At 65.1% G+C, this 56,196-nt stretch carries 54 protein-coding genes; 47 read left to right on the top strand and 7 right to left on the bottom strand.

Annotated features, from left to right (window positions below):
* The first annotated feature begins 214 nt into the window (after positions 1-214).
* From rpsD to dsbD, 5 genes are all read left to right on the top strand, one after another.
* Positions 215-838 carry a 30S ribosomal protein S4 gene (gene rpsD, locus CF70_RS24415; protein WP_035870746.1) on the top strand — a complete coding sequence of 208 codons (624 nt, stop codon included), beginning with the start codon at positions 215-217 and terminating at the stop codon, positions 836-838.
* A 182-nt stretch (positions 839-1,020) separates the two neighbouring features.
* Positions 1,021-2,001, top strand: coding sequence for a DNA-directed RNA polymerase subunit alpha (locus CF70_RS24410; protein ID WP_006160428.1), 981 nt, complete (start codon positions 1,021-1,023; stop codon positions 1,999-2,001).
* A 161-nt stretch (positions 2,002-2,162) separates the two neighbouring features.
* Complete coding sequence (gene rplQ, locus CF70_RS24405) at positions 2,163-2,558, top strand: 50S ribosomal protein L17 (protein WP_006160427.1); 396 nt, start codon at positions 2,163-2,165, stop codon at positions 2,556-2,558.
* A 126-nt stretch (positions 2,559-2,684) separates the two neighbouring features.
* A complete protein-coding gene (gene cutA, locus CF70_RS24400; RefSeq protein ID WP_035870744.1) occupies positions 2,685-3,029 on the top strand; it encodes a divalent-cation tolerance protein CutA in 345 nt (114 codons plus the stop codon).
* 125 nt (positions 3,030-3,154) lie between these two features.
* Positions 3,155-5,101 (top strand): protein-disulfide reductase DsbD, encoded by a 1,947-nt coding sequence (dsbD, locus tag CF70_RS24395; protein WP_035870806.1) that lies wholly within the window; start codon positions 3,155-3,157, stop codon positions 5,099-5,101.
* A gap of 24 nt (positions 5,102-5,125) precedes the next feature.
* Here the strand turns inward: dsbD and CF70_RS24390 are convergent, their stop codons facing one another.
* The 3 genes from CF70_RS24390 to yihA form a co-directional block, all read right to left on the bottom strand.
* A complete protein-coding gene (locus tag CF70_RS24390; protein ID WP_035870742.1) occupies positions 5,126-6,448 on the bottom strand; it encodes a magnesium transporter CorA family protein in 1,323 nt (440 codons plus the stop codon).
* Between the two features lie 10 nt (positions 6,449-6,458).
* Positions 6,459-7,451 (bottom strand): porphobilinogen synthase, encoded by a 993-nt coding sequence (hemB, locus tag CF70_RS24385; protein WP_035870740.1) that lies wholly within the window; start codon positions 7,449-7,451, stop codon positions 6,459-6,461.
* 331 nt (positions 7,452-7,782) lie between these two features.
* Positions 7,783-8,529: a ribosome biogenesis GTP-binding protein YihA/YsxC gene (gene yihA, locus CF70_RS24380; protein WP_051648908.1), complete on the bottom strand. Its 747-nt coding sequence runs from the start codon at positions 8,527-8,529 to the stop codon at positions 7,783-7,785.
* Between the two features lie 566 nt (positions 8,530-9,095).
* On the opposite strand from yihA, the gene CF70_RS24375 reads away from it, so the two are divergent.
* The 8 genes from CF70_RS24375 to msrQ all read left to right on the top strand — a co-directional run bounded on the left by CF70_RS24375 (position 9,096) and on the right by msrQ (position 17,240).
* Complete coding sequence (locus CF70_RS24375; RefSeq protein ID WP_035870737.1) at positions 9,096-9,755, top strand: c-type cytochrome; 660 nt, start codon at positions 9,096-9,098, stop codon at positions 9,753-9,755.
* A 157-nt stretch (positions 9,756-9,912) separates the two neighbouring features.
* On the top strand, positions 9,913-12,093 hold the full coding sequence (locus CF70_RS24370) for a cytochrome c biogenesis protein ResB (protein ID WP_035870735.1): 2,181 nt from the start codon (positions 9,913-9,915) through the stop codon (positions 12,091-12,093).
* Between the two features lie 45 nt (positions 12,094-12,138).
* The gene (gene ccsB, locus CF70_RS24365) at positions 12,139-13,314 is read left to right on the top strand and encodes a c-type cytochrome biogenesis protein CcsB (protein ID WP_152561907.1); all 1,176 of its coding nucleotides are present in this window, start codon (positions 12,139-12,141) and stop codon (positions 13,312-13,314) included.
* A gap of 151 nt (positions 13,315-13,465) precedes the next feature.
* Entirely contained in the window at positions 13,466-13,909 is a 444-nt protein-coding gene (locus CF70_RS24360; RefSeq protein ID WP_035870803.1) for a lipoprotein, read from the top strand.
* Positions 13,910-13,933: 24 nt separating this feature from the next.
* Positions 13,934-14,479: an RNA polymerase sigma factor gene (locus tag CF70_RS24355; protein ID WP_035870731.1), complete on the top strand. Its 546-nt coding sequence runs from the start codon at positions 13,934-13,936 to the stop codon at positions 14,477-14,479.
* Positions 14,476-15,300 carry an anti-sigma factor family protein gene (locus CF70_RS24350; protein ID WP_035870730.1) on the top strand — a complete coding sequence of 275 codons (825 nt, stop codon included), beginning with the start codon at positions 14,476-14,478 and terminating at the stop codon, positions 15,298-15,300. The genes CF70_RS24355 and CF70_RS24350 overlap by 4 nt, the downstream gene beginning before the upstream one ends.
* Before the next feature lie 207 nt (positions 15,301-15,507).
* Positions 15,508-16,509, top strand: coding sequence for a protein-methionine-sulfoxide reductase catalytic subunit MsrP (gene msrP / locus CF70_RS24345; protein ID WP_035870728.1), 1,002 nt, complete (start codon positions 15,508-15,510; stop codon positions 16,507-16,509).
* The gene (msrQ, locus tag CF70_RS24340) at positions 16,509-17,240 is read left to right on the top strand and encodes a protein-methionine-sulfoxide reductase heme-binding subunit MsrQ (protein WP_051648906.1); all 732 of its coding nucleotides are present in this window, start codon (positions 16,509-16,511) and stop codon (positions 17,238-17,240) included. The genes msrP and msrQ overlap by 1 nt, the downstream gene beginning before the upstream one ends.
* Positions 17,241-17,379: 139 nt before the next feature.
* Here the strand turns inward: msrQ and lysA are convergent, their stop codons facing one another.
* Positions 17,380-18,648, bottom strand: a complete 1,269-nt coding sequence (lysA, locus tag CF70_RS24335) for a diaminopimelate decarboxylase (protein ID WP_035870726.1) — start codon at positions 18,646-18,648, stop codon at positions 17,380-17,382.
* A gap of 2 nt (positions 18,649-18,650) precedes the next feature.
* A complete protein-coding gene (gene lptM / locus CF70_RS24330) occupies positions 18,651-18,902 on the bottom strand; it encodes an LPS translocon maturation chaperone LptM (protein ID WP_035870724.1) in 252 nt (83 codons plus the stop codon).
* Between the two features lie 198 nt (positions 18,903-19,100).
* On the opposite strand from lptM, the gene cyaY reads away from it, so the two are divergent.
* A complete protein-coding gene (gene cyaY, locus CF70_RS24325) occupies positions 19,101-19,436 on the top strand; it encodes an iron donor protein CyaY (protein ID WP_035870721.1) in 336 nt (111 codons plus the stop codon).
* 76 nt (positions 19,437-19,512) lie between these two features.
* On the opposite strand, the gene CF70_RS24320 is transcribed toward cyaY, so the two are convergent.
* Positions 19,513-21,885: a penicillin-binding protein 1A gene (locus tag CF70_RS24320; protein ID WP_035870719.1), complete on the bottom strand. Its 2,373-nt coding sequence runs from the start codon at positions 21,883-21,885 to the stop codon at positions 19,513-19,515.
* 120 nt (positions 21,886-22,005) lie between these two features.
* Between CF70_RS24320 and CF70_RS36240 the strand changes: the two genes are divergently transcribed.
* The 12 genes from CF70_RS36240 (at position 22,006) to CF70_RS24265 (ending at position 38,139) form a co-directional block, all read left to right on the top strand.
* The gene (locus CF70_RS36240; protein WP_152561905.1) at positions 22,006-22,185 is read left to right on the top strand and encodes a hypothetical protein; all 180 of its coding nucleotides are present in this window, start codon (positions 22,006-22,008) and stop codon (positions 22,183-22,185) included.
* 72 nt (positions 22,186-22,257) lie between these two features.
* Complete coding sequence (gene pilM, locus CF70_RS24315) at positions 22,258-23,328, top strand: type IV pilus assembly protein PilM (RefSeq protein ID WP_200876803.1); 1,071 nt, start codon at positions 22,258-22,260, stop codon at positions 23,326-23,328.
* Positions 23,329-23,346: 18 nt separating this feature from the next.
* Positions 23,347-23,991, top strand: a complete 645-nt coding sequence (locus tag CF70_RS24310; RefSeq protein ID WP_035870715.1) for a PilN domain-containing protein — start codon at positions 23,347-23,349, stop codon at positions 23,989-23,991.
* A gap of 2 nt (positions 23,992-23,993) precedes the next feature.
* Positions 23,994-24,674 (top strand): type 4a pilus biogenesis protein PilO, encoded by a 681-nt coding sequence (locus tag CF70_RS24305; RefSeq protein WP_035870713.1) that lies wholly within the window; start codon positions 23,994-23,996, stop codon positions 24,672-24,674.
* Positions 24,674-25,204: a pilus assembly protein PilP gene (locus tag CF70_RS24300; RefSeq protein ID WP_235185192.1), complete on the top strand. Its 531-nt coding sequence runs from the start codon at positions 24,674-24,676 to the stop codon at positions 25,202-25,204. The genes CF70_RS24305 and CF70_RS24300 overlap by 1 nt, the downstream gene beginning before the upstream one ends.
* Positions 25,201-27,387 carry a type IV pilus secretin PilQ gene (gene pilQ / locus CF70_RS24295; RefSeq protein WP_035870709.1) on the top strand — a complete coding sequence of 729 codons (2,187 nt, stop codon included), beginning with the start codon at positions 25,201-25,203 and terminating at the stop codon, positions 27,385-27,387. Before CF70_RS24300 ends, pilQ begins: the two co-directional genes overlap by 4 nt.
* A 278-nt stretch (positions 27,388-27,665) precedes the next feature.
* Positions 27,666-28,241, top strand: coding sequence for a shikimate kinase (locus CF70_RS24290; RefSeq protein WP_035870707.1), 576 nt, complete (start codon positions 27,666-27,668; stop codon positions 28,239-28,241).
* Entirely contained in the window at positions 28,228-29,334 is a 1,107-nt protein-coding gene (aroB, locus tag CF70_RS24285) for a 3-dehydroquinate synthase (protein ID WP_035870706.1), read from the top strand. Before CF70_RS24290 ends, aroB begins: the two co-directional genes overlap by 14 nt.
* 75 nt (positions 29,335-29,409) lie before the next feature.
* Positions 29,410-30,546: a deoxyguanosinetriphosphate triphosphohydrolase gene (locus tag CF70_RS24280; protein ID WP_035870705.1), complete on the top strand. Its 1,137-nt coding sequence runs from the start codon at positions 29,410-29,412 to the stop codon at positions 30,544-30,546.
* 121 nt (positions 30,547-30,667) lie between these two features.
* The gene (locus CF70_RS24275; RefSeq protein WP_035870704.1) at positions 30,668-31,390 is read left to right on the top strand and encodes a transposase; all 723 of its coding nucleotides are present in this window, start codon (positions 30,668-30,670) and stop codon (positions 31,388-31,390) included.
* 382 nt (positions 31,391-31,772) lie between these two features.
* A complete protein-coding gene (locus CF70_RS24270; protein WP_035870703.1) occupies positions 31,773-36,545 on the top strand; it encodes a glutamate synthase-related protein in 4,773 nt (1,590 codons plus the stop codon).
* A 130-nt stretch (positions 36,546-36,675) separates the two neighbouring features.
* A complete protein-coding gene (locus CF70_RS24265; RefSeq protein WP_035870702.1) occupies positions 36,676-38,139 on the top strand; it encodes a glutamate synthase subunit beta in 1,464 nt (487 codons plus the stop codon).
* A gap of 64 nt (positions 38,140-38,203) precedes the next feature.
* Here the strand turns inward: CF70_RS24265 and CF70_RS24260 are convergent, their stop codons facing one another.
* Entirely contained in the window at positions 38,204-38,728 is a 525-nt protein-coding gene (locus tag CF70_RS24260) for a GNAT family N-acetyltransferase (protein ID WP_414629475.1), read from the bottom strand.
* A gap of 341 nt (positions 38,729-39,069) precedes the next feature.
* Between CF70_RS24260 and CF70_RS24255 the strand changes: the two genes are divergently transcribed.
* From CF70_RS24255 to CF70_RS24155, 21 genes are all read left to right on the top strand, one after another.
* Complete coding sequence (locus tag CF70_RS24255) at positions 39,070-40,257, top strand: tripartite tricarboxylate transporter substrate-binding protein (RefSeq protein WP_414629474.1); 1,188 nt, start codon at positions 39,070-39,072, stop codon at positions 40,255-40,257.
* A gap of 142 nt (positions 40,258-40,399) precedes the next feature.
* Complete coding sequence (locus tag CF70_RS24250; RefSeq protein ID WP_035870699.1) at positions 40,400-41,221, top strand: ABC transporter ATP-binding protein; 822 nt, start codon at positions 40,400-40,402, stop codon at positions 41,219-41,221.
* Positions 41,218-41,994 carry a lipid asymmetry maintenance ABC transporter permease subunit MlaE gene (mlaE, locus tag CF70_RS24245; RefSeq protein WP_035870697.1) on the top strand — a complete coding sequence of 259 codons (777 nt, stop codon included), beginning with the start codon at positions 41,218-41,220 and terminating at the stop codon, positions 41,992-41,994. The genes CF70_RS24250 and mlaE overlap by 4 nt, the downstream gene beginning before the upstream one ends.
* A gap of 48 nt (positions 41,995-42,042) precedes the next feature.
* A complete protein-coding gene (gene mlaD, locus CF70_RS24240; RefSeq protein WP_035870695.1) occupies positions 42,043-42,570 on the top strand; it encodes an outer membrane lipid asymmetry maintenance protein MlaD in 528 nt (175 codons plus the stop codon).
* Positions 42,567-43,391, top strand: coding sequence for an MlaA family lipoprotein (locus CF70_RS24235; protein WP_035870692.1), 825 nt, complete (start codon positions 42,567-42,569; stop codon positions 43,389-43,391). The genes mlaD and CF70_RS24235 overlap by 4 nt, the downstream gene beginning before the upstream one ends.
* 200 nt (positions 43,392-43,591) lie before the next feature.
* Positions 43,592-44,215, top strand: a complete 624-nt coding sequence (locus CF70_RS24230; RefSeq protein ID WP_035870800.1) for an MlaC/ttg2D family ABC transporter substrate-binding protein — start codon at positions 43,592-43,594, stop codon at positions 44,213-44,215.
* A 123-nt stretch (positions 44,216-44,338) separates the two neighbouring features.
* On the top strand, positions 44,339-44,647 hold the full coding sequence (locus CF70_RS24225; RefSeq protein WP_051648901.1) for an STAS domain-containing protein: 309 nt from the start codon (positions 44,339-44,341) through the stop codon (positions 44,645-44,647).
* A gap of 246 nt (positions 44,648-44,893) precedes the next feature.
* On the top strand, positions 44,894-45,844 hold the full coding sequence (locus CF70_RS24220; RefSeq protein WP_035870689.1) for an ABC transporter ATP-binding protein: 951 nt from the start codon (positions 44,894-44,896) through the stop codon (positions 45,842-45,844).
* A 56-nt stretch (positions 45,845-45,900) separates the two neighbouring features.
* Positions 45,901-46,671 carry an ABC transporter permease gene (locus CF70_RS24215; RefSeq protein WP_152561906.1) on the top strand — a complete coding sequence of 257 codons (771 nt, stop codon included), beginning with the start codon at positions 45,901-45,903 and terminating at the stop codon, positions 46,669-46,671.
* A 72-nt stretch (positions 46,672-46,743) separates the two neighbouring features.
* Entirely contained in the window at positions 46,744-46,998 is a 255-nt protein-coding gene (locus CF70_RS24210) for a BolA family protein (protein WP_035870686.1), read from the top strand.
* 169 nt (positions 46,999-47,167) lie between these two features.
* On the top strand, positions 47,168-48,418 hold the full coding sequence (gene murA, locus CF70_RS24205; RefSeq protein WP_035870683.1) for a UDP-N-acetylglucosamine 1-carboxyvinyltransferase: 1,251 nt from the start codon (positions 47,168-47,170) through the stop codon (positions 48,416-48,418).
* Between the two features lie 28 nt (positions 48,419-48,446).
* Positions 48,447-49,109: an ATP phosphoribosyltransferase gene (gene hisG / locus CF70_RS24200; protein ID WP_035870681.1), complete on the top strand. Its 663-nt coding sequence runs from the start codon at positions 48,447-48,449 to the stop codon at positions 49,107-49,109.
* 32 nt (positions 49,110-49,141) lie between these two features.
* Positions 49,142-50,479, top strand: a complete 1,338-nt coding sequence (gene hisD, locus CF70_RS24195; protein ID WP_035870798.1) for a histidinol dehydrogenase — start codon at positions 49,142-49,144, stop codon at positions 50,477-50,479.
* A gap of 80 nt (positions 50,480-50,559) precedes the next feature.
* A complete protein-coding gene (hisC, locus tag CF70_RS24190) occupies positions 50,560-51,660 on the top strand; it encodes a histidinol-phosphate transaminase (RefSeq protein WP_035870679.1) in 1,101 nt (366 codons plus the stop codon).
* A 4-nt stretch (positions 51,661-51,664) separates the two neighbouring features.
* Positions 51,665-52,258 (top strand): imidazoleglycerol-phosphate dehydratase HisB, encoded by a 594-nt coding sequence (hisB, locus tag CF70_RS24185; RefSeq protein WP_006159655.1) that lies wholly within the window; start codon positions 51,665-51,667, stop codon positions 52,256-52,258.
* Positions 52,259-52,371: 113 nt separating this feature from the next.
* Positions 52,372-52,995: a YchE family NAAT transporter gene (locus tag CF70_RS24180; protein ID WP_035870676.1), complete on the top strand. Its 624-nt coding sequence runs from the start codon at positions 52,372-52,374 to the stop codon at positions 52,993-52,995.
* Positions 52,992-53,645, top strand: a complete 654-nt coding sequence (hisH, locus tag CF70_RS24175) for an imidazole glycerol phosphate synthase subunit HisH (protein ID WP_035870674.1) — start codon at positions 52,992-52,994, stop codon at positions 53,643-53,645. The genes CF70_RS24180 and hisH overlap by 4 nt, the downstream gene beginning before the upstream one ends.
* Positions 53,646-53,734: 89 nt before the next feature.
* Positions 53,735-54,481, top strand: coding sequence for a 1-(5-phosphoribosyl)-5-[(5-phosphoribosylamino)methylideneamino]imidazole-4-carboxamide isomerase (gene hisA, locus CF70_RS24170; RefSeq protein ID WP_035870672.1), 747 nt, complete (start codon positions 53,735-53,737; stop codon positions 54,479-54,481).
* A gap of 78 nt (positions 54,482-54,559) precedes the next feature.
* Positions 54,560-55,330 (top strand): imidazole glycerol phosphate synthase subunit HisF, encoded by a 771-nt coding sequence (gene hisF, locus CF70_RS24165; protein ID WP_035870670.1) that lies wholly within the window; start codon positions 54,560-54,562, stop codon positions 55,328-55,330.
* A 15-nt stretch (positions 55,331-55,345) separates the two neighbouring features.
* On the top strand, positions 55,346-55,753 hold the full coding sequence (gene hisI / locus CF70_RS24160) for a phosphoribosyl-AMP cyclohydrolase (RefSeq protein WP_035870669.1): 408 nt from the start codon (positions 55,346-55,348) through the stop codon (positions 55,751-55,753).
* Positions 55,750-56,130: a phosphoribosyl-ATP diphosphatase gene (locus CF70_RS24155; RefSeq protein WP_035870667.1), complete on the top strand. Its 381-nt coding sequence runs from the start codon at positions 55,750-55,752 to the stop codon at positions 56,128-56,130. The genes hisI and CF70_RS24155 overlap by 4 nt, the downstream gene beginning before the upstream one ends.
* Positions 56,131-56,196: the final 66 nt, after the last annotated feature.

The raw sequence follows: 56,196 nt of genomic DNA, 5'->3' as shown, positions 1-56,196 counted from the left end.
TGTTTGCAGCAGGTTTTCGTTTTGCGTTTGCGCGATCGTCGTCGTTGTCGGTCGCCTGGCGCAGTAGTTAGCCATGCTTTTGCGCGTGCCCGAACGGGAGCGCGCTGGATAAGCCCACCGTCTGCCACTCATGCGCCCAATCATCCGGGGGCGGAGAAGGCGGACTCGCGGCGCGTCGAACAAGGCGCCGCGATCGATCAGGAAGGAAGATAAAGTGGCACGTTATATCGGCCCGAAGGCCAAACTATCCCGCCGTGAAGGTACTGACCTGTTCCTGAAGAGCGCGCGCCGCTCGCTTGCAGACAAGTGCAAGCTGGACAGCAAGCCGGGTCAGCACGGCCGCACCTCGGGTGCACGCACCTCCGACTATGGCAACCAACTGCGTGAAAAGCAGAAGGTCAAGCGTATCTATGGCGTACTCGAGCGCCAGTTCCGCCGCTACTTCGCTGAAGCCGACCGCCGCAAGGGCAACACCGGCGAAAAGCTGCTGCAACTGCTGGAATCGCGTCTGGACAACGTCGTGTACCGCATGGGCTTCGGCTCGACCCGCGCTGAAGCGCGCCAGCTGGTGTCGCACAAGGCGATCCTGCTGAACGGTCAAGCCCTGAACGTGCCGTCGGCGCAAGTCAAGGCTGGCGACGTCATCAGCATCCGCGAGCAGTCGAAGAAGCAAGTCCGTATCGCCGAAGCGCTGTCGCTGGCTGAGCAATCGGGTTTCCCGGCATGGGTTGCCGTGGACGCGAAGAAGTTCGAAGGCACATTCAAGCAAGTGCCGGATCGCGCCGATATCTCGGGTGACATCAACGAAAGCCTGATCGTCGAATTGTATTCGCGTTAATCACACGAATTCTGACCGACACCATCGAACGGCCAGGGGCTTGCGTTTCCCGCCAAGCTTCACTTTCAGCCCGACGCGCTGCCGCGCGTCGGGCTTATTGCCCATCGTGCGATGGGATTTTCAGGTTCCATACGTCAGCCTTATCGGTGTAACGAGCCGAGGGTATTGAAAAGGACAACCTAATGCAAACAGCACTACTCAAGCCTAAAATTATTGCCGTGGAGCCGCTCGGCGACCATCACGCCAAGGTCGTGATGGAGCCGTTCGAGCGTGGCTATGGCCATACGCTCGGTAACGCCCTGCGTCGCGTGCTGCTGTCGTCGATGGTCGGTTATGCCCCGACCGAAGTCACGATCGCTGGGGTGGTCCACGAGTACTCCACCATCGATGGCGTTCAGGAAGACGTAGTCAACCTGCTGCTCAATCTGAAGGGTGTGGTCTTCAAGCTGCACAACCGCGACGAAGTCACGGTGTCGCTGCGCAAGGAAGGCGAAGGCGTTGTGACCGCAGCCGATATCGAGCTGCCGCACGACGTCGAGATCATCAACCCCGGCCACGTGATCGCTCACCTGTCGGCCGGCGGCAAGCTGGACATGCAGATCAAGGTCGAACAAGGCCGTGGTTATGTCCCCGGCAACGTGCGCAAGTTTGGCGACGAAGCGGGCAAGGTCATCGGCCGCATCGTGCTGGACGCTTCGTTCTCGCCGGTGCGCCGCGTTTCGTACGCAGTCGAATCGGCTCGTGTGGAACAGCGTACCGATCTCGACAAGCTGGTGATGAACATCGAAACCGACGGCGTGATCTCGCCCGAGGAAGCGATTCGTCAATCGGCGCGCATCCTGGTTGACCAGTTGTCGGTGTTCGCCGCGCTGGAAGGTACCGAGTCGTCGGCGGAAGCCGCTTCGAGCCGTACCCCGCAGATCGATCCGATCCTGCTGCGCCCGGTGGACGATCTGGAGCTGACGGTGCGCTCGGCCAACTGCCTGAAGGCCGAAAACATCTACTACATCGGCGACCTGATCCAGCGCACCGAGAATGAGCTGCTGAAGACCCCGAACCTGGGTCGCAAGTCGCTCAATGAAATCAAGGAAGTGCTGGCTTCGCGTGGCCTGACCCTCGGCATGAAGCTCGAGAACTGGCCGCCCGCAGGGCTGGAGAAGTAATTTGCCTGGCGCGGCGGCGGGCTGGTCCCGTTGCCGTGCCGGTAATCCTGGCGACCGGCATGTGCCGGCCGCTCCAATAGACTACCGGCCCGCGCCGAACCGGGGAGCATCCCGGCCGAGCGATAGAAGAGCTGGTCAAACATTGCAATAAAGGAATCATCATGCGTCACCGTCATGGTTTGCGGAAACTGAACCGCACCTCGTCGCACCGTCTCGCGATGCTGCGCAACATGTCCAACTCGCTGTTCCAGCACGAGCTGATCAAGACCACCCTGCCCAAGGCCAAGGAACTGCGCAAGGTTGTCGAGCCCCTCATCACGCTGGCCAAGAAGGACACCGTTGCCAACCGCCGCCTGGCTTTCGCCCGTCTGCGCGACCGCGACATGGTTACCAAGCTGTTCAACGAACTGGGCCCGCGTTACAACGCTCGTCCGGGTGGTTACACCCGTATCCTGAAGTTCGGTTTCCGTCAGGGCGACAATGCGCCGATGGCGCTGGTCGAACTGGTGGATCGTCCGGAAATCACCGAAGCGCCGGCTGAAGAAGCGGGCGAATAAGGTCGATATCGTCCCGGCCGCCTGCGACCACTGGTCGCGGCGAGCCGCACGGACACCGCTTACAATCGAGCCAGGCTGCATGCCTGGCTCTTTTGTTTTCCGGGTCAGGTTTTTGAGGAAAGCGCGATGAGCGAGACGCTATTGGTAATGACGGTATTGCCCGATGCCGAATCCGCCGCACGTATGACCCGCGCAGTGCTGGAATCCAGGCTGGCAGCTTGCGTGAACCGGCTGGCGCCATGCGAGTCCGAGTACTGGTGGCGCGGCGAGATCGAAACCACCCAGGAATGGCCGCTGCTGATCAAGACTACGCAGGATCGCTATACGGCGCTTGAAGCCGCGATTCGCCTGGCGCACCCCTATGAGGTGCCGGAGATCGTGGCATTGCCGGTTGTGGCCGGCTTTGCGCCTTACCTGGCGTGGGTGGCGCAAGAGACGCGGACACCAGACGCTGACGATGACAGCGCGTAAGCACGCGCAAGGATGTCCGTTATTCGGCGGCTAACAGGTGATGCGGCCGAAACCGGCGCCGCGAGGCGTTCGAGGTACGGATATGACGAATGACAATTCAAGGATGGGGCATGGGTTTCGGAGTGATGTCGGGCGCTTTGCACCGCGGGTCGGCAGCGGGGTCGGTGCGGCATAGTGCCGCAGCGCGGCTCCTGATCTTGCTGCTCGCAGCATTGTGGCTGTGCCTCGGCGGCGCCGCGAATGCCGCCGACGATGACTTCCTGCCGCCGGACCAGGCCTTCCGTTTCGCGGCGCGGCAGGTCGACGCGCAGACCGTCGAAGTGCGCTTCGATATAGCCGATGGCTACTACCTCTACCGCGAGCGCTTTGCCTTCGCCGCGCAGCCGGACTTCGTCAAGCTTGGCGCTCCGGTATTCCCGCCGGGCAAGGTCAAGTTCGACGAGACTTTCGGCAAGGAGATGGAGACCTACCATGGTGGCGTGACTATCCGCGTACCGGTGGCGTCCGCGCCGGCGGACGGCAAATGGTCGCTGGTGGTGACTTCCCAGGGCTGTGCCGACAAGGGCCTGTGCTATCCCCCGATGGAGAGCGTTTTCAAAGTCGGCGGTGGTGTGCTCGACGGGCTGTTCGGCAAGCGGGCGCCGGCGGATTCCAGCAGCATCGGCAGCGGCCCGGGCGCCGAAAGCCGCGACGCGGCCGGGGCGGCGCCATCTGCCGGCCCCTCCCCTGCCCAACTGGCTGGGCCTGCCGACGAGAACGACCGCATTGCCGGGGCGCTGGCCAGCCGCAACCTCGGTGTGATTGCCGCACTGTTCTTCGGCCTTGGTTTGCTCCTGACCTTTACGCCGTGCGTGCTGCCCATGGTGCCGATCCTGTCGTCGATCGTGGTGGGTGAGCATGTCACGCGCGGCCGCGCTTTGCTGGTGTCGCTGTCGTATGTGCTAGGCATGGCGGTGGTTTACACCGCTGTTGGCGTGGCGGCCGGCCTGCTTGGCGAGGGCTTGTCCGCCGCGCTGCAGTCGCCATGGGTGCTGACGGCTTTCGCGCTGCTGATGGTGGCCTTGTCCTTATCCATGTTCGGCCTCTACGAACTGCAGCTGCCGCAACACTGGCAGACGCGGCTGACCGCTACGTCCAACCGCCGCCAGGGCGGGCAACTCGCCGGCGCCGCGGCCATGGGCGCGATCTCGGCGCTGATCGTCGGGCCGTGCGTGACGGCGCCGCTGGCCGGCGCGCTGGCCTACATCGCACGCACCGGCGATGCCGTAACCGGTGGCGGCGCGCTGTTCGCGATGGCGCTCGGCATGGGCGTGCCGCTGGTGCTGGTGGGCGTGGGCGCGGGCAACCTGCTGCCGCGTGCCGGACGGTGGATGGAAATGACCAAGCGCTTCTTCGGCTTCCTGCTGCTGGGCGTGGCGCTGTGGATGGTCAGCCCGGCGCTGCCGGCATGGGCGCTGATGGCAGGCTGGGCCGCGCTGCTGCTGGTGGGCGCGGTTTTCCTGAGCGCCTTCGAGTCACTCGGCCCCGAGGCGCATGGCCTGGCCAGGGTGGGCAAGGGCCTGGGCCTGCTTGCCGCGCTGGCGGGAGCCATCTTGCTGGTGGGGCTCGCGTCCGGTGGCCGGGATCCCTTGCAACCGCTGGCGCATCTTGGTGCAGGTCGCACCGCGCCAGACGCGGCGGCCAGCGACTCGACCACAGTGCGCTTTGAGCGGGTCCGCTCGGTAGCCGAACTCGACGCTCGCGTGGCGCAGGCCGCCGCCGCGGGCAAGCCCGTGCTGCTCGACTTCTATGCGGACTGGTGCGTGAGCTGCAAGGAGATGGAGCGCTTCACGTTCAGCGACGAGCGCGTGCGGACCCGGCTTGCCGGGGTGGTGATGCTGCAGGCGGACGTCACCCGGAACAACGCCGACGATCGGGCACTGCTCAAGCGCTTCGGCCTGTTCGGCCCGCCGGGCATCATCCTGTTCGGGCCTGACGGGCGCGAGCGGCCGGTTCGCGCAATCGGCTACCAACCCGCCGCCCGTTTCCTTGACACGCTGGCGCGCGCCCTGGGCGCCAAAGCTAGCATCTGACCCCCCGGCTTGCGCAGGCGTCGGCTAGCTTTTCTCCAGCCGGCGTCCCAGCCCCCACACCGCGGCCAGCACTACCGCCACCGCCCCCATCAGCCCGAGCGACCACCAGAAGCCCTGTGGCTCGCGCAGCCACGGCATGCGCTCGAAGTTCATGCCGAAGATACCGGTGATCAGCGTGAGTGGCATGAACAGCGCGGTGATCAGCGTCAGGGTGCGCATGGTGCGGTTGGTGCGATGCGCCACCGATGAAAAATGAATCTGCACCGCGGACTCGATCGAGTCCTCCAGCCGGCGCGCGTGCGCGAGCACGCGCGAGATGTGTTCCATCACGTCGTTGATGCGCACCAGCAAGGCATCGTCGCGGCCTGGCGCGTTTGCGGTTCCTTCGCTTTGCACGCTGTAACTGTTGTCGAGCAGGCTGTCGCGGAATTCCTGCAGCGCATCGTGCTGTTCCTCGCACAGGTGCTCCAGGCGCCGCAGTTCGATGCGGGCATCGAGCAAGCCTTCCCAGCTGGAGAAGCTGCGCCGGGCGTTTAGCAGCGCGCGTTGCCAACGGTCCAGCTGGCGCGTCAGGGGCGCGCGCAGGTCCAGGTAGCGGTCGACCATCGCGTTGAGCAGGCGCAGCATCAGGTCTTCCGGGCGCGTTGGCGGGCGGATGCCATGTACCAGCGCGGCGGCGTGCCCGTTGGGCCGGGTCTTCGAGGCGGACTGCGGCCGTGGCGCCTGGCATAGCTCAAGCAGGCGCTGGCGCACCTGGTCGAGTGTGCGAGACTGCGCCGGCCGGACCGTCAACAGCACATTGTCGAAGACAAAGAAAGTGACCGGCTGGGTATCGATTTTGGCCAGTGCAGGCAGAAAGCCTGGCGGGTAGCGGCGCGGCTTGGCCAGAGCCTGCGTTTTTGAAGCGGGCGGCTGGCTGGTTGTCGCGGTAGCGGAAACCGTAGTGGAAGCCGTGGAGGCCCCCGGGATTGCCGGCGATTCCGGTGCGGTGGCTGGCGCGGTTGCTGTCGTTCCGGACGCTGCCGCCGTTTCGCCGCCGGCCTCGGCAATCAGCCGGCTCGTTTCAAAGGTGAGCTTGCGGAAGATCACCATGTCGTAAGCATGCGTCGTATCGAAATACGAAGGATGCGACGGGTTGGTGGCATCGATCAGGTGCAGATCCAGCACCGGGGCGCCGGTCAGGGCCTGGACGCTGTCGCGCCAGGCCGTCGGCGCGGCGCTGACTTCCTCGATCGGCGTATCGACCCAGACGAAGCGGGCCGCCGCGTTACCCGCGAGAAAGTCGCGCGCCTCGTCGAGCGAGGCGAGCGGATGGACCTGACTGGCGGAAAAACCTAACAGCTGCATCCGGGCCGGTTCAGCGCGTGAGCAGGCGAGCAGCGTCGCGCGCGAAGTAGGTCAGGATGCCGTCGGCGCCGGCACGGCGGAAAGCCAGGAGCGACTCCATCATGACCTTGTCGTGATCCAGCCAGCCATTCTGGGCCGCCGCCTTGAGCATCGCGTACTCGCCGCTGACCTGGTAGGCGTAGGTGGGGAAACGGAACTCATCCTTCACTCGCCGCACGATATCCAGGTAAGGCATGCCGGGCTTGACCATCACCATGTCGGCGCCTTCCATGATGTCTTGCGCCACTTCGCGCAAGGCCTCGTCGGTATTGGCCGGGTCCATCTGGTAGGTCATCTTGTTGCCCTTGCCCAGGTTGGCCGCCGAGCCTACCGCATCCCGGAACGGGCCATAGAAGGCCGATGCGTACTTGGCCGAGTAGGCCATGATGCGCGTATGGATATGGCCGCCGTCCTCCAGCGCGGCGCGCACCGCGCCGATGCGCCCGTCCATCATGTCCGACGGCGCCACGATATCTACGCCGGCCGCGGCCTGTGTCAGCGCCTGCTTGACCAGGATCTCCACGGTGACGTCGTTGATCACATAGCCGTCTGCGTCCAGCACGCCGTCCTGGCCGTGGCTGGTGTATGGGTCCAGCGCCACGTCGGTCAGCACGCCGAGCTCGGGGAAGCGGTCTTTCAGTGCGCGCACGGCACGCGGGATCAGGCCGTCGGCATTGGTGGCCTCGATACCGTCGGGCGTCTTCAGGGCCGGATCGATCACCGGGAACAGCGCGATGACCGGGATGCCCAGCTTGACGCAATCCTCCGCCACCGGCAGCAGCAGGTCGACCGAGAGCCGCTCCACGCCGGGCATGGACGCCACGCTTTCACGCTGGTTGTGGCCGTCGACGATAAATACCGGGTAGATCAGGTTGTCCGGCGACAGGCGGTGTTCGCGCATCAGCCTGCGCGAGAAATCATCGCGGCGCATGCGGCGCGGACGGTACTCGGGGAAAGTGGACATGGCTTGAGGGAGAGAGTCTGAGGGAGTGCGGAATTCTGCCGGGCTGCTGGCGCGCGATGTGGCTGGCGAGTGATCCAGCAGGCCGCTTCGAAAGAAAAACTAAACTTTTGATCGTGCCCGCTATCATACTCGCGGACACTCTGCGTTGCGCTTGCGTGATGCAGCGTCCCCCGCTACTCCTCCCTGAGCGGGTACCCGCCCTCAACCGGTGGGAAAGTTCGCCCCCGTTGCTTGCAACGGGGTTTTTTTTGCCTGTTCGATTCGTGGGGATGCGCGGGTTCGCTATCGCGCCGCACCCGCAGGGGCGGGTACGCCAAGCGGGACTGGAAGGTCAGTTCGCGGCCGCGTCGGGCGGTGTGTCTTGCACAACCGCCGCCTGGCCGGGCTTTGCTTTTTCCTGCGGCGCGGCGGCGGACTCGCTGCCCGGCACCACGGGCGGCTGTGCTTCCGGCAGCGCCAGCCAGCCTGCCACCACGCGCTGGGCTTCCTCGATGCCGCGGCGCTTCAGGCTGGAGAACAATTGCGCTGTCAGGGCCACGGGCGTGTCGAGCTGTTCGGCGTAACCGGCCAGGATCTTGCGGGTTTCGCGCAGGGCCAGGGCATTTTCGCTGTTGGTCAGTTTATCGGCCTTGGTCAGCAACACGTGAATGGGCCGGCCCGTGGGCAGGAACCATTCAACCATCTGGCAATCCAGGTCGGTGAAGGGCCGGCGCGCGTCCATCATCAGCACCAGACCAGCCAGTTGCGAACGGGTCTGTACATAGTCGCTCAGCAGCGTCTGCCAATGGTACTTGGCCGATCCCGACACCTGCGCATAGCCATAGCCGGGCAGGTCGACCAGGAAGGCCAGCGGATCCGGCGCCTTGACCGGTGCGACCCCGAAGAAATTGATGTGCTGGGTGCGGCCCGGCGTGCGCGACGAGAAGGCTAGCCGCTTCTGGTTGCACAGGATGTTGATGGCGGTGGATTTGCCGGCGTTGGAGCGCCCGGCGAAGGCCACTTCCGGCACCGCCGTGGCAGGCAGGTCGCGCAGGTGGTTGACGGTAACGAAGAAGCGGGCCTGGTGTAGGAGGGACATGCGCGTGGGCGATGGGGCGGGTGGGGGCGGGGCGCCGCCTTGCATTTGGCGGGTCCGCCGGCGTCACCACGCCGATGTGAGTGAGGTGGGCGGCACATGCTGCCGCCTGGATGGCCGGGGCTGGCGTCTGGCCGCGTCGCGGCGCGCACATCCTCTATCCGGCACACGATTTATTGTACAATAACGCGGTTAACGGCCTCCCGATTAGGTGACGCGCGGCATCCTTGGCCTTGCGTTTATCTGAGCAGGAAGCTCTGCGTGTCCGTTCCATCGTGGTAGCAAGCCTGTCGTCTGGTCTGTTGCAGCGCCTGCATGGCGCAGCGGCAAGGGGGCCAGCCGGGGGTCTGGGTCTGCTACCGGGATATTCGCACGGTCTGCCGCTCTCGTTCGCATGGGGGCGGTGCCATTCGGCTCTCGCCTGGGCGTTTTTTGGCTTCAGCGGGGCTGGCGGTCCGTCGTGGTGAATTTCCGATGTCAAAGTACCAGCCCATGCGCGTCCTCACCGCGGGCAAGGTGCTGAACGGCGTGCCCCATGGATTTCAAAACAATTCAGACAAGGTGTGCGAATGAACCGCATTGCGAAACTTCTGGCTGTCGTGGCGCTGGCTCTGCCGGCCACTGCCATGACCGGTCTGGCATCTGCCGCAGAGCAGGCCGCCGCAAAGGCTGATCCGGCCAAGGGCGAAACCCTCTACACGCAAGGTGCCCCCGATCGCAATGTCCCGGCTTGCCTGAGTTGCCACGGCGCCAACGGCAACAGTGGCGGCGCCGCCAATCCGAAGCTGGCCGCCCAGCATCCGGAGTACGTGCACAAGCAGCTCGACGACTTCAAGGCCAAGACCCGCAGCAACGCCATCATGTCGCCCTACGCGGCAGCCTTGTCCGAGCAGGAAATGAAGGACGTCGGCGCCTACCTGGCCAAGCAGAGCCTGAAGCCTGCCACCGCCAAGAGCAAGGACACCATCGAAGCCGGCCAGAAGATCTACCGTGGTGGCATCGCCGCCAAGGGCGTGCCCGCTTGCGCGGCCTGCCACGGCCCCACCGCCGCCGGCATCCCGGCCCAGTATCCGCGCATCGGCGGACAATGGTCCGAATACACCGAGGCGCAACTGGTCGCGTTCCGCCAGGGCACCCGCAAGAACAATCCCGTGATGACCACCATTGCCGCCAAGATGTCGGATGCCGAGATCAAGGCCGTGGCCGACTACGTCGCAGGGATTCGCTAAGTCGTTCAGCGCCGGGTAGCCGGAGCGCCCACGCGGGCCTCGCCGTTGCGAGGTGGACCGCAGGGGTGCAACCAGGCAGCACGGCAACAATCGAAGAGGGTGGCCTGCGCAAGCATGTCCACCCTTTTTCATTTCAAGGCCGAGGGCCCCACTGCACATGTCGACCGCTTCCACGTCAGGACTGCACTTGAAGACTTCTCACCGCTTGCTGCGCGACGCGGTGGAACTGCTGTCCTCGATGCGTTTCGCCATCGCGTTGCTGACGGTCATCGCGATCGCCAGCGTGATCGGCACGGTACTCAAGCAGAACGAGCCCTATCCCAACTACGTCAACCAGTTCGGCCCCTTCTGGGCTGACCTGTTCCACACGCTGTCGCTGCAGAAGGTTTACGGCTCCTGGTGGTTCCTGCTGATCCTGGCCTTCCTGGTGGTCTCCACCTCACTGTGCCTGACGCGCAACGCGCCCAGGATGATCAAGGACATGCGTTCGTGGAAGGACCACGTACGCGAACGCAGCCTGCGCGCCTTCCATCACCGCGCCGAGTTCGATGCAGGCCGCCCGCGCGCCGATGCGGTGACGCGGCTCACTGCGCTGCTGGCCAATCGCGGTTATCGCATCAAGACCGTGCCCCATGACGGGGCCACCTTGCTGGCGGCCAAGGCGGGCGCGGCCAACAAGCTGGGCTACATCCTGGCGCACACCGCCATCGTGGTGATCTGCATCGGTGGGCTGCTCGACGGCGACATGCTGATCCGCGCCCAGATGTGGTTTGGCGGCAAGAGTCCGATTACCGGCAACGCCGTGATCAGCGACATTCCGCCGCAGCACCGCTTGTCGGTCAACAATCCCGGTTTTCGCGGCAATGCCTTCGTGCCCGAAGGCGCGACCGTCTCCACTGCCATCCTGAATATCTCGGAAGGTGCGCTGGTGCAGGACCTGCCGTTCAATATCACGCTGAAGAAATTTACCGTCGAGCATTACTCGACCGGCATGCCCAAGCTGTTCGCCTCCGATGTGGTCATCACCGACCGCACCACTGGCCGCAAGACCGAAGCCACGGTCAAGGTCAACGAACCGCTGGTGGTGGACGGCATTGCCATTTACCAGTCGAGTTTCGAGGATGGCGGCTCCAGGCTGAAGTTCGTCGGCTACCCGATGCAGGGCGGCAATGACAAGACCTTCACCTTCGCCGGTACGGTGGGCGCCAACTCGCCGCTGACCGGCACGGGCAGCGCCGCCGACGCCGAGGGGCTGACGGTCGAGTTCAGCGATTTCCGCCTGATGAATATCGAGAACGTCACCGACGCGTCGGGCAAGCCCGATGCCCGCGGCGTGGCGCGCAAATCGCTCAACGAGAAGCTGGAGTCCCACCTGGGCTCGGCGGTCAATCCTGATCGCGCGAAGGAACTGCGCAACGTGGGTCCGTCGGTGCAGTACAAGCTGCGCGACCGCAACGGCCAGGCGCGCGAGTTCAACAACTACATGGTGCCCGTGCAGCTCGATGGGCAGTCGGTCTTCCTTGCCGGCATGCGCGATTCGCCCAGCGAGCCGTTCCGTTACCTGCGCATCCCGGCCGACGAGCAGAACAGCGTAGCCGACTGGATGCGCCTGCGCGCCGCGCTGCAGGACCGCGCGCTGCGGGTCGAAGCGGCACGCCGCTTTGCCCTGGCCTCGATGCCGGGCGCGGATCGCGAGGTGTTGCGCGGCCAGCTTGCCGAGAGCGCCCTGCGCGCGCTTGATCTCTTCGCTGGCGCCGCACGAAGCAATCCGCAAGCGCCGCCTGGCGGCTTCACGGCAATTGCCGCCTTCCTGGAAAAGTCCGTGCCGCCGGCCGAGCAGCAGAAGGCCGCCGACGTGCTGCTGAAGATCCTCAACGGCTCGATGTGGGAACTCTGGCAGCTGGCGCGCGCGCAGGACAAGCTGCCGGTGGTGCCGAATAGTGCCCAGAGCGGCGCTTTCTTGCAGCAAGCCATCAATGCGCTATCCGACAGTTTCTTCTACACCGCGCCGGTCTTCCTGCAGCTCGACGACTTCACCGAGGTGAAGGCCAGCGTGTTCCAGATGACCCGTGCACCAGGGAAGAACATCGTGTATCTTGGCTGTCTGCTGCTGGTGCTGGGCGTGTTCTCGATGTTCTACATCCGCGAGCGCCGCGTCTGGCTGTGGGTCCGGGACCCGGCCGGCGGATCGGCCGGAAGCGAGGGCGGCGGTGCTGCCAGCCATGTGCTGATGGCCATGTCCACGCAGCGGCGTACACTGGATTTCGAGAAGGAATTTGTCGCTCTGCGCGACGATGTAGGCCGAGCCGCCGGCAATCTCGACGCGGCCGGCAATTAAGCAGGAACCAATATGTCCTCGAATGTGAATCAGGCCAGGCCGCCCATGCAGGCGAGCCCGGCTCCCGCCGGAGGCGCTGGCGGTGCGGAGCAGGCCTACCTGGAGCCGTCGTTCCTTCGCCGGCTGGGCTGGGTCGACTGGGTCTTTGCCTTGCTGCTGGCAGCGGGCGCGGGCTTCGCACTGGCACGCTACGGCGAGTGGATGAACGTCTACGACAAAGGCGTGCTGATTGCAGCGGTGCCCACCTTTGCGTTGCTGGGATGGCACTGGAAGCCGGTGCGGTTGCTGATGGTGCTGCTGGCGGCGCTGTCGCTGTTCGCGATCCAGCTCTACCAGGGCCAGCTGCCACGCGCCGAGCAGGCGTTCTTCCTCAAATACTTCCTGTCGAGCCAGTCGGCCATCCTGTGGATGAGCGCGCTGGTGTTCCTGTCCACCCTGTTCTATTGGGGCGGCCTGCTGGGGCGCTCGGAGACCGGGCTGCAGATCGGCAGCAAGATGGTGTGGGCCGCAGTGGTGCTGGGCTTCACCGGCATGCTGGTGCGCTGGTACGAGTCCTACCTGATCGGCGCCGACATCGGCCACATTCCTATCTCGAACCTGTACGAAGTATTTGTACTGTTCACGCTGATCACTTCCTTGTTCTACCTCTACTACGAAGGCCGCTACCAGACCCGCGCGCTTGGGCCATTCGTGATGCTGGTGGTGTCGGCGGCGGTCGGTTTCCTGCTGTGGTACACGGTCAGCCGCGATGCGAGCGAGATCCAGCCACTGGTCCCAGCCTTGCAGAGCTGGTGGATGAAGATCCATGTGCCGGCCAATTTCATCGGCTACGGCACCTTCGCCCTGGCCGCGATGGTCGCGATGGCTTACCTGTTCAAGGAGCGTGGCATCCTGGCCGAGCGCCTGCCCTCGCTCGAAGTGCTCGACGATGTGATGTACAAGGCGATTGCGGTGGGCTTCGCCTTCTTCACCATCGCCACTATCCTGGGCGCGCTTTGGGCGGCAGAAGCGTGGGGCGGCTACTGGAGCTGGGACCCGAAGGAAACCTGGGCGCTGATTGTCTGGCTCAACTATGCGGCCTGGCTGCACATGCGCCTGATGAAGGGTTTGCGCGGCACCATGGCGGCCTGGTGGGCATTGGTGGGTTTGCTGGTCACGACCTTCGCCTTCCTGGGCGTCAACATGTTCCTCTCGGGCCTGCATAGCTACGGCGAACTCTGATCCGGATGTTGCGACGCAATAAGAAAAACCTGCCCCGTCGGTCCGACGCGGCAGGTTTTTTTTCGTCCAGATGGAATAAAGCCGTCACATCCGGTGTTTACTGAAGGGACGGTGCCGGCTGGCGGCGCCGCATCGCATGGAGATCGACATCATGGCCCTTTCCCGTCCCTTCGCAGCCGCTTCTCTCGCATCGCTGTCCCGTCCCGCTGTTCTCGCGCTGGCGTCTGCCGCAGTGCTGCTGTCTGCCTGTTCTGGCATGGGCGGCATGGGTGGCAGCAGTGCGGGCAATATGCCGCCCACGGTGAAAGTCGCCGGCGGCGCGCTGACCGATCCCCAGGGCCTGACGCTCTACACCTTCGACCGTGACGCGGGTGGCAAGAGCGCTTGCAACGGTCCCTGCGCAACCAACTGGCCGCCCCTGATGGCGGCGCCCGGCACCAGTCCCACGGGGGACTACAGTGTCATCACTCGTGACGACGGCGCCAAGCAGTGGGCCTATCGCGGCAAGCCGCTCTATCGTTTCGCCAAGGATGCCAAACCGGGTGACCGCATGGGCGATAACTTCAACAACGTCTGGCACGTGGCCGCTCCCTGATCCGGGCGCGGGCAGCCTGACGGCATGGACGGCTTCGACCGCCAGTTGGTGGCGCTGGCGCCGCGCCTGCGGCGCCACGCCCGTGGCCTGACCGGGGATGCGGCATCGGCCGACGACCTGGTGCAGGACACGCTGGAACGCGCGCTGCGCTACCGCTGGCGCTTCCGGCTGCGCGCCGGCGCCTGGTGGGGCGACGGCGCGGATGGCCTGCTGTCCTGGCTGCTGACCATGATGCACCGGCTGCGCATCAATGCGTACCGGCGTGCCGATCTTGTGACCTTCACCGACACGCTTCCCGACGTACCCAGTGCTGCGCCGGAGCCCGCCTTGCGCCTGGACCTGGTACGGGCGCTGGCTCGCTTGCCCGAAGCCCAGCGCGCGGTCATGCTGCTGGTCGGCCTGGAGCAACTCACCTATGCCGAGGCGGCGCAGGTGCTGGAGGTGCCGGTGGGCACGGTGATGTCCCGCCTGGCACGCGCCCGCGAGCAGATGCGCCTGCTGATGGACGGAGCGTCCGAGGCGAACCCGCAGGCCTCTGGCCGGGCGGCCGGACTGCAGCGAGTCAAATGATGTCCCCAGTCAACGAAGCCGATCTCCACGCCTATGCCGATGGCCAGCTGGATCCCGCCCGCCGTGCCGAGGTGGAGGCGTACCTGGCCGCCTATCCCGATGCCGGAGAGAAGGTCGGTAGCTGGCGGCGGCAGGCAAGTGAACTGCATGCTGCGTTCGACGGCGTGCTCAATGAACCTGTACCGCTGAATGCACTTCCGTCCCGGCTGCGCGGCGGCGCCGCTGATCGGGTGCGCGGCACGGCGGGGTGGGGCATGGCACTGGCGGCCAGCATGGCTTCGCTGGCTCTGGGCGGCGCGATCGGCTGGTTCGCCCATGGGCGCACGGACACCCTGGCGGCGCGCGTCCCCTCGGTGGAGCGCTTCGCGCGCGAAGCGCTGGCCAGCCACGTGGTGTACGCACCTGAAGTGCGCCACCCGGTCGAGGTGGCCGCTACCGATGAAGCCCATCTGGTGGCCTGGTTGTCAAAGCGGCTCGGCGCGCCCTTGCGGGTCCCCGATCTGCGCACCCAGGGATTCCACCTGATTGGCGGGCGCCTGGGCGTCGCCGAGGGCGGGCCGTCGGCCATCCTGATGTATGAGACCGACGATGGAACCCGATTGTCGCTGCAGTTACGGCACATGGCACGGGATACGCCGGACACCGGCTTCCGGCTGGAGCGGATGGGCACGGGACCGGGAGATCGTCCGGCCGCCGCCGCAGGCACCATGGCTTTCTATTGGGTGGACCGGGATATCGGCTTCGCGCTGGCCGGACCGCTTGAGAGGGCGCCGCTGCTGGCGCTGGCGCAGTCCGTCTACCGGCAATACCAAGGCGGCTGAGGCCGCCAGCCATGCTGTGCGGTCTGGCCGGACACCCTGCCTGAAAAAGGCCCCGGGTGCAGGCGTGGCGCCCTGGCAAAAAAAGATGTCAGGATTCGCGTGCGCCATCCGACTCAGGCCGGAGTCCAATCGTGCACGCGGGGCTGTCAAGGGCCAGGCACGAACGGCGGATCGATTTTTACCCATGGCATGCAACGAGGAACAACGATGCTGATTCCCTCTCCCAAGTGGCTGCGCGGCGACGATATTGCCGCCAGCGAGATCACCCCGCGCAGTGTGTTCGAGTCACGTCGCCGGCTATTGGCCATGGCGGCCGCGGGGGCTGCCGGGAGTATGCCGGCCCCGTGGTTCGCGCGCGATGCGCTGGCCCAGGCCCCGCGCGGCCAGAAGCTGCCGGCCGCGCCCAACAATGCCTACGTAGTGACGGAAAAGCGTACGCCGTACGAGGACGTCACCACGTACAACAACTACTACGAGTTCGGCACCGACAAGTCGGACCCCGCGCGCAACGCCGGTACGCTGCGCACGCGTCCATGGCAGGTTGCCATCGAAGGCCTGGTGAAGAAGCCCAAGGTCTACGATATCGACGAGCTGGTGCGCCTGATGCCGATGGAAGAGCGGGTCTACCGGCTGCGCTGCGTAGAAGGCTGGTCGATGGTGATTCCCTGGAGCGGCTATTCCCTGGCCGAACTGATTCGTCGCGTTGAGCCGCAAGCCGGCGCGAAGTATGTGGAATTCGTCACGCTCAACGACAAGAAGCAGATGCCTGGCGTCAGCGCTCGCGTGCTGGAATGGCCCTACACCGAGGGCCTGCGCATGGACGAGGCGATGCATCCGCTGACCTTGCTGGCCTTTGGCCTCTACGGCGAGGTGCTGCCCAACCAGAACGGTGCGCCGGTGCGCGTGGTGGTCCCCTGGAAGTATGGTTTCAAAAGTGCCAAGTCCATCGTCAGGATCCGCTTTGTCGACAAGCAGCCCAGCACCAGCTGGAACCTGGCTGCGGCACAGGAGTACGGTTTCTATTCCAATGTCAATCCGGACGTGGACCATCCCCGCTGGAGCCAGGCCACGGAGCGCCGCATCGGCGAAGACAAGGGCGGCGGCTTTGGCGCGTTGTTCGCGCCCAAGCGCAAGACGCTGCCTTTCAACGGCTATGGCCAGCAAGTGGCGTCGCTGTACCAGGGCATGGACCTGAGGAAGTTCTTCTGATGGCCCCACAGGATCTCTCGCCGCCGCGCCCGGGTGCACCGGCCGCCGGCGCACGCCCGGCACGGGCGAGCGGGCAGCCTGGTCTAGCGACGCTCCCGCCAGGGCGTGTGCGCACGGTCAAGCTGGCCGTGTGGCTGCTCGCCATGCTGCCGTTCCTGCGCTTGCTTTACCTCGGTTTTACCGACCAGTTCGGCGCCAATCCGCTGGAGTTCGTCACGCGCTCGACCGGTACCTGGACCCTAGTGATGCTGTGCGTCACGCTGGCGGTCACGCCGCTGCGCCGTTTCACCGGCTGGAACTGGCTGATTCGCTTGCGGCGCATGCTCGGGCTGTTCGCCTTCTTCTACGCGCTGCAGCATTTCCTGCTGTGGCTTGGCGTGGACCGTGGCTTCGATGTCGCGTACATGGTCAAGGACATCGCCAAGCGGCCGTTCATCACGGTGGGTTTCGCCGCCTTCGTGCTGATGATTCCTCTGGCGGCAACCTCCGCCAATGCCATGGTCAAGCGCCTGGGCGGGAAGCGGTGGCAATGGCTGCACCGTTCCGTGTACGCCGTCGCCGTGCTGGCCATCATGCACTACTGGTGGCACAAGTCCGGCAAGCATGATTTCGGCACGGTTTCGGTCTACGCCGCAGTGGTGTTCGGGCTGCTGGCGATGCGTGCCTGGTGGTGGCGCAAGTCCGTGGCACAGCCACCAGAGCGCAGAGCACGCGTCAGAGATAGAGCGTGATCTGCGCCCCCGGCCGGATGGGGTGGCGGCACGGCTTTGGGCAGTCTGCTGCCGTTGGCATAGCGATGGTCGAGTTGCGCCGCGCCCGTGCCGCCCGCCTAGGATCAGGAGGCTGCCGGGCACAGGGCTGGGCGGGTGCTTAGCCTTGCAGCAGGCGCTCGTCGCGGAACAGGTCTTCCACGCGCTCGCGGCCGCGCACCAGGTGCACGTCGTCGCCGTCGACCATCACTTCGGCCGCGCGAGGGCGGGTGTTGTAGTTGGAGCTCATGACAAAGCCATAGGCGCCGGCCGACATCACTGCGAGCAAGTCGCCCGGCTGCACCGCCAGTGCGCGGTCGCGGCCAAGCCAGTCGCCGGATTCGCACACGGGGCCCACCACGTCGTAGGTCAGGGCCGCGGCTTGCGCCGCCTCGCGCAGTTGCACGGGTTCGATGCGGTGATAGGCCTCGTACATGGCGGGGCGGGCCAGGTCGTTCATGGCCGCATCGACGATGCAGAAGTTCTTGGCGGCGCCCGGCTTGAGGAACTCGACCTGGGTCAGCAGCACGCCGGCGTTGCCCACCAGCGAGCGGCCCGGCTCGAACAGCACCTCGCGATGGCCATGGCCGCGCTCGGCTACGCGGTCCAGCAACGTGCGGGCAAAGCCGGTAATGTCCGGCGGCGTTTCATCGTCATAGGTGATGCCAAGGCCACCGCCCACGTCGATGTGCTCGAGCTTGATGCCTTCGCGCTCGAGCGCTTCCACCACGTCCAGCACCTTGTCCAGCGCTTCCAGGTAGGGCGCTACCTCCGTGATCTGCGAGCCGATATGGCAGTCGATACCCGCCACTTCCAGGTGGGGCAGCGCCGCGGCGGCGCGGTAGGTGGGCAGCACGTCCTCGAACGCCACGCCAAACTTGTTGCCCTTCAGCCCGGTGGAGATATATGGATGCGTCTTGGCATCCACATCCGGATTGATGCGCAGCGATACGCGCGCGCGCTTGCCCAGCCGGCCGGCCACGGCATTGAGGCGGTCCAGCTCGGGGATCGACTCGACATTGAACGACAGCACATCGTGCGTCAGCGCCAGTTCCATCTCGGCAGCGGTCTTGCCCACCCCCGAGAACACCACCTTGCGCGGATCTCCGCCCACTGCCAGCACGCGCTGCAGCTCGCCACCGGAGACGATGTCGAAGCCGGCGCCGAGCCTGGCAAAAACCTGCAGCACGGCCAGGTTCGAGTTGGCCTTCATGGCGTACTGCACGCGCGCGCGGCGCCCCTGGCACGCCGCGGCGTAGGCCTGGTAGGCGGCAGTCAGCGCGGCGCGCGAGTAGACATAGGTGGGGGTGCCGTATTCGGCGGCGATGCGCGCGAGCGGCACGTGCTCGACGGCTAGCGCGCCGTCGTGGCGATGGAAGAAGGCGTTCATGGTTATTTGGCGGTGGGGGTGGCGGCCGGCACTGCAACCGGTGCCGTGGCGGACGCCGCTGCCGGTGCGGTGCCCTGGATGGCCGCCGGATTCGGGACGGCCGGATTGGCCAGGCCGGGATCCGGTACGCCGGGCTGGGCCGGTGCGGGAGGCTGCTTGGGCATTGTCAGCGGGCCGCGGATGCCACATCCGGACAACAGGGGCATCGCAAGGCTGGCGGCAATCGCCGATACAATCGCAACACGACGCAACATCGGGTCGTCCTTACTTAAAGAGTCCAAGAGGCTAAAAGAGTCCAACGAGACGTCCAGAGTCGTCCCGGACGGTCCCGGGCAGTCCCTCAAGCGGGGGCGGCGGGACCAACGGAAATACGAAGTACTTTTTCAATACGCTACTGGCCGAATGCCGCGGAATGCTGCAAATGGCGCTGGCCGGCGGCCTTGGAGTTTAGCATGCCCCCCATGAGTGAAAGTGAGTTCCTGGCGCTGGCCCAGCAAGAGCTGGACCGGCTGGAGAGCGCGGTGGAAACCGCCGCCGACGCGGCCGACGCAGATATCGAGATCAACCGTGCCGGCAACCTCATCGAGCTCGAGTTCGAGGACGGTTCCAAGATCATCGTCAACAGCCAGGCGCCGATGCAGGAGCTGTGGGTGGCCGCGCGCGCGGGCGGATTCCATTTCCGCCACGATGGCCAGCGCTGGATCGATACGCGCGGCGGCGGCGAGCTGTATGCGGCACTGTCCGGCTACGTGAGCCAGCAGGCCGGGATCGCCCTGACACTGGCCTGAGCGCGGCGCCCAGGCGCGAAAAAGCCGGCTCGAAGGCCGGCTTTTTCGTTGGCGGTGAAGCCTCCCACGACGGGGATCAGCCGCCGCCAAACATTTCCAGGATGCGCTTCTTCTCGGCCTCGGTATCGGCCGGCGATTGCGTGCTCTCGTCCGGTTTGCCCGGCCACGGATCGCCCAGGCCAACCGAAGCCACGCCGGCGCCGCCCGCGTTTTCCTCGAAGGTCCAGTCGCCGCCGACCGTGACCACGCCTTCCGGGGGCTGGCGTTCGGGGATTTCCGGCACACCCTTGAGCATCTTGCCCATGTAGCTCACCCAGATCGGCAGCGCGAGGCCACCGCCGGTCTCGCGCACGCCCAGGCTCTTGGGCTGGTCGTAGCCCATCCAGGCGATCGCCACCAGCTTGGGCGTATAGCCGGCGAACCAGGCATCCACGGCGTCGTTGGTGGTGCCGGTCTTGCCGGCCAGGTCGTTGCGGCCAAGACGTTGCTTGGCGCTGTTCGCCGTGCCGGAGCGCACTACCTCACGCAGCATGGTGTCGGCGATAAAGGCGGTGCGGGCATCCAGCACGCGTACCGCATCCGCGCCGGCGCGCTGGGGCTTGGTTTCGGAGAGCACATTGCCGCGCGCATCGACCACCTTCTGGATCAGGTAGGGATTGACGCGGTAGCCGCCGTTGGCAAAGACGGAGTAGGCGCCAGCCATCTGCAGCGGGGTGACGCTGCCGGCGCCCAGCGCCATCGGCAGGTAAGCCGGGTGCTTTTCGGCGTCAAAGCCAAAGCGCGTGATGTAGTCCTGGGCGTACTGGGTGCCGATGGCGCGCAGGATGCGCACCGACACCAGGTTCTTGGACTTGGCCAGCGCGCGGCGCATGGTCATCGGGCCTTCGAACTTGCCGTCATAGTTCTTCGGCTCCCACACCTGGCCGCCGTTGTCGCTGATCGAGAGCGGCGCGTCGTTGATCACGGTGGCGGGCGAGAATCCTTTTTCCAGTGCCGCCGAGTAGATGAATGGCTTGAAGCTCGATCCCGGCTGGCGCCAGGCTTGCGTCACATGGTTGAACTTGTTGCGGTTGAAATCGAAGCCGCCGACCATCGCGCGGATCTCGCCGTCTTCCGGATTGAGCGAGATAAAGGCCGCGGATACTTCAGGCAACTGCGTGACCGTCCACGCGCCTTTCTCGTCCTGCGTCACGCGGATGATCGCGCCCGGCCGGATCTTGGCCTTGGGCTGCGCGTTGGCCGCGAGTGACGGTGCGATGAATCGCAGCGCCTGGCCTTCGATGGTGGCGACTTCACCCGACAGCAGCGTGGCCTGCACCTGCTTGGCGGTCACGCTGGTGACCACGGCCGAGCGCAGGTCGTCGCTGCCCGGGTGCTCCTCCAGTGCGTCGTCGATGGCCTGCTCGCGCTCGTCCGCGCTGGCGGGCAGGTCGATAAACGCCTCAGGCCCGCGGTAGCCGTGGCGGCGCTCGTAATTCATGATGCCCGAGCGCACGGCCTCATAGGCGGCGTCCTGGTCGGTCTTGTTGAGCGTGGTGTAGACGGTCAGGCCGCGGGTGTAGGTTTCCTCGCGGTATTGCGCATACATAAGCTGGCGCACGATTTCGGCGACGTACTCGGCATGCGTGGAGAACTCATTGCCTTCGCCGCGCACCTTCAGTTCTTCGTGGAGAGCCTGGTCGTACTGCTCGGGCGTGAGGTAGCGCAGGTCGCGCATGCGCTGCAGGATGTATTCCTGGCGTACCTTGGCGCGTTTCGGGTTGACCACCGGGTTGTAGGCCGAGGGCGCCTTGGGCAGGCCGGCCAGCATGGCGGCCTCGGCCGGCGTCACGTCCTTTATCGACTTGCCGAAATACACACGTGCCGCGCTGGCGAAGCCATAGGCGCGCTGCCCCAGGTAGATCTGGTTCATGTAGAGCTCGAGGATCTGGTCCTTCGAGAGGTTGGCCTCGATCTTGTAGGCCAGCAGCATTTCATACAGCTTGCGGGTGTAGGTCTTCTCGCTGGAGAGGAAGAAGTTGCGCGCCACCTGCATGGTGATCGTGGACGCACCCTGCGACAGCCCGCCGCGCAGGTTGGCGAGCCCCGCGCGTAGCACGCCGACGAAGTCGACCCCGCCGTGTTCGTAGAACCGGTCGTCCTCGATGGCCAGCACCGCCTTCTTCATCACGTCGGGTATTTCGGTAATCGGCACGAAATTGCGCCGTTCCTCGCCGAATTCGCCAATCAGCACGTTATCCGCGGTATAGATTCGCAATGGAATCTTCGGCCGGTAGTCAGTGATGGTATCCAGCGACGGCAGGTTGGGCGCGGCCACCAGCAGCGCATATCCCACCAGCAGCGCCACCGCCACGATCCCGGCCACCAGCAGGCCCAGGGCCCAAAAGGTCAGCCGCATCCAGATCGGACGCCGGGCGGGTAGGGCAGGCTTTTGTTGTGCTGTGGCCATAAGGGAAATACCTAGTTAGAGGTGCCGGGATTATATCTCCCGGGATCTGCGGGGCCCGGCGCGTTGTGGCGTGCGCGCCGCTATCGCGCTGTTACAAGATGTAATGGGGTTGAGATCTGCATGAAACGAAAAGATGAGCGGATCGGGGGAGGAGCAGGGCTACCGTGGGATTTTGGCAACGCTTTGCAAGGGGCGCTCATTAAAAGCAATCGTGGTCAAACCGGCACATTGCCAGCGCCCCGATTTTTGGTGAGAATCCACCAACCAAAAGAGCAAAACGTTTCATCCAAGAAACAATAAAGACTCGCCAAATTAGAGCAACCAAGCCAAGGCGAGTTCAACGGTCAGGGGGTCACCTTGCGGCGAGGAATCTTGTCGGGGTTGTTGCGCCGTACGACGGTCGGCGTGGACATCGGGTCGTCCAGCGTGAAGGTAGTCGAGCTGTCGGTAGGCAGCGGCAAGAACGACTATCGGCTGGAAAAATGCGCCAGCGAACTGCTGGATCGCAATGCCGTTGCCGATGGCAACGTGGTCAATATCGAAGCGGTGGGCATCGCCCTCAAGCGTGCACTCGGCAAGGCCGGGATTCGCACGAAAGAGGTCGTGCTGGGAGTGCCGTCGATGCTGACCGAATCGCAGACCGTCAGCCTGCCGGACAACCTGTCCGAGGATGAGCTTTACGTCCAGGTGGAATCCGAGGCGCATCGCCTCTATCCGCCGTCCCAGGCCGTCAATTTCGATTTTGCCGTGATCGGCCCCAGCGAAACCGAGGGGGGCATTGGCGTGCGCGTTACCGCCGCCAACAGCGATCGCGTGCAGGAACGCGTCACCGCGGCCGAAATGGCCGGGCTGAAGCCGCACGTGATGGACGTCGAGGAATACGCGGTACAGCGCTCCGTGGTGCAGATGCTGGGCGTATCGGCCGACATCAGCGCGACCGATGCCAAGGAGTTGCCCGTGGTGGCGGTAATCCACCTTGGCGGCAGCCGCTCCAAGGCGATCTTCTACCAGGGCTGGAAAGAACTCTACGAGCAATCGCTCAACAGCTACGGCGACCAGCTCACCCAAAGCGCCGCGCGCATGTTCACGCTGGACGCGCTCAAGGCCGAGATCAAGAAGCGCAAGAACACGTTGCCGGAAACCTGGCGTACCCAGTTGCTCGGTCCCTCCCTGGAGGCGCTGGCGGCGGAGGTGCATGGGGCCGTGCGCAACTTCCTGTCTGCTTCGAGCATCGGCCGGGTCGACGAGATCCTGCTCTCGGGCGGCCACGCCTCGCTGGTCGGCGTGCAGGCGGCCATCGAGCAACAGACCGAGATCACCACCACGCTGGCCAACCCGTTCGCGAACATGATGACAGCCGGAAAGGTCAACGAGCGCTATCTGCAGCGCGCCCTGCCGGCCTATATCGTGAGCGCCGGGCTTGCGCTGCGCGGCCTGCAGTAAGTCAGCGAGGGAAGCCGCATGCCTACCAATACGATCCCGACAGTCAATCTGCTGCCTTACCACGAAGCCCGCAAGGCATCGCGGCGCAAGAAGGTCTACACCCTGCTGGGCGGGGCTGCAGGCGCCGGCGCGCTGGTGGTGCTGCTGGGCGGCATGTACATCGATCACCGCATCGATGCCGTCGCCAGCCTGAACCAGGTGCTCGCCGCCGAGAACAGCCGCATGGACGGGCAGATCCGAGAGGTCAATACGCTGCGCAAGGACATCGAAGGCCTGTTGCAGCGGCAGAAGGCTATCGAAGGCCTGCAGAACGAGCGCAACCGTCCCGTGCAACTGCTGGAGGAACTGGTGCGGCAGGTGCCCGAAGGCGTCTACCTGACCACGCTCAAGCAGACCGGCGAGTCGTTCACCGTGAGCGGCGTCGCGCAGTCGAACGAGCGCGTCTCGGAGCTGCTGCGCAACCTCAGCCAGGTGCAGTGGCTGGACAAGGCCGAACTGGTCGAATCCAAGGCCGTGATGATGACCAATAATCTGCGTGAGCAGCGCCGCCTGTTCGATTTCTCGATGCGTTTCGCCTACCGTGCGGCCGAAGTGCCGGACGACGGCAAGAAGGGCAAATCCGGGCCGGCGGCCGCAAGCGCCGTTGTCGGCGGAAAGGGCTGACCATGGCACTTGATATCGAAATCTCGATGGCCACGCTGAACGACCTCGGCGCGCAGTTCCGTGGCCTCAACCTCAATGAGCCGGAAACCTGGCCAACCGCCCCGCGCCTGCTGTTCGCCGTGCTGGCGGCGGTGCTGGTGCTGCTGCTGGGCTGGCAGTTCTACTGGAGCGGCAAGCTCGACGACCTCGATCGCAAACATATCGAGCAGGATAGCCTGAAGCAGTCCTACCAGAGCAAGGTGGCGCAAGTGGCCAACCTGGATGCGCTGCGCAAGCAGAAGGCGGAAGTGGAGCAGCGCGTGGCCCTGGTCGAGCGCCAGTTGCCCAACAAGACGGAGATGGATGCACTGCTGGCCGACGTCAATCACGCCGGCGTGGCGCGTGGCCTGCAGTTCGAGCTGTTCAAGCCGCAGGCCGCCGTGATGAAGCCCTACTTTGCCGAGATCCCGGTCAACCTGAAAGTCACCGGGCGCTATCACGACGTGGCGCAGTTCAATGCCGACGTGGCTGCGCTTTCCCGCATCGTGTCGATGCAGGGGTTGCAGTTCACTACCGGCAAGGATGGCGGGCTGGCGATGGAGGCCGTGGCGATGGCTTATCGCGCGCTTGATCCCGATGAACAGGCGGCACAGCGCAAGGCGGAAGCCGCGGCGGCCAAGACGGCTGCGGGAGTGAAGAAATGATGCCTGCGATCCAGGCCTCGCGCCTGCGCGCCTGCGCTTGCGCGCTGATTGGCGCCGCGTTGCTGGCGGCCTGCGGCGGCAGCGAGGAAGACAGCCTGCGCCAGTGGATGGCGCAAGCCCAGGCGGCCAAGGTGCCGCCGCCGGCCCCGTTGCCCGAGCCCAAGCCCTATGCGCCGCGCGAGTACGCGGCGCGCAGCGCGCCTGAGCCCTTTGCCCAGAACAAGATCGGCGACCTTAACCGTGTCCTGTCCGAATCGCCGGAGTCCGGGCGGCGGCGAGAGCCGCTGGAGGATTACCCGCTGGAGAACTTCAAGATGCTGGGCGCCATGAAGAAGAGCGGCGAGACCTACGGCGTCGTGCAGGTAGATAACAAGATCCACCACGTCAAGGTGGGTCAGTATCTCGGCCAGAACTACGGCCGGGTGGTCCGCATCAGCGATCAGGAGATCGTGTTGCGCGAATTGGTCCGGGAAGGGGTAGCCGAGTGGAAAGAGAAAATGACCAGCCTGAAGCTGGAGGGGGCGGCATGATCATCGGTCGTTGGTACCGCGCGCTTGCTGGCGCCGCGGTGATGGTGCTGGTATTGGGCGCGCCGGCTGCGCAGGCGCAATCGACAACGGGCAATGCGGTCAAGCGCGTGGATGCCACGACGGTGGGCGAGCAGACTGTCTTCACAGTCGAGTTGCAGGGGCCGCCATCGCAGAAGCCGGCCGACTTCACTACGCAGAACCCGCCCAAGCTCGCCATCGATTTCATCGATACCGGCTTTGCGGCCGGGCGAGCCCAGCACGACTTCGGCGGCAAGTTGCTCAAGAGCGCCAATGTGGTGCAGATCGGCGACCGCACCCGCGTCGTCCTCGACCTGACCCGCGTGGCGACCTATCGTACCGAAGTGCGCGGCAACCTGTTCGTTGTGATGCTCGACAACGTCGCACAGACTGCACGGGCGGCGGTGCCGACGTTCGCACCAACCTCGGCGCAAGCGCCGCTGGCGCCGTCGAACCGGCCAACCCTGCGCAATATCGACTTCCGCCGTGGCCAGGATGGCGCGGGCCGGATCGTGGTGGACCTGTCCTCGCGCGACTCCGGCATCAATATCGCGCAGCAGGGCCAGAACGTGGTGGTCGATTTCCTCAATACGTCATTGCCCGACGGCCTGCGCCGGCGCTATGACGTGACCGACTTCGGCACCCCGGTGCAGGGCATGCGGGCGAGCGACAACAACGGCAGCACTCGCCTCACCATCGAGCCGCGCGGCAACTGGGAATACAGTTCCTACCAGACCGATACGCAGTTCGTGGTGGAGGTGCGCCCGGTCAAGGAGGATCCGGCCAAGCTGATCAGTGGCGCGGGCTTCCGCGGCGACCGGCTCTCGCTGAATTTCCAGAACATCGACATCCGCTCGCTGCTGCAGGTGTTTGCCGATTTCACCAACCTCAACATCATCACCAGCGAAAGCGTGCAGGGCAATCTGACGCTGCGCCTGAAGGATGTGCCGTGGGACCAGGCGTTGCAGATCGTGCTCGACGCCAAGGGTCTGGCCTCGCGCCGTAATGGCAATGTGCTGCTGGTTGCGCCCAAGGCGGAGCTGGCCACCAAGGAAAAACTCGAGCTCGAATCGCAGCAGCAGATCAACGACCTCGAGCCGATCCGCAGCCAGGTGTTCCAGCTCAACTACCAGCGCGCCGAGGACGTGCGGCGCATGCTGCTCGGGCTGGCCGCAGGCGGTGTCGGTGGCGGTGTCGGTGGCGGGGCGCTGGGCGGCGCGGGTGCGATCGGCGGAGTGGGGGGAGTGGGCGGCGCGGCGGCCAGCAACACGCGCATGCTGTCCAAGCGCGGCTCGCTGACAGCCGATCCTCGTACCAACCAGCTATTCGTGTCAGATATCGCGACCAAGCTGGAAGAGGTGCAGAGCTTCCTCGGCAAGATCGACATTCCGGTGCGCCAGGTGATCATCGAGGCGCGCATCGTCGAGGCCAATGACACTTTCAGCCGCAACCTGGGCGTCAGGCTGGGCTTTGCCTCCAAGACGGCTGGCGCCGGCTACGGCAACAACTACACCAATGTGGTCAGCCCGATCACGAACCCGCTCACGGGCGGCACCTGGGATAGCACCCCGGCGCTGAGCCTGCCGGCCGCAGCGATCAACGGCGTCAATCCGGGCTCGGTCGCGGTCAGCTTGTTCAGCAACACTGCCGGCCGTTTCCTGGCGCTGGAGCTGTCGGCGCTTGAGGCCGACGGGCGGGGCAAGATCATTTCCAGCCCGCGCGTGGTCACCGCCAACAATATCAAGGCACTGATCGAGCAAGGCACGGAACTGCCCTACCAGGCCGCCACTTCCAGCGGCGCCACCTCGGTGCAGTTCCGCAAGGCCAACCTGAAGCTGGAAGTGACGCCGCAGATCACGCCGGAAGGCAATGTCCTGCTGGACGTCGACGTCAACAAGGACAGCGTGGGTATCCAGACCACGTCGGGCTTCGCCATCGACACCAAGCACGTGCAGACGCAGGTGCTGGTCGAGAACGGCGGCACCGTGGTGATCGGCGGCATTTACAGCCAGACCGAGTCCAACAATGTGAACAAGGTGCCCCTGCTGGGCGACATCCCGATACTGGGCAACCTCTTCAAGGACAATGCCAAGGTCAATAACCGGACTGAGTTGCTGGTGTTCCTGACGCCGCGCGTGCTGAACGACAGCGTGTCGCTGAAATAGCCCCGGCCGCGCCGGATGCAGTAGACTGACAGGCCGCATCGATCCGATGCGGCTTTTTTATTGCCCAGGCGGGCGAGCAGGCGCGAGGGTGCATGGCAGGCGCGCAAGGCGGGTCGCGAGGCGGGTTGCCTTGTGCCGATTGCGCCGCGCCACTTGCCCGCAGCGCCCCAACATAAGAAGATGATGCAGTTTCCTACCGCGAGGACCGGCCAGAGACCCGGCTCCCGCCCGACACGCCAGTGACATTCACCCGCCCGAACCTTTTCTTTGTTGGCCTGATGGGTGCCGGCAAGACCACCGTTGGCCGCACCGTGGCCCGGCGCCTGAACTACCCGTTCTTCGATTCGGACCACGAACTCGAGGCGCGTTGCGGCGTGCGTATTCCGATCATCTTCGAACATGAGGGCGAGTCCGGCTTCCGGGACCGCGAGGCGTTGATGATCGACGAGCTGACCCAGCGGCACGGCATTGTGCTGGCGACCGGCGGCGGCGCGGTGCTGCGGCCCGAGAACCGCGCCCACCTGAAGGCTCGCGGCACCGTGGTCTACCTGCGCGCCAGCCCGCACGACCTGTGGCTGCGCACCAGGCACGACCGCAATCGCCCGCTGCTGCAGACCGAAGACCCCAAGGGGCGGCTGGAAGCGCTCTATGGCGAGCGCGACCCGCTTTACCGCGAGGTGGCGGATTTCATCATCGAAACCGGCAAGCCTTCGGTGGCGCAGCTTGCTAATATGGTGTTGATGCAACTTGAGATGGCCGGTTTTACCGTTGCCGCCGAGGAGCCCGAAGAGGGCGAGGGCGCGTGCGCGGACAATCTTCCGGCGCAGGACCAGAAACACGATGATCACCCTTGAAGTCAGCCTTGGGGAGCGCAGCTACCCCATCCATATCGGTACCGGCCTGCTCGATCAGGTCGAATTGTTCCGTCCCCATGTACGTGGCCAGCACGCTGTTATCGTCACCAATGAGACGGTGGGGCCGCTTTATGCCGCCCGGGTCCAGGCCACGCTGGCGGCGCTGGGCAAGACCGTGCGCACCGTCACCCTGCCAGACGGCGAAGCCTTCAAGCAGTGGGAAACGCTCAACCTGATCTTCGACGCGCTGCTGACGGCGGGCGCCGACCGCAAGACCACGCTGATCGCCCTTGGCGGCGGCGTGGTGGGCGATATGACCGGGTTTGCCGCGGCCTGCTACATGCGTGGCGTGCCTTTCGTGCAGGTGCCCACCACGTTGCTGGCCCAGGTGGATTCCTCGGTGGGCGGCAAGACCGGCATCAACCACCCGCTGGGCAAGAACATGATCGGCGCCTTCCACCAGCCCAACGCGGTGATCGCCGATATCGACACGCTGCGTACGCTGCCCGCGCGCGAACTGGCGGCCGGTCTGGCCGAGGTGATCAAGCACGGCGCGATGGCCGATGCCGAGTACTTCGGCTGGATCGAACGCAATATCCGCGCGCTCAATGCCTGCGACCCGGACACCATGGCGCTGGCGGTGAAGCGTTCCTGCGAGATCAAGGCCGCAGTGGTGGCCCAGGACGAACGCGAGGGCGGCCTGCGCGCCATGCTCAATTTCGGCCACACCTTCGGCCATGCCATTGAGGCAGGCCTGGGTTACGGCGAGTGGCTGCACGGCGAGGCGGTGGGGTGTGGCATGGTGATGGCGGCGGACCTGTCGCACCGGCTCGGCTTTATCGACACCGAAACGCGCGCCCGCGTGGTGCAGCTCACGCGCGCCGCCATGCTGCCGGTGGTGGCGCCGGAACTCGGCACCGACCGCTACATCGAACTGATGAAAGTGGACAAGAAGGCGGAAGCCGGCAGCATCAAGTTCATCCTGCTGAGGAAGCTGGGCGAAGCCTTCATTACCACCGTGCCGGATCCTGACCTGCGCGCTACGCTGCAGCACGCGGTGCTCAGGCCGCCTACCGAGGCGCCGGTCGCCTGACGCGATCGGTTGTGCCTTGCAACCCCGGCCGGACGGCGTGTAGCCGCCCGGCCGGATGCCTGACCGGATTGCCGCATGACCGACCTCGAAAGCCACCTCGCTCCCTATGCCGCCCGCTCCGCGCAGACACTTGGGCGGGCGCATCTCGAAGCGGCTTCGTCTTCGCGCACGGAGTTCCAGCGCGACCGCGACCGCGTTATCCACAGCACGGCCTTCCGGCGGCTCGAGTACAAGACGCAGGTCTTCGTCAATCACGAAGGTGATCTGTTCCGTACCCGGCTAACCCATAGCCTGGAAGTCGCGCAGATCGCCCGCTCGATTGCGCGCAACCTGCGCCTGAACGAGGACCTGGTCGAGGCCATCTCGCTGGCGCATGACCTGGGTCACACGCCTTTCGGCCATGCCGGCCAGGACGCGCTGAACAATTGCATGAAGAACCATGGCGGCTTCGAGCACAACCTGCAGAGCCTGCTGGTGGTGGATGAGCTGGAAGAGCGCTATGGCGGGTTCAACGGGCTCAACCTGACCTTCGAGACGCGCGAGGGCGTGCTCAAGCACTGCTCGCGCGTCAATGCCTCGGCGCTGGGCGAACTGGGCCGGCGTTTCCTGGAGGGCACCCAGCCTTCGCTGGAGGCGCAACTGGCCAACCTGGCCGATGAGATCGCCTACAACAACCACGATATCGACGACGGCCTGCGCTCCGGCCTGCTCACGCTCGAGCAGATGGACGAAGTACCGATGTGGGGGCGCCACCGGGCCGAGGCGATGGCGGCGTTTCCCGGCATCAACGGGCGGCGCGTCATCAACGAAACGGTCCGGCGCATGATCAACACCCTGATCGTCGACCTGATCGAAACCACCAGCCAGAATATTGCCGCCGCCAACCCGCGCAACATCGACGCGGTAAGGGCCGCCGGCCCGCTGGTGGCCTTCAGCCCGGCAGTGCGGGAGGAAGCGGCGGCGCTCAAGCGTTTCCTGTTCCGCCATCTGTACCGCCACTACCTCGTGATGCGCATGTCCTCCAAGGCGCACCGCATCATCACCGACCTGTTCGACGCCTTCATGGCGGATCCGCGCCTGTTGCCGCCGCAGTACCAGGCCGGGCAGGGGCGCGACCAGTCTCGCCTGATCTCGCATTACATCGCCGGCATGACCGACCGCTATGCGATTCGCGAGCACCGCCGCATTTTTGCGGTTGACGAGGGGAACTAGGCGGCCACAGACGGCGGGGAAATTGGGGACGGATCAGGCGGCGACTAGGCTATCATCGGGTATGGCATCCGCTTGAGCCATTCATCCGGTGATCGCTGGTCACCGATTCTCCTCGCTCACCATGGCCCGACTTCCTCGTTTTTCCCCGGCGTCGCTGCCGGCGCTTGTGTTGCAACGCGGCAACAATCGCCAGCCGATCTTCCTTGGCGCCGACGATCGCCCGCACTACCTCGACTGCCTGCGGATGGCCGCGCGCGAGCACGATCTGGCGATCCACGCCTACGCCTTGCGGCCAAATCATGTTCATCTCGTGGCAACCCCTCGCCATGCCGACTCGCTCAGCCTGACCATGCAGGCGGTCGGGCGCCGCTACGCGCGCCATTTCAACCGGGTTGCCGGCCGCACGGGCACGTTGTGGGATGGCCGCTTCCGTTCGGCGGTGTTCGATCCCGCGGCCTGGATGTTGCCCGCGATGCTGTATGTGGAGGGTAATGCCGTGCGCGCGGGCGAAGTGAGTTCGCCCGAAGGCGACCGCTGGAGCAGCTATCGCCACCACGCCGGCATCGAAGCCAGCCCATTTGTGAGCGATCACTCTGCATACTGGGCGCTGGGCAATACGCCATTCGAGCGTCAGTCGAATTACCGCTCCGTGACTGCCGAGGGCTTGTCCTCGATGGCGCTGGCCACGCTGCGCAGCCATGCGCATAGCGGCTGGCCCCTGGGCGATGCGGCCTTCCTCGCCCAACTGGAGCGCCAGGGTGGGCGGCGCGTGCATCAGTTGCCCAAGGGAAGGCCGGTGGGCCGCTCGGCGGCCGCCAGAGAGGCGGAGCCGGACTCGATCTAAGGTCGGCCCCGTCGCGCGTGGCGGGGTCATCACCTACAGCAGCAGCGCATCACAAATCGTCATTGCAATGCACCAGGATCAATCTGTCCCCAAATAAAGACCATCCCTGAAGTGGTGCGAGATTAATTATGTTCTGACCCCATTTAAAAATTTTGCGGGACGGGTACGATTCTTTTATAGTTCCTCCACCCACATTCATTGTGCGGCGCGTCACGCCTGTGTACGCCGCTGCGGTCCCGCTGTCTCTCTCGTTGCCCCGATCCCGGTTTACGACCGGCCCCGGTGGAAGAGTGCGGTTCCCGTTCCGGTCTGCCTTGCTGGCTGCGCAGCCCTCACCGGAATCAAGCCCGTGGACCAATCGCAATCCCAATCGAAGCCAACGATGGCCCAAGCGCAGGCCGCAGAGTCTGCCGCCGCGTACGCGCCTGCCTCGCGTCCCCAAGCCCAGGGCATGTACGACCCCGCCAATGAAAAAGATGCCTGCGGCGTCGGCATGGTCGCCCACATCAAGGGCAAGAAGAGCCATGAGATCGTCCAGCAAGGCCTGAAGATCCTGGAAAACCTGGACCACCGGGGCGCGGTTGGCGCCGATGCGCTGATGGGCGACGGTGCCGGTATCCTGATCCAGGTCCCGGACCAGTTCTACCGCGAGGAAATGGCCAAGCAGGGCGTGACCCTGCCGCCGTCCGGCGAGTACGGCGTGGGCATGATCTTCCTGCCGAAGGAACACGCATCCCGCCTGGCTTGCGAGCAGGAGCTCGAGCGCACCGTGCGCCTGGAAGGCCAGGTCGTGCTGGGCTGGCGCGATGTGCCGGTGGATGCCGCCATGCCGATGTCGCCGACGGTGCGTACCACCGAGCCGGTGATCCGCCAGATCTTCATCGGTCGCGGCCGCGACATCATGACCACGGACGCGCTGGAACGTAAGCTCTATGTGATCCGCAAGACCGCCAGCCACGCCATCCAGGCGCTCAAGCTCAAGCACGGCAAGGAATACTTCGTGCCGTCGATGTCGGCGCGCACGGTGGTGTACAAGGGTCTGCTGCTGGCCAACCAGGTCGGCGAATACTATCTCGACCTGCAGGACCCGCGCGCCGTGTCGGCGCTGGCCCTGGTGCACCAGCGCTTCTCTACCAACACCTTCCCGGCCTGGGAACTGGCCCACCCGTACCGCATGGTCGCCCACAACGGCGAAATCAACACGGTCAAGGGCAATGTGAACTGGGTCAACGCACGTACCGGCGCGATCTCGTCGCCGGTGCTGGGCGACGACCTGCCCAAGCTGTGGCCGCTGATCTACCCTGGCCAGTCGGATACCGCATCGTTCGACAACTGCCTCGAACTGCTGACGATGGCGGGCTACCCGCTCGTCCACGCGATGATGATGATGATCCCGGAAGCCTGGGAACAGCACACGCTGATGGACGACAACCGCCGCGCCTTCTACGAATACCACGCCGCCATGATGGAGCCGTGGGACGGCCCCGCCGCGATCTGCTTCACCGATGGCCGCCAGATCGGCGCCACGCTGGACCGTAACGGCCTGCGCCCGGCGCGTTTCTACGTGACCGAGGACGACATCGTGGTGCTGGCGTCGGAAGCCGGCGTGCTGCCGTTCCCCGAGTCGCGCATCGTGCAAAAGTGGCGCCTGCAGCCGGGCAAGATGTTCCTGATCGACATGGAGCAAGGCCGCATCATCGACGATAAGGAACTCAAGGACAACCTGGCCAACGCCAAGCCGTACAAGAGCTGGATCGACGCCGTGCGCATCAAGCTCGACGAGCTCGACGCCAAGCCCGAGGACGTGGCCGCCGAGAAGAAGCCCGACGCGCGCCTGCTGGATCGCCAGCAAGCCTTCGGCTACACCCAGGAAGACGTCAAGTTCCTGATGGCGCCGATGGCGCTGGCCGGCGAGGAAGCCACCGGTTCGATGGGCAACGACAGCCCGCTGGCCGTGCTGTCGTCCAAGAACAAGACGCTGTACCACTACTTCAAGCAACTTTTCGCCCAGGTCACCAACCCGCCGATCGACCCGATCCGCGAGAACATGGTGATGTCGCTGGTGTCCTTCATCGGACCCAAGCCCAACCTGCTCGAGCTGAACAACATCAACCCGCCGATGCGTCTCGAAGTGTCCCAGCCCGTGCTGGACTTCAAGGACATCGCCAAGATCCGCAACATCGAGCACTACACCGGCGGCAAGTTCCGTTCGTACGAACTGAACATCTGCTATCCGAAGGTGTGGGGCAAGGAAGGCATCGAAGCCCGCCTGGCCTCGCTGTGCGCCGAAGCCGTGGACGCGGTGCGTTCGGGCTACAACATCCTGATCGTGTCGGACCGCCGCGTTGATGCGGGTCACGTGGCGATTCCCGCGCTGCTGGCCACGTCGGCCATTCATCACCATCTGGTGGATAAGGGCCTGCGCACCTCGGCTGGCCTGGTGGTGGAAACCGGCACGGCGCGCGAAGTGCACCACTTCGCATTGCTGGCCGGCTACGGCGCGGAAGCCGTGCACCCGTACCTGGCGATGGAAACGCTGGCCGACATGGCGCAAGGCTTGTCCGGCGACCTGTCGCCCGAGAAGGCGGTCAAGAACTTCGTCAAGGCGGTCGGCAAGGGCCTGCAGAAGGTGATGTCCAAGATGGGCATCTCCACCTATATGTCCTACACCGGCGCGCAGATCTTCGAAGCCATCGGCTTGTCGCGCGAACTGGTGCAGAAGTATTTCCACGGTACCGCATCGAACGTCGAAGGCATCGGCATCTTCGAGGTGGCCGAGGAAGCGCTGCGCCTGCACCAGGACGCCTTTGGCGACAACCCGGTGCTGGACACCATGCTCGACACCGGCGGCGAGTACGCCTACCGTGTGCGTGGCGAAGAGCACATGTGGACCCCGGATTCGGTGGCCAAGCTGCAGCACGCCGTGCGTGCCGACGACGGCAAGGGCGCGTACCAGACGTACAAGGAATACGCCAACATCATCAACGACCAGAGCCCCCGTCACATGACGCTGCGCGGCCTGTTCGAGTTCAAGGTTGATCCGGCGCGCGCCATTCCGCTGGAAGAAGTGGAATCGGCCAAGGACATCGTCAAGCGCTTCGCGACCGGCGCCATGTCGCTGGGCTCGATCTCCACCGAGGCGCACACCACGCTGGCCGTGGCGATGAACCGCATCGGCGGCAAGTCCAACACCGGCGAAGGCGGCGAGGACGAGAAGCGCTATCGCAACGAACTGCGCGGCATCCCCATCAAGAAGGGCGACACCCTGCAGGGCCTGCTGGGCTCCGAAGCCGTGGTGCGCGACCTGGAACTGGAGGCCGGCGACTCGCTGCGCTCGAAGATCAAGCAGGTGGCCTCCGGCCGTTTCGGCGTGACCGCCGAGTACCTGGCTTCGGCAGACCAGATCCAGATCAAGATGGCGCAGGGCGCCAAGCCCGGCGAAGGCGGCCAGCTGCCCGGCCACAAGGTCTCGGACTACATCGGCAAGCTGCGTTACTCAGTGCCGGGCGTTGGCCTGATCTCGCCGCCGCCGCACCATGACATCTACTCGATCGAGGATCTGGCACAGCTGATCCACGACCTGAAGAACGTCAACCCGGCATCCGATATCTCCGTCAAGCTGGTGTCGGAAGTGGGCGTGGGCACCGTGGCCGCGGGCGTGGCCAAGGCCAAGGCGGATCACGTCGTGATCGCCGGCCATGATGGCGGCACCGGCGCTTCGCCGTGGTCGTCGATCAAGCACGCCGGCACGCCGTGGGAGCTCGGCCTGTCCGAGACGCAGCAGACGCTGATGCTCAACGGTCTGCGCAACCGCATCCGCGTGCAGGCCGACGGCCAGATGAAGACTGGCCGCGACGTCGTCATCGGCGCGCTGCTGGGCGCTGACGAGTTCGGCTTCGCCACCGCGCCGCTGGTAGCCGAAGGCTGCATCATGATGCGCAAGTGCCACCTGAACACCTGCCCGGTGGGCGTGGCGACGCAGGATCCGGTGCTGCGCAAGAAATTCCAGGGCAAGCCCGAGCACGTGGTGAACTTCTTCTTCTTCGTTGCCGAGGAAGCCCGCGAGATCATGGCGCAACTGGGTATCCGCACCTTTGACGAACTGATCGGCCGTGCCGACCTGCTCGACACCAAGCCGGCCATCGAACACTGGAAGGCGCGCGGCCTCGACTTTTCGCGCATCTTCTACCAGGTACCGTTCCCGGCCGAGCTGCCGCGTTTCCACACCGATGGGCAGGACCACGGCCTGTCGGTCGAAGCCGGCAAGGCGCTCGACCATGTGCTGATCGCCAAGGCCCGCCTGGCCATCGACAAGGGTGAGCGCGTGTCGTTCATCCAGCCGGTGAAGAATGTCAACCGCACAGTCGGCGCGATGCTCTCGGGCGTGGTGGCCAAGCAGTACGGCCACGAAGGCCTGCCTGACGACACTATCCACATCCAGTTGCAAGGCACCGCCGGCCAGTCCTTTGGCGCCTTCCTGGCGCATGGCATCACGCTGGACCTGGTGGGCGACGGCAACGACTACGTGGGCAAGGGCCTGTCGGGCGGCCGCGTGATCGTGCGCGCTCCGCACGAGTTCCGTGGCGACCCGACCCGCAACATCATCGTGGGCAACACCGTGCTTTACGGCGCGATTGCCGGCGAAGCCTTCTTCAACGGCGTGGCGGGCGAACGCTTCGCGGTGCGCAACTCGGGCGCGTCCGCAGTGGTGGAAGGCACCGGCGACCATGGCTGCGAGTACATGACTGGCGGTACCGTGGTGGTGCTGGGCGGCACCGGACGCAACTTTGCGGCCGGCATGTCGGGCGGCATGGCCTACGTCTATGACGAGGACGGCCTGTTCGACAAGCGCTGCAACACCTCGATGGTGGCACTGGAAACCGTGCTCGCCGCGGCGGACCAGGAGAAGGGCCAGTCCCCGGCCTCCTGGCACAAGGTGGACGGCCAGCGCCAGCTCGACGAAGTCATCCTCAAGGGCCTGATCGAGCAGCACTTCCGCTTCACGGGTTCCGAGCGCGCCAAGGCGTTGCTGGCCGACTGGGCTACCTCGCGCCGCAAGTTCGTCAAGGTCTTCCCGACCGAGTACAAGCGCGCGCTGGGCGAAATGTACGCCAAGGAGCAGGAAGCGAAGGACAGCGACCGTATCGCAGCCTGAGCCGGCCCGGGCGGCGAGCCCGACCAAGCATGAGCGGCGGCGCATCGGCGCCGCCGGCCTCACAAGATATTGACCTCACAGCGGGGCCGGCGCAAGCGCCGGTCCCGCCCAGCAAGACCAAGGACGCAACATGGGTAAGGCGACTGGCTTTCTCGAATTTCCGCGCCAGAATGAAGGTTACGAGCCCGTAGCCAAGCGCGTGAAGCACTACAAGGAATTCGTTTTCGCGCTGTCCGACAGCGAAGCGAAGATCCAGGGCGCACGCTGCATGGACTGCGGCATTCCGTTCTGCAACAACGGCTGCCCGGTCAACAACATCATTCCCGACTTCAACGACCTGGTGTATCGCCAGGACTGGAAGTCGGCCATCGAGGTGCTGCACCAGACCAACAACTTCCCCGAGTTCACGGGCCGCATCTGCCCGGCACCGTGCGAGGCCGCCTGCACGCTGGGCATCAATGAAGCACCGGTCGGCATCAAGTCGATCGAGCACGCCATCATTGACAAGGCCTGGGACGAAGGCTGGGTTGCCCCGCAGCCGCCCAAGCACAAGACCGGCAAGACCGTTGCGGTGGTCGGTTCCGGCCCCGCCGGCATGGCCGTTGCCCAACAGCTGGCGCGCGCCGGCCACGACGTAACGGTGTTCGAGAAGAATGATCGCATCGGTGGCCTGCTGCGCTACGGCATCCCCGACTTCAAGCTGGAAAAGTGGCTGATCGACCGCCGCATGGAGCAGATGCAGGCCGAAGGCGTGACCTTCCGCGCCGGCGTGATGGTGACCGACGGCGAATTGCCGGCCGGCATCAAGAACTATGCGCGTGAGACCATCTCGGCACAGGCGCTGCAAGACCAGTTCGACGCCGTCGTGCTGGCGGGCGGCTCCGAAGTGCCGCGCGATCTGCCGGTTCCCGGCCGTGACCTGTCCGGTATTCACTACGCGCTGGAATTCCTGATCCCGCAGAACAAGGAAGTGGCTGGCGACGCGCCCAACGAGATCCGTGCCGAAGGCAAGCACGTCATCGTGATCGGCGGCGGCGATACCGGCTCCGACTGCGTGGGCACCTCGAACCGCCACGGCGCCGAATCGGTCGTCCAGTTCGAACTGCTGCCGCAGCCGCCGGAAGAGGAAAACAAGCCGCTGGTGTGGCCGTACTGGCCGATCAAGCTGCGCACCTCGTCGTCGCACGATGAAGGCTGCGATCGCGACTGGTCGGTTGCTACCAAGGAATTCATCGGCGAGAACGGCAAGATCACCGCGCTCAAGGCCTGCCGCGTCGAGTGGAAGGACGGCAAGATGCAGGAAGTGCCGGACAGCGAGTTCATCCTCAAGGCTGACCTCGTACTGCTGGCGATGGGTTTCACCAACCCGGTGGGCTCGCTGTTGAGCGCCTTCGGGGTGGACACCGACGCTCGCAAGAACGCCCGTGCCGCCACGGAAGGCGAGCGCGCGTACCACACCAACGTGCCCAAGGTGTTCGCCGCTGGCGACGTGCGCCGCGGCCAGTCGCTGGTGGTGTGGGCGATCCGCGAAGGCCGCCAGGCCGCGCGTTCGGTCGATGCCTTCCTGATGGGACACTCCGAGCTGCCGCGCTAAGGCGCTGCTCTCGTTGCAAGGCCCGCCCCGCGCAAGCCGGGCGGGTTTTTTCATTGGCGCCCGGTCACGCCGGCTGCAGAACGCGGCCCATCAGCACGGCGTCGGCGCCATAGGCCGACAGCTTGGCGTCGGATGCGTCGTCGGCCGCGGCAATTTTTTCGTACCCGAGTCTGCGCCACCACGGTGCTGCCGATTGCACGGCGACCAGCCGCGACGAGCGCAGCCCGGCGTCCAGCGCCGCCGCGCGGGCGGCTACGTAAAGCCCCTGAGCCAGGCCCTTGCCCTGGCCGGCAGGCGCCACCGCCATATCGTGCACGAACCAGGTGAGTGCCGCAGCCCGCCTGGACTCATCACTCCGCTCCCAGTGAGGTTCCAGTACGCCGTCGAGCGGTGGCAGGCTGTCCTGCGGCCACATATGGGTAAACAGATAGGCTGCCAGCGTCTCGTTCTGTCCGGCGCGCGCCGCCACCCAGCAGGTGGCAGGCGACAGCGTCAGCCGGCTGGCCAGGGCGGCGCCCGATTCGAGCAGCATGCCGCGATAGCACTGGGCCTGGATTTCCAGCACGGCGGGCAGGTCGGTGGGCCGCATGGGCCGGAGAATGCATTCGCTCATGGCGGGCGATTATAGAGGGCGTTGCGTGCCGAAGGCACGGTGATGCCTGCTCGACGCGCCGCAAACCGCGGGAGCAGGGCGCTGCCGGACGGCCCGGTCGCTCTCGAAGCCGGCCATGCGCCAGCGTGGTGGCGCAGACCGGCAAGTTGCGGCATGCGCTCCTCACAGGGTTGTCCCGGCTATGGTTAACGTGGTCTGTGCGGCTCTGGGCAATCTTCGTAGAATGTCCTGACAATTAAATCAAAGACTGCCTCGCTAACCCCCCCTTTTCAGCCGATAGAGATGCCACCGGCAATGCCCGTGGCCCGGAGGAATTGATGTCCGAAGTGCGCATTTTTTCGCGGCTTTGGCGAGGTAAGGCGATGTTGCTTCACCCCGCTGCAAAGCCGGCTGGTCAGCAGCCCCACTTGCGTGCCAGGCATCCGCTGTTTGTTTCGCCTGTTTTTTGCTTCCCTTGGCAGGGGATGGCATCGCGCGTCGCGTCCCGGCTCCGGGTCTTCGCGCTGCTTTGCCTTGCCGGCCTGGTGGCCGGCACCGGCGGCCCCGTCCAGGCGCGGCCGGCAACCCCGCAGGCAACCCCGACCCAGACCGCGTTCACCCGCCCCATATCATTTCCTGTCCGGCCGATCCGCCTGATCGTGCCCTTTCCCGCTGGCGGCGTGCCGGACGCCGTGGCGCGCCTGCTGGCCGAGCGGCTGGCGATACGGCTCGGCGTGCCGGTCGATGTCGATAACCGGCCCGGCGCGGGTGGCACCACCGCGGGCGACGTGGTGGCCAAGGCGAGCTCCGACGGGCATACCTTGCTGTTCCACCAGGCCACCATGCTGATCCAGCCCGGCCTTGAGCCCGTGCCCTATGACGTGGTGCGCGACTTTACGCCGGTGGCGCGCGTGGCCACCATGCCGCTGTTCCTTGTGATCGATGCGCGCCTGCCGATGCGCACACCGCAGCAATGGCTGACGGCGGTCAATGCCAGCCCCGCCGCCTACAGTTATGGCTCCGGCCAGGCCGGTAGCCCTTCGCACCTCTATGCCCAATACGCTGTGCACGGCGTCCCCAACGGGGTGCCGCTGGTAATAGCCAAGGGCGAGGGCGCCGTGGTGCAAGAGATGCTTGCCGGGCGCGTCAGCGCCTGTTTCTGCTCGTTTGCCGCGGTACAGGCCCACGTCAAGAATGGCAACTTGCGTCTGCTGGGCGTGACTGGCGTGGCGCGTTCGCAACTCGCGCCCGCCGTGCCGACGCTGCAGGAATCAGGGCTGGACGGCTACGGGGCGGGGGCCTGGTATGGCGTCATTGCCCCGGCCAAGACGCCGCATCCCATCGTGGCGCGGATCGCCAGCGAACTGGACGCGGTGATGGGCGAGCGCGAGGTCCGGGATCGCTTGCTGGCGGCCGGCCTGACACCGTTGCGGGACTCGCCCGAGGCGTTTGCCACAGCGATTCGCTCGGAGTCGATCCAGTGGCAGGTGATCTTGCGGCAGACGGGCGGGCCGACCGAACCCTAGGTGGCGTCAGGTCTGGCGCCGGCACACGTCAAATGTGATGAAACAATTATTTGCGATCCATGGATGTGGATTGCGGCACACTGGCGCGGCCGCCGCTAGGTAGTAGCCCTTATAATGGCGGACTGCCTAACACGGTGCCAACGTGACCGATTCCGCCTCAAACCTCGTCGAGCTCCAGTCTGTCGATTTCGCCTACATGGCGAATGGCAAGCCTATCCTGTCGGGCCTTAGCATGCGCTTCCCGCGCGGCAAGGTGGTTGCCGTCATGGGCGGCTCGGGCTGCGGCAAAACCACCGTGATGCGCCTGATCGGCGGTCAGGTCCGGCCGCAGAAGGGACAAGTGCTCTTCAATGGTGCCAATATTCCCGCCCTGGACCGCAATGACCTCTATGCCGTGCGGCGCCAGATGGGCATGCTGTTCCAGTTTGGCGCCTTGTTCACCGATCTCTCCGTGTTCGACAACGTTGCCTTCCCGTTGCGCGAACATACGGACTTGCCAGAGTCGATGATCCGCGATCTGGTGCTGATGAAGCTCAACGCCGTCGGCCTGCGCGGCGCGCGCGAACTGATGCCCTCGGAGATCTCCGGCGGCATGGCGCGCCGGGTTGCGCTGGCGCGCGCGATCGCGCTCGATCCCGCCCTGTTGATGTATGACGAGCCCTTCGCGGGACTCGACCCGATCTCGCTGGGCCTGACCGCGCGCCTGATCCGCAGCCTGAATGACGCGCTTGGCGCCACCACCATCATCGTGTCGCACGACGTCAACGAGACCTTCCTGATCGCCGACTACGTTTATTTCATTGCCGACGGCCGCATTGCCGCCGAAGGCGAGCCCGAGGCCCTTCGCGCTTCGACGGATCCCTTCGTGCACCAGTTCGTCCACGCCGAGCCCGACGGGCCAGTGCCCTTCCACTATCCGGGCCCGTCGCTGGCCGAGGACTTCGCGAGCGGGGCGGGGCGATGATAGGGTTCTTCACAAGCATCGGCTCTGCCGTGCGCCAGTCGGTCAGCGGCCTCGGTCATGCCACCCGCATGTTCTTCACAGTGCTGGCGATGTCGCCCGCGCTGCTGCGCCGCTTCCGGTTGGTAATCGACCAGATTTTCTTCGTCGGCAACCTGTCGCTGGTGATTATCGCGGTATCGGGCTTATTTGTCGGCTTCGTGCTGGGGTTGCAGGGCTATTACACGCTAAATCGCTATGGATCCGAGCAGGCGCTCGGCCTGCTCGTGGCTCTGTCGCTGGTACGCGAACTGGGTCCGGTGGTGACGGCGCTGTTGTTCGCCGGCCGCGCCGGTACGTCGCTCACGGCCGAAATCGGCCTGATGAAGGCCGGCGAACAGCTCACGGCCATGGAAATGATGGCGGTCAATCCGCTGCAGCGCGTGATCGCGCCGCGCTTCTGGGCTGGCGTGGTGGCCATGCCGGTGCTGGCGGCGATTTTCAGTGCCGTCGGCATCCTCGGTGGCTATGTGGTCGGCGTGCAGATGATCGGCGTCGATGCGGGCGCGTTCTGGTCGCAGATGCAGAACGGGGTTGACGTGCGGAATGACGTGCTGAACGGCGTCATAAAGAGCTTCATTTTTGGCGTCGCGGTGACGTTTATAGCGCTGTACCAGGGCTATCAGGCCAAGCCCACGCCGGAAGGTGTGTCGCGCGCCACCACGCGTACCGTCGTGATTGCCTCGCTGGCCGTGCTGGCGCTGGATTTCCTGCTGACTGCGCTGATGTTCAGCTGACCTGCCGGTGCGGTCGCCGGAGCCGGAGTACTTGAAGAAGAGACGCAGATGAAAAGAAATACACTCGATTTCTGGGTTGGGCTGTTTGTTGTGGCGGGTTTCGTGGCGCTGCTGTTCCTGGCGCTGAAGGCCGGCAACATGAGCTCGCTGTCGTTCCAGGAGACCTACTCCGTGCAGGCGCGCTTCGATAATATCGGCGGCCTGAAGCCGCGCGCGCCGGTGAAGAGCGCCGGCGTGGTGGTAGGGCGGGTGGCCGACATCCGCTTCGACGACAAGACCTACCAGGCGACCGTGACGCTCAACCTGGAAAAGCGCTACCAGTTCCCCAAGGACACTTCGGCAAAAATCCTGACCTCCGGCTTGCTGGGCGAGCAATACCTGGGTCTTGAGGCGGGTGGCGATTCCGCCATGCTGGCCGAGGGTTCGCGCATCACAATGACGCAATCGGCCGTGGTGCTGGAAAACCTGATCGGGCAGTTCCTGTATAACAAGGCTGCCGACGCCGGTGCCGGCGGCAACAACGCTGGCGGGGGTGCCGCGGGCGCCGCCAGCGGCGCGGCAGGGGGGCTGAAATGAATGGCGACCGTGTCGCCGCGCGCTGGTGCGCGGGGCGAAATTGGTTGCTGGCAGTGTTGGCAGCGGGTTTGATGGCAGGTTGCGCGAGCGGCCCGACCGCCAACCCGAAAGATCCCCTCGAACCCTTCAACCGGGAAGTCTTCAAGATCAACGACGACTTCGACAAGGGCGTGTTGCGCCCGGTCGCCGAGTTGTACACGGACTTCATTCCGTCGCCGATCCGTACCGGGATAGACAACGCTTTCTCCAACGTCAGCGATGTCTACTCGGCTGTCAACAACCTGCTGCAGGGCAAGCCCGCCCGCGCCGTGGAAGACACCATGCGCGTGGCCATGAACAGTGTGCTGGGTCTCGGCGGCCTGATTGACATCGCCACCCCTGCCGGGCTGCCCAAATACAAGGAAGACTTCGGGCAGACGCTGGGCGTATGGGGCGTGCCGGCCGGACCTTACCTGGTGCTGCCGCTTTTCGGGCCGAGTTCGGTGCGCGATACCGCAGGCATGCTGGTGGACCGCCAGATCGATCCGTCGGCGTACCTCGATCCCGTCTGGCTTCGCAACTCGCTGTTCGGGGTGCGTGTCGTCAACACCCGGGCCTCGCTGCTCGGCGCTTCCGGCCTGATCGAGATGGCGGCGCTCGACAAATATGCGTTCCTGCGCGACGCCTACCTGCAGCGCCGCGAGTACCAGATCTATGATGGCAACCCGCCGGAGAGCGACGACACCGCGCCGGCAGACGAGCCGTCCGACACCAGGCAGGAAAACCAGACGCTGCCCACGCCACCGGTGCAGATGCCGGGCGGCATTCGCTTTGGCCGTTGAGTATGCCGGGCCGCGCGCGTGTCATGGCTGTGAGCGGTGCAACAAATTATGTAAATGTGGCGTCGGAGTCCCTGGCGCTGCGAACTCCCCCGGCTCGCCCGAACTCCAACTCGGCGCGTGACCATTACCGGCCTTGATGCCGGGACACGCAAGGTTGCCGTAGCCGGTGACCGGTGCGTTCGATTGATAAGGACAATATGATGCTGAAGCGACTCTTGCTGCCTTTTCTTACCGTGGTTGCCTTTGCCGGTGCCGCCCATGCCCAAACGCAGGATGCCAGCACGCCCGATGGCCTGGTCAAGGCCGTGGTCGGCGACGTGATGGCCTCCGTCAAGGCGGACAAGGACATGCAGGCCGGGAATATCACCAAGATCTCCGCGCTGGTGGAGCAGAAGATCCTCCCCAACGCGAACTTCCAGAAGACCACGCAGATCGCCATGGGCCGTAACTGGTCCAAGGCTACGCCGGAGCAGCAAAAGCAGATTGCCGACGAGTTCAAGACGCTGCTGATCCGTACCTACTCCGGCGCCATCGCGCAGATTCGCGACCAGACCGTGCAGTTCCGCCCGTACCGCGGCAGCCCGGAGGATACCGACGCCACCATCCGCACCCAGGTCATCAACAAGGGGGAGCCGATCCAGCTGGACTACCGCCTGGAAAAGACACCGCAAGGCTGGAAGGTCTATGACATCAATGTGCTGGGTGCCTGGCTGACCGAGGCCTACAAGGGCAGCTTCAACACGATCGTGGGCCAGCAGGGCGTGGACGGCGTGATCAAGACACTGCAAGACCGCAACCGCCAGCTCGCCAACGCCAAGAACTGACCGGCAGGCCCGCGCGCCGCGCCGCCTCCGGCGCAGCGTGACTGGCCGAACTGATCTACAATGAGCGCTCCCGCACCTGCGGGAGTGCTTTTTTCCAGACCCGCATCCCCGGACCGCTGCCAGATGCTATCGCTCGACACCTCGCTGACCAACCGCAACGCCGCCGCCGTGCTGCGTGACGGCCTGGCACGCCTGGCCCAGGGTGAAGCCCGGGTCGACTGCAGCGGCCTGGTCCAGGTCGATTCCGCGGCTGTCGCCGTGCTGCTGGCCTGGCAACGTGACGCCGCCAGCCGCGGCAAGTCGCTCGAAATTATTGGCGTACCGGCACAACTCACCGAGCTGGCCGCACTGTATGGCGTCGAATCCCTGCTGCAACTGGTACCCCAGGCGGGTGCCCAAGGCACGCAAGGCACCCTTTCCCACCGACATTGAACCGGCATCCGTGGCAAGCTGCTGACCTGCGCTTGCTACAGCGATGCCCGGGCGATGGCTCGCGCCACGCCTCGCGCTCAAAGCGGGACTACTCCCGTATCCCCTATAATTCCGGGTTGTTCGACCGTTCCGGCATATAAGGCACGGACAAGACACGGTCGAAGCACCCAGGCGGTCCCCGCCATTTCAAGGAGGCCGGCGTGCGAGGCTGAAAAGCCCGACGCGCCTGCCAAACAGTATCCGGCCATGAAAGCCATCGAACTCAAAGACGTTCGCAAGCGCTACCGCAACCTGCAAGCGCTGAAGGGTGTCAGCTTCACCGTCGAGCGCGGCGAATTCTTCGGCCTGCTCGGCCCCAACGGTGCAGGCAAGACCACGCTGATCTCCATCCTGGCAGGCCTGAACCGCGCCGATTCCGGCAGCGTCAGCGTGCTCGGTCACGACGTGGTGTCCGATTACCGCCTGGCGCGGCGCATGCTGGGCGTGGTGCCGCAGGAACTGGTCTTCGATCCCTTCTTCACGGTGCGCGAGACGCTGCGCCTGCAGTCCGGCTATTTCGGATTGACCCGCAACGACGACTGGATCGACGAGATCATGGCCAACCTGGATCTCACCAACAAGGCCGACGCCAATATGCGCCAGCTTTCCGGCGGCATGAAGCGGCGCGTGCTGGTGGCCCAGGCCCTGGTGCACCGGCCGCCGGTCATCGTGCTCGACGAGCCGACCGCCGGGGTCGACGTGGAACTGCGCCAGACCCTGTGGAAGTTCATCTCGCGGCTGAATCGCGAGGGCCACACCATCATTCTCACCACGCACTACCTGGAAGAAGCCGAGGCGTTGTGCGATCGCATCGCCATGCTCAAGTTCGGCGAGGTGGTGGCGCTGGACCGCACCAGCAACCTGCTGAGCCAATTCGCAGGGCTGCAGCTGATGCTGACGTTCTCCAGGGGTGCCCTGCCCGCCGAGCTTGAACCGCTGCGCATGCCCGCCAACCCCGGCGAGCGCGCGGTTCGGCTGCGGCTGTCGGGTTATCCGGCGGTGGAGCCGATCCTGGCCGCCTGCCGCGAGGCCGGTTGCGAGATCGAAGACATGGAAATCAACAAGGCCGACCTGGAGGACGTGTTCGTGCAGATCATGCGGCGTGAAGGCCATATGCCGGGCGCACTGCCGGATACGGCGGTGGAGGCCGCAGCATGAAGATGCCAACCGAATTCGACGGCACCCAGGACGCCATCAACACGCACCTCGCACCGATGGCGGTGGGTGGCCTGGTGGGCTTCCGCACTCTTCTTTACAAGGAAGTGCTGCGCTTCTGGAAGGTCAGCTTCCAGACCGTGGCGGCGCCGGTGCTGACCGCGATCCTGTACCTGCTGATTTTCGGCCACGTGCTGGAAAACCGCGTGAAGGTGTACGACCAGATCAGCTATACCGCCTTCCTGGTGCCGGGCCTGGTGATGATGAGCGTGCTGCAGAATGCCTTCGCCAATAGCTCGTCGTCGCTGATCCAGTCCAAGATCACCGGCAACCTGGTGTTCATCATGCTGCCGCCGCTGTCGCACTGGGAAATGTTTGGTGCCTACGTGGTGGCTTCCATCGTGCGCGGCCTGGCCGTGGGCCTGGGCGTGCTGCTGGTGACGGCCTGGTTCGCCAACCTGCATTTCGCCAATATCGGCTGGATCCTGCTGTTTGCCTTGCTGGGCGCGGCGATCCTTGGCACGCTGGGGCTGATCGCGGGAATCTGGGCCGAGAAGTTCGACCAGCTCGCGGCCTTCCAGAACTTCCTGATCATGCCGGCGACCTTCCTTTCCGGCGTCTTCTACTCGATCCACTCGCTGCCTCCCTTCTGGCAGGCGGTGTCGCACGCCAACCCGTTCTTCTACATGATCGACGGCTTCCGCTACGGCTTTTTCGGTGTCTCCGACGTGGCGCCGGCCTTCAGTCTCGCAGTAGTGGGTACAGCTTTCGTGGTGCTCGCGGCGATAGCGCTGCAGCTGCTCAAGAGCGGCTACAAGCTGCGCCACTGAGGGGGCGTCTGCCCCGCCGAACCCACAAGCGAACCGACGCGACACACAGAGAAACAAAGCGAAAAGACAATCATGCTGCCTACACCCCAACAAGTCAGGGACTACATCGCCCAAGGCCTCTCCTGCGAACACCTGGAAGTGGAAGGCGACGGCCAGCACTTCTTTGCCACCATCGTCAGCGCCGAATTCGACGGCAAGCGCCTGATCCAGCGGCACCAGCGGGTCTACGCCGCGCTGGGCGACCGCATGCGCGCCGAGATCCACGCGCTGTCGATGAAGACGCTGACGCCGGCCGAGTGGCAGGCGCAGGCGGGCCAGGCCAAGTAAGACGGACCAACAAGCTGGCCGCCCGACAGGCCGGACGTGACAAGCAGGTCGTCCCGCAACGCGGCGGCCTCGGGTACCAGATGCCGCGGTTGTGCATTTTGATGCACAGGCGGGGAGCGAAATGAATGACGCCGGACGCCTTTGGGCAGCCGGCCTGAAACGACTGAACATGGACAAACTCGAGATCCAGGGCAATGGCCCGCTGCGAGGCGAGATCCGCGTCTCCGGCGCCAAGAACGCTGCGCTGCCGATCCTGTGCGCAGGGCTGCTCACGGCCGATACCGTTACGCTGGACAATGTGCCCAACCTGCAGGACGTGCGTACCACGCTCAAGCTGCTGCGCCAGATGGGCGTGAAGGCGGAGCAGGACGGCGCGCGCGTCACGCTGAATGGCGCCGACGTGAATTCGCCCGAGGCCCCCTACGAACTGGTCAAGACCATGCGCGCCTCGATCCTGGTGCTGGGTCCGCTGGTGGCGCGCTTCGGCGAGGCGCGCGTATCGCTGCCTGGCGGCTGCGCCATTGGCGCGCGTCCGGTCGACCAGCACATCAAGGGCTTGCAGGCCATGGGCGCCGAGATCAGCATCGAGCACGGCTTTATCCATGCCCGCGCCAGCCGCCTGAAGGGTGCGCGCGTGGTCACCGACATGATCACCGTGACCGGCACCGAGAACCTGCTGATGGCCGCTACCCTGGCCGACGGCGAAACCGTGCTGGAAAACGCCGCGCGCGAGCCGGAAGTGACCGATCTTGCCAACCTGCTGGTCAAGATGGGCGCCCGGATCGAGGGCATCGGCACCGACCGTCTGGTGGTGCGGGGCGTGGAGCGCCTGCACGGTGCGAGCCACGCCGTAATCGCCGACCGCATCGAGGCCGGCACCTTCCTGTGCGCCGCCGCCGCCACGCTTGGCGATGTGGTGCTGCGCGGCGTGCAGCCGGGCATCCTGGACACCGTGCTCGACAAGCTGCGCGAAGCCGGCGCCAGCATCGAAACCGGTGACGACTGGATCCGTTTGCAGATGGCCCGGCGCCCGCAGGCGGTGAGTTTCCGCACCTCCGAATACCCGGCCTTCCCGACCGATATGCAGGCGCAGTTCATGGCGCTGAACAGTGTCGCCAACGGCGTGGCCCGTATCACCGAAACCATTTTCGAAAACCGCTTCATGCACGTGCAGGAGCTCAACCGGTTGGGCGCCGATATCGCGGTCGAAGGCAATACCGCGGTTGTCACCGGCGTGCCCCGGCTGTCCGGCGCCAAGGTGATGGCGACCGATCTGCGTGCCTCCGCCAGCCTGGTCATCGCCGGGCTGGTCGCCGAGGGCGAAACCGTGATCGATCGCATCTACCACCTGGACCGCGGCTATGACCGCATGGAAGACAAGCTGTCGGCCGTGGGCGCCAAGATCCGCCGCATCGCCTGAGCGCGCAAGAAAAGACACAAGGACGCAGATGAGCCCCTCCCCGACCCAGTTGACCCTGGCCCTCTCCAAGGGCCGGATCTTCACCGAAACCATGCCGCTGCTGGAAGCGGCCGGCATCCACGTCACCGAGGATCCGGAAACCTCGCGCAAGCTGATCCTGCCCACCTCCGATCCGGACGTGCGCGTCATCATCGTGCGCGCCTCGGATGTGCCGACCTACGTGCAATATGGTGCGGCCGATTTCGGCGTGGCCGGCAAGGACGTGCTGATGGAGCACGGCATGGCCGGGCTGTATGCGCCGATCGACCTGAATATCGCCAAGTGCCGCATGTCGGTGGCGACCTCGGCCGGTTTCGACTACGCCAGCGCCGTGCGCCAGGGCGCGAGGCTGGCCGTGGCCACCAAATATGTGCAGACCGCGCGCGAGCACTTCGCCAAGAAGGGCGTGCACGTGGACCTGATCAAGCTGTATGGCTCGATGGAACTCGGGCCCCTGGTGGGACTGGCCGACGCCATCGTCGACCTGGTCAGCACCGGCGGGACCTTGCGCGCCAACAACCTGGTCGAAGTGGAAGAGATCGTGCAGATATCGTCGCGCCTGGTGGTCAACCAGGCTGCCCTCAAACTCAAGCGTGAGCGGCTAGCCCCGATTCTCGACGCGTTTGAACGGGCCTCCGCCGCGCTGGTTTGATGCCGCGCGAGCTGGGCCTGGGGAATGGAGTCATGAACGAAAATTCTATGGAAAACCTGGAAATCCGCCGGCTGGATTCGACCGAGCCGCGCTTCGCGGCCGAGCTGCGCGAGGTGCTGGCCTTCGAAGCCAGTGAAGACGAAGCGATCGATCGAGCCGTCGCGCAGATCCTCGCCGATGTAAAGACCCGCGGCGATGCCGCAGTGCTGGAGTACACGCAGCGTTTCGACCGCGTCGATGCCGGCGCCATGGGCGCGCTGGAAGTGTCGCCGGCCAAGCTCGAGGCCGCGCTCGACGAACTCGAGCCCAAACGCCGCGCTGCGCTGGAAACCGCGGCGGCGCGCGTGCGCGCTTACCACGAGAAGCAGAAGATCGAGTGCGGCAGCCATAGCTGGGAGTACACCGAGTCCGACGGCACTGTGCTGGGGCAAAAGGTGACCCCGCTGGACCGCGTCGGCATCTACGTGCCGGGCGGCAAGGCGGCGTATCCGTCGTCCGTGCTGATGAACGCGATTCCCGCGCGCGTGGCCGGCGTCAAGGAAGTCATCATGGTCGTGCCCACGCCGGGCGGCGTGCGTAACGAACTGGTGCTGGCCGCAGCGCAGATCGCCGGCGTGGACCGCGTGTTCACCATCGGTGGCGCGCAGGCGATCGGGGCGCTGGCCTATGGCACCGCCACGCTGCCCCAGGTCGACAAGATCGTCGGCCCGGGCAACGCCTATGTGGCGGCGGCCAAGCGCCGCGTGTTCGGCACCGTCGGCATTGACATGATCGCCGGCCCATCCGAAATTCTGGTGATCTGCGACGGCACCACCGACCCCGACTGGGTGGCGATGGACCTGTTCTCGCAAGCCGAGCATGACGAACTCGCGCAATCCATCCTGCTGTGCCCGGACTCCAACTACCTGGCCCAGGTGGAGGAAAGCATCCACCGGCAGCTCGAGTCCATGCCGCGCCGCGACGTGATCCGTGCCTCGCTGTCCGGGCGCGGGGCGCTGATCCGGGTACGCGATATGGACGAGGCTTGCGAGATCGCCAACGCGATCGCGCCGGAGCACCTGGAGATTTCCGCCGAGAACCCGCGCCACTGGGCCGAGAAGATCCGCCATGCCGGCGCCATCTTCCTGGGCCGCTATACGAGCGAGTCGCTGGGCGACTACTGCGCCGGGCCGAATCACGTGCTGCCCACCTCGCGCACCGCGCGCTTCTCGTCGCCGCTGGGCGTGTACGACTTCCAGAAGCGCTCGAGCCTGATCGAGGTGAGCGAGCAGGGCGCGCAGATGCTTGGCCAGATCGCCGCCGAACTGGCCTACGGCGAAGGCTTGCAGGCACATGCCCGCAGCGCTGAATACCGCCTCAGGCGCAACTGAGGCAATAGCGGCCGGCGCCCGGGTTTGTCCGCGAGCCGGCCAGAAACCACCAATCCAAGTCGACCCAAGAGGTAAATCCCATGTCCGTAGTGCAGCCTTCCCTGATCGAACGCATCATCCGTGACGACGTACGCGCCATGGGCGCCTACCATGTGCCGGATTCGCACGGTCTGGTAAAGCTGGACGCGATGGAGAATCCCTACCGCCTGCCCGACGCACTGCGAGACAAGCTGGCCGCGCGGCTGGCCGAGGTAGCGCTCAACCGCTATCCGGTGCCCAGCAGCGAAGCGCTGCGCGCGCGCTTGAAGGCGGTGATGGACGTGCCGGCGGGCATGGATGTGCTGCTGGGCAACGGCTCGGACGAGATCATCAGCATGCTGGCGCTGGCGGTAGCCAAGCCGGGCGCCAAGGTGCTGGCACCGGTGCCAGGCTTTGTCATGTATGCCATGTCGGCCCAGTTCGCCGGGCTCGAATTCGTCGGCGTGCCGCTCAACGCGGACTTCACGCTGGACCGCGCCGCCATGCTGGCGGCAATGGCCGAGCACCAGCCCGCCATCGTCTACCTGGCCTACCCGAACAATCCCACCGGCAACCTGTTCGACGCGGCCGATATGGAAGCCATCGTGCGCGCCGCCCAGGGCGAGGTCTGCCAGAGCCTGGTGGTGGTTGACGAAGCCTACCAGCCGTTCGCCCAGGACACCTGGATGCCGCGCCTGGCCGAGTTCGGCAACCTGTTGGTGATGCGCACCGTTTCCAAGCTGGGCCTGGCCGGCATCCGGCTGGGCTACCTGGCCGGCGCGCCGGAGTGGCTGTCGCAGATCGACAAGGTGCGCCCGCCGTACAACGTCAATGTGCTGACCGAGGCCACGGCGCTGTTCGTGCTCGAGCATGTCGATGTGCTCGACCAGCAGGCCGCGCAACTGCGTGCCGAGCGCGCCACCGTGGCCGATGCCCTGGCAGGCTTGCCGGGCGTGACGGTGTTCCCCAGCGCGGCCAATTTCCTGCTGGTGCGCGTGGCGGATTCCGCTCGTGTGTTCGAAGGCGTGCTTGCGCGCAAGGTATTGATCAAGAACGTGGGTAAAATGCACCCATTGCTGGCCAACTGTCTGCGCGTCACGGTCAGCACTCCCGAAGAGAACGCGCAATTTCTCGCTGCCTTCCAGGCGGCGTTGCAGGATTAACACCATGCGTGTTGCAGAGGTCACCCGCAATACATCGGAAACGCAGATCCGCGTTTCATTGAATCTCGATGGCACCGGCCGCCAGAAACTGGCGTCCGGCGTGCCGTTCCTCGACCACATGCTGGATCAGATTGCCCGCCATGGCATGTTCGACCTCGAAGTCGAAGCCAGCGGCGATACCCATATCGATGACCACCACACGGTGGAAGACGTCGGCATCGCGCTCGGCCAGGCGGTCGCCAAGGCCATCGGCGACAAGAAAGGCATCACCCGCTACGGCCATAGCTATGTGCCGCTGGACGAATGCCTGTCGCGCGTGGTGATCGACTTCTCCGGCCGTCCCGGCCTGGAATTCCACGTACCGTTCACCCGCGCTCGGGTGGGCAGCTTCGACGTCGACCTCACCATCGAGTTCTTCCGCGGCTTCGTCAATCATGCCGCGGTGACGCTGCATATCGACAACCTGCGCGGCATCAATGCCCACCACCAGTGCGAAACCGTGTTCAAGGCCTTCGGCCGGGCGTTGCGCATGGCGGTGGAAATGGATCCCCGCGCGGGCAACACGATTCCGTCGACCAAGGGCACCCTCGTCGGCTGAACCTCGCCGACGCGCTACCTCTCGCGTGCCGGTGCGTACGTTCTGCTGCACCGGCGAGAACTTTCGATCAACGCGGTACTTACGCGACATTAGCGCGACATTCGCCCAACCCGATGGATACGCTTAAGTCGTTTATTTCGCTGCTGGCGCTGATCAACCCGATCGGGGCGATTCCGTTCTTCATTAGCCTGACCACCCAGCAGACTGAAGAAGAAAAGCGGCATACCATCAAGATCGCGTCGATCTCGGTGGCGACGGTGGTAGGCATCTCCGCCTTGCTGGGCCAGCAGATCATCGAGTTCTTCAATATCTCGGTGGCCTCGCTGCAGGTGGGCGGGGGCCTCATCATGATCATGATGGCGATGAACATGCTGAATGCCCAGACCGGCCGCACCAAGGCGACGCCCGAGGAAGAGGACGAGGCGGAAGCCAAGGCCAGTATCGCGGTAGTGCCGCTGGCGCTGCCCTTGCTGACCGGGCCTGGTTCGATCAGCACGGTGATCGTCTATGCCGGCAAGACCCAGCACTGGTACCAGTTGCTGATTCTGGTCGGGATCGGGATCGCGCTTGGCGCAGTGGTATATATAGTGTTCCGCGCCGCGGACCCGATCGCGCGTGTGATCGGGCGCACCGGCATCAATATCGGCACGCGCCTGATGGGGCTGATCCTGTCGGCGCTGGCCGTAGAATTCATTGTGGACGGGCTGAAGACATTGTTGCCTGTTTTGAAATCATGACTACCATAGCAATTGTGGATTACGGCATGGGCAACCTGCGCTCGGTAGCGCAGGCCTTGCGTGCCGCGGCGCCGGAAGCGGACGTGCAGGTGGTGGACCAGCCGGAGGCGATCCGCGCGGCGGACCGCGTGGTACTGCCAGGCCAGGGTGCGATGCCCGACTGCATGAGCGCACTGGGCGCCTCGGGCCTGCAACAGGCCGTGATCGAGGCCGCCGCCAGCAAGCCGATGCTGGGAGTGTGCGTTGGCGAACAGATGCTGTTCGACTACAGCAAGGAAAGTAGAACGGACGGTGGCCGTACGCCCTGCCTGGGCCTCTTGCCCGGCGAGGTGATCCGCTTCGAACTGGAAGGCATGACCCAGCCGGACGGTTCGCGCTACAAGGTGCCGCAGATGGGCTGGAACCGCGTGAAGCAAACGCGCCCCCATCCGCTGTGGGCTGGCATCCCCGATGAAAGCTGGTTCTATTTCGTGCACAGCTACTACGTGCATGCGCAGGATCCGGCGCATATTGCTGGCGAAACGGAATATGGCGTCTTATTTACGAGCGCGGTGGCGCGCGATAATATTTTTGCCACGCAGTTCCACCCGGAAAAGAGCGCCGCCATGGGCTTGCAGCTGTACCGGAACTTCGTGCACTGGAATCCCTGAACGTCGATAGTGGCTTTTTTGGGACAGGGCTGACCGGCTACGCTGGCTAGTTCAACTTTCTCTTTCACTCAAACACGCTCGTCACACTTATGTTGCTCATTCCGGCCATCGACCTGAAGGACGGTCAATGTGTACGCCTTAAACAAGGCGACATGGACCAGGCCACCGTCTTTTCCGAAGATCCCGCCGCCATGGCACGTCACTGGGTGGAGCAGGGCGCACGGCGCCTGCACCTGGTCGACCTCAATGGTGCGTTCGTGGGCAAGCCCCGCAATGAAGCTGCCATCAAGGCCATCATCGCCGAGGTGGGCGATGAGATCCCGATCCAGCTCGGCGGCGGCATCCGCGACCTGAACACCATCGAGCGCTGGCTCGACGGCGGCCTGTCGTACGTCATCATCGGCACGGCGGCGGTCAAGAATCCCGGGTTCCTCAAGGACGCCTGCACGGCGTTCGGCGGCCACATCATCGTCGGCCTGGATGCCCGTGAAGGCAAGGTCGCCACGGATGGCTGGAGCAAGCTGACCGGCCACGAGGTTGCCGACCTCGCGCGCAAGTACGAGGACTACGGCGTGGAAGCCATCATCTACACCGACATCGGCCGCGACGGCATGCTGCAGGGCATCAACATCGATGCCACCGTCAAACTGGCGCAGTCGGCAACGATCCCGGTGATCGCCAGCGGCGGGCTGCACAACCTCACCGATATCGAACGCCTGTGCAGCGTGCAAAAGGACGGCGTCGAAGGCGTCATCTGCGGCCGCGCGATCTATTCGGGCGATCTCAATTTCGCCGAAGCCCAGGCGCTTGCCGACAAGCTCGGCGCCGAGCAGTAAGACAACGCGCCTTGCGCGCGACAATTGCAGCCGCCGGCGTCCCCGCAAGGGCAGGCGCCGTGGCGGGCAAGGAATCTCATGCTAGCCAAACGTATCATCCCCTGCCTCGATGTGACCAACGGGCGGGTGGTCAAGGGTGTCAACTTCGTCGAATTGCGTGACGCTGGCGATCCGGTCGAGATCGCCCGCCGCTATGACGAGCAGGGCGCCGATGAAATCACTTTCCTCGACATCACCGCGACCAGCGACGGGCGCGACCTGATTCTGCACATCATCGAGGCGGTCGCCTCCCAGGTCTTTATCCCGCTGACGGTGGGCGGCGGCGTGCGCGCCGTGGAAGACGTGCGGCGCCTGCTCAATGCCGGCGCGGACAAGATCAGCGTCAATTCCTCGGCCATCGCCAACCCGCAACTGGTGTCGGACGCCACGGCGCGCTACGGCTCGCAGTGCATCGTCGTCGCGATCGACGCCAAACGCAGTTCCGCGCCAGGCGAGCCGGCACGCTGGGAGGTCTTCACCCATGGCGGGCGCAAGGCCACCGGGCTGGACGCAGTGGCATGGGCGCGCGAGATGGCCGCCCGCGGAGCGGGCGAACTGCTGCTCACCAGCATGGACCGCGACGGTACCAAGAGCGGCTTCGATCTCGAACTCACCCGTGCCGTCAGCGATGCGGTGTCCATCCCGGTGATCGCTTCGGGCGGCGTGGGCGGACTGCAGGACCTGGCCGACGGCATCAAGCTGGGACACGCCGATGCGGTGCTGGCCGCCAGCATCTTCCACTACGGCCAGCACACCGTTGGCGAAGCAAAAGCATTCATGGCCCGCGAGGGCATTCCGGTGCGAATCTGAACACGGCGAACCGACATGGCAAAGAAGTGGCTCAACAAGGTTAAGTGGGACGACAACGGCCTGGTGCCGGTGATTGTCCAGGAAGTCGGCTCGAACGACGTGCTGATGTTCGCGTTCATGAACCGCGAGGCGCTGCAGCGCACCGTGGAGATCGGCGAGGCCGTGTTCTGGTCGCGCTCGCGCAAGCGCCTGTGGCACAAGGGCGAGGAATCCGGCCACGTGCAAAAGGTGCATGAAATCCGCCTCGACTGCGACGAAGACGTGGTCTTGCTCAAGGTCACGCAGAACGACGGCATCGCCTGCCATACCGGGCGCCACTCCTGCTTCTTCCAGAAGTTCGATGGCGATGCCGACAACGGCGACTGGCAGACCGTGGAGCCCGTCCTCAAGGATCCGTCCACCATTTACGCAGCCAAGCCATGAGCGACGAACAGCTGAGCAGCGCCGATATGCTTGCCCGCCTGGCCAGCGTGCTGGAATCGCGCAAGCCCGAGAACGGCGGCGATCCGGATAAATCCTATGTGGCGCGCCTGTTTCACAAGGGCGACGACGCCATCCTGAAGAAGATCGGCGAGGAAGCCACCGAAACCGTGATGGCCGCCAAGGATGCCCGCGCCGCGGGGCTGAGCCAGGAGTCGGTCTCCAAGGTGGTGTACGAGGTGGCCGATCTCTGGTTCCATAGCATGGTGCTTCTGTCCCGCTTTGGCATGCAGCCGGCCGACGTGGTCAACGAACTGGCCCGCCGCGAAGGCTTGTCCGGCCTGGAAGAAAAAGCCCGGCGCAAGGCCGACGGCGGCTGAATCCCGCACTAGCCGGCCTGGCCTGCGAGGCGCATCTGGACAGGACGGGCAGGGTATCGGACGGCA

Source organism: Cupriavidus sp. SK-3 (assembly GCF_000611145.1).
In the GTDB taxonomy this organism is placed as follows: domain Bacteria; phylum Pseudomonadota; class Gammaproteobacteria; order Burkholderiales; family Burkholderiaceae; genus Cupriavidus.
The sequence above is the reverse complement of the archived record's forward strand: the minus strand, read 5'-3'. Positions and strand labels throughout refer to the sequence as shown.

Coding starts and splice junctions, on each gene's coding strand:
- CF70_RS24410 (WP_006160428.1), top strand. CDS start 1,021: ATGCAAACAGCACTACTCAAGCCTAAAATTATTGCCGTGGAGCCGCTC.
- rplQ (WP_006160427.1), top strand. CDS start 2,163: ATGCGTCACCGTCATGGTTTGCGGAAACTGAACCGCACCTCGTCGCAC.
- cutA (WP_035870744.1), top strand. CDS start 2,685: ATGAGCGAGACGCTATTGGTAATGACGGTATTGCCCGATGCCGAATCC.
- dsbD (WP_035870806.1), top strand. CDS start 3,155: ATGTCGGGCGCTTTGCACCGCGGGTCGGCAGCGGGGTCGGTGCGGCAT.
- CF70_RS24390 (WP_035870742.1), bottom strand. CDS start 6,448: ATGCAGCTGTTAGGTTTTTCCGCCAGTCAGGTCCATCCGCTCGCCTCG.
- hemB (WP_035870740.1), bottom strand. CDS start 7,451: ATGTCCACTTTCCCCGAGTACCGTCCGCGCCGCATGCGCCGCGATGAT.
- yihA (WP_051648908.1), bottom strand. CDS start 8,529: ATGTCCCTCCTACACCAGGCCCGCTTCTTCGTTACCGTCAACCACCTG.
- CF70_RS24375 (WP_035870737.1), top strand. CDS start 9,096: ATGAACCGCATTGCGAAACTTCTGGCTGTCGTGGCGCTGGCTCTGCCG.
- CF70_RS24370 (WP_035870735.1), top strand. CDS start 9,913: ATGTCGACCGCTTCCACGTCAGGACTGCACTTGAAGACTTCTCACCGC.
- ccsB (WP_152561907.1), top strand. CDS start 12,139: ATGCAGGCGAGCCCGGCTCCCGCCGGAGGCGCTGGCGGTGCGGAGCAG.
- CF70_RS24360 (WP_035870803.1), top strand. CDS start 13,466: ATGGCCCTTTCCCGTCCCTTCGCAGCCGCTTCTCTCGCATCGCTGTCC.
- CF70_RS24355 (WP_035870731.1), top strand. CDS start 13,934: ATGGACGGCTTCGACCGCCAGTTGGTGGCGCTGGCGCCGCGCCTGCGG.
- CF70_RS24350 (WP_035870730.1), top strand. CDS start 14,476: ATGATGTCCCCAGTCAACGAAGCCGATCTCCACGCCTATGCCGATGGC.
- msrP (WP_035870728.1), top strand. CDS start 15,508: ATGCTGATTCCCTCTCCCAAGTGGCTGCGCGGCGACGATATTGCCGCC.
- msrQ (WP_051648906.1), top strand. CDS start 16,509: ATGGCCCCACAGGATCTCTCGCCGCCGCGCCCGGGTGCACCGGCCGCC.
- lysA (WP_035870726.1), bottom strand. CDS start 18,648: ATGAACGCCTTCTTCCATCGCCACGACGGCGCGCTAGCCGTCGAGCAC.
- lptM (WP_035870724.1), bottom strand. CDS start 18,902: ATGTTGCGTCGTGTTGCGATTGTATCGGCGATTGCCGCCAGCCTTGCG.
- cyaY (WP_035870721.1), top strand. CDS start 19,101: ATGCCCCCCATGAGTGAAAGTGAGTTCCTGGCGCTGGCCCAGCAAGAG.
- CF70_RS24320 (WP_035870719.1), bottom strand. CDS start 21,885: ATGGCCACAGCACAACAAAAGCCTGCCCTACCCGCCCGGCGTCCGATC.
- CF70_RS36240 (WP_152561905.1), top strand. CDS start 22,006: ATGAAACGAAAAGATGAGCGGATCGGGGGAGGAGCAGGGCTACCGTGG.
- CF70_RS24310 (WP_035870715.1), top strand. CDS start 23,347: ATGCCTACCAATACGATCCCGACAGTCAATCTGCTGCCTTACCACGAA.
- CF70_RS24305 (WP_035870713.1), top strand. CDS start 23,994: ATGGCACTTGATATCGAAATCTCGATGGCCACGCTGAACGACCTCGGC.
- CF70_RS24300 (WP_235185192.1), top strand. CDS start 24,674: ATGCCTGCGATCCAGGCCTCGCGCCTGCGCGCCTGCGCTTGCGCGCTG.
- pilQ (WP_035870709.1), top strand. CDS start 25,201: ATGATCATCGGTCGTTGGTACCGCGCGCTTGCTGGCGCCGCGGTGATG.
- CF70_RS24290 (WP_035870707.1), top strand. CDS start 27,666: ATGGGTGCCGGCAAGACCACCGTTGGCCGCACCGTGGCCCGGCGCCTG.
- aroB (WP_035870706.1), top strand. CDS start 28,228: ATGATCACCCTTGAAGTCAGCCTTGGGGAGCGCAGCTACCCCATCCAT.
- CF70_RS24280 (WP_035870705.1), top strand. CDS start 29,410: ATGACCGACCTCGAAAGCCACCTCGCTCCCTATGCCGCCCGCTCCGCG.
- CF70_RS24275 (WP_035870704.1), top strand. CDS start 30,668: ATGGCCCGACTTCCTCGTTTTTCCCCGGCGTCGCTGCCGGCGCTTGTG.
- CF70_RS24270 (WP_035870703.1), top strand. CDS start 31,773: ATGGCCCAAGCGCAGGCCGCAGAGTCTGCCGCCGCGTACGCGCCTGCC.
- CF70_RS24265 (WP_035870702.1), top strand. CDS start 36,676: ATGGGTAAGGCGACTGGCTTTCTCGAATTTCCGCGCCAGAATGAAGGT.
- CF70_RS24260 (WP_414629475.1), bottom strand. CDS start 38,728: ATGCGGCCCACCGACCTGCCCGCCGTGCTGGAAATCCAGGCCCAGTGC.
- CF70_RS24255 (WP_414629474.1), top strand. CDS start 39,070: ATGTCCGAAGTGCGCATTTTTTCGCGGCTTTGGCGAGGTAAGGCGATG.
- mlaE (WP_035870697.1), top strand. CDS start 41,218: ATGATAGGGTTCTTCACAAGCATCGGCTCTGCCGTGCGCCAGTCGGTC.
- mlaD (WP_035870695.1), top strand. CDS start 42,043: ATGAAAAGAAATACACTCGATTTCTGGGTTGGGCTGTTTGTTGTGGCG.
- CF70_RS24235 (WP_035870692.1), top strand. CDS start 42,567: ATGAATGGCGACCGTGTCGCCGCGCGCTGGTGCGCGGGGCGAAATTGG.
- CF70_RS24230 (WP_035870800.1), top strand. CDS start 43,592: ATGCTGAAGCGACTCTTGCTGCCTTTTCTTACCGTGGTTGCCTTTGCC.
- CF70_RS24225 (WP_051648901.1), top strand. CDS start 44,339: ATGCTATCGCTCGACACCTCGCTGACCAACCGCAACGCCGCCGCCGTG.
- CF70_RS24220 (WP_035870689.1), top strand. CDS start 44,894: ATGAAAGCCATCGAACTCAAAGACGTTCGCAAGCGCTACCGCAACCTG.
- CF70_RS24215 (WP_152561906.1), top strand. CDS start 45,901: ATGGCGGTGGGTGGCCTGGTGGGCTTCCGCACTCTTCTTTACAAGGAA.
- CF70_RS24210 (WP_035870686.1), top strand. CDS start 46,744: ATGCTGCCTACACCCCAACAAGTCAGGGACTACATCGCCCAAGGCCTC.
- murA (WP_035870683.1), top strand. CDS start 47,168: ATGGACAAACTCGAGATCCAGGGCAATGGCCCGCTGCGAGGCGAGATC.
- hisG (WP_035870681.1), top strand. CDS start 48,447: ATGAGCCCCTCCCCGACCCAGTTGACCCTGGCCCTCTCCAAGGGCCGG.
- hisD (WP_035870798.1), top strand. CDS start 49,142: ATGAACGAAAATTCTATGGAAAACCTGGAAATCCGCCGGCTGGATTCG.
- hisC (WP_035870679.1), top strand. CDS start 50,560: ATGTCCGTAGTGCAGCCTTCCCTGATCGAACGCATCATCCGTGACGAC.
- hisB (WP_006159655.1), top strand. CDS start 51,665: ATGCGTGTTGCAGAGGTCACCCGCAATACATCGGAAACGCAGATCCGC.
- CF70_RS24180 (WP_035870676.1), top strand. CDS start 52,372: ATGGATACGCTTAAGTCGTTTATTTCGCTGCTGGCGCTGATCAACCCG.
- hisH (WP_035870674.1), top strand. CDS start 52,992: ATGACTACCATAGCAATTGTGGATTACGGCATGGGCAACCTGCGCTCG.
- hisA (WP_035870672.1), top strand. CDS start 53,735: ATGTTGCTCATTCCGGCCATCGACCTGAAGGACGGTCAATGTGTACGC.
- hisF (WP_035870670.1), top strand. CDS start 54,560: ATGCTAGCCAAACGTATCATCCCCTGCCTCGATGTGACCAACGGGCGG.
- hisI (WP_035870669.1), top strand. CDS start 55,346: ATGGCAAAGAAGTGGCTCAACAAGGTTAAGTGGGACGACAACGGCCTG.
- CF70_RS24155 (WP_035870667.1), top strand. CDS start 55,750: ATGAGCGACGAACAGCTGAGCAGCGCCGATATGCTTGCCCGCCTGGCC.